Annotated in this window: 41 protein-coding genes and 1 tRNA gene (2 of these 42 cut by a window edge); 15 read left to right on the forward strand and 27 right to left on the reverse strand. The window is 57.3% G+C overall.

The features are described 5' to 3' along the window. The 5 genes from ACYSMN_RS01210 to ACYSMN_RS01230 form a co-directional block, all read right to left on the reverse strand. A protein-coding gene (locus ACYSMN_RS01210) for a hypothetical protein (RefSeq protein ID WP_488922006.1) crosses the window boundary here: on the reverse strand, nucleotides 1-435 show its 5' portion. It extends 186 nt beyond the left edge of the window; 435 of the gene's 621 nt are visible here — the first part of the coding sequence; the start codon lies at nucleotides 433-435; its stop codon lies beyond the left edge, outside the window. A gap of 272 nt (nucleotides 436-707) precedes the next feature. Then, entirely contained in the window at nucleotides 708-1,034 is a 327-nt protein-coding gene (locus ACYSMN_RS01215; RefSeq protein ID WP_488922007.1) for a HesB/IscA family protein, read from the reverse strand. A gap of 88 nt (nucleotides 1,035-1,122) precedes the next feature. Next, entirely contained in the window at nucleotides 1,123-1,533 is a 411-nt protein-coding gene (locus tag ACYSMN_RS01220; protein WP_488922008.1) for a hypothetical protein, read from the reverse strand. Nucleotides 1,534-1,620: 87 nt separating this feature from the next. Further along, nucleotides 1,621-2,037 (reverse strand): Fe-S cluster assembly scaffold IscU, encoded by a 417-nt coding sequence (iscU, locus tag ACYSMN_RS01225; protein WP_044001465.1) that lies wholly within the window; start codon nucleotides 2,035-2,037, stop codon nucleotides 1,621-1,623. Nucleotides 2,038-2,128: 91 nt separating this feature from the next. After that, entirely contained in the window at nucleotides 2,129-3,343 is a 1,215-nt protein-coding gene (locus tag ACYSMN_RS01230; RefSeq protein WP_488922009.1) for an IscS subfamily cysteine desulfurase, read from the reverse strand. A gap of 141 nt (nucleotides 3,344-3,484) precedes the next feature. Between ACYSMN_RS01230 and mce the strand changes: the two genes are divergently transcribed. Together mce and ACYSMN_RS01240 are read left to right on the forward strand one after the other, a co-directional pair. Continuing rightward, nucleotides 3,485-3,889 carry a methylmalonyl-CoA epimerase gene (mce, locus tag ACYSMN_RS01235; RefSeq protein ID WP_488922010.1) on the forward strand — a complete coding sequence of 135 codons (405 nt, stop codon included), beginning with the start codon at nucleotides 3,485-3,487 and terminating at the stop codon, nucleotides 3,887-3,889. Between the two features lie 30 nt (nucleotides 3,890-3,919). After that, nucleotides 3,920-4,501 carry an L-threonylcarbamoyladenylate synthase gene (locus tag ACYSMN_RS01240; RefSeq protein ID WP_488922011.1) on the forward strand — a complete coding sequence of 194 codons (582 nt, stop codon included), beginning with the start codon at nucleotides 3,920-3,922 and terminating at the stop codon, nucleotides 4,499-4,501. A gap of 12 nt (nucleotides 4,502-4,513) precedes the next feature. Here the strand turns inward: ACYSMN_RS01240 and ACYSMN_RS01245 are convergent, their stop codons facing one another. Continuing rightward, nucleotides 4,514-6,082 carry a carboxypeptidase-like regulatory domain-containing protein gene (locus ACYSMN_RS01245; RefSeq protein ID WP_488922012.1) on the reverse strand — a complete coding sequence of 523 codons (1,569 nt, stop codon included), beginning with the start codon at nucleotides 6,080-6,082 and terminating at the stop codon, nucleotides 4,514-4,516. A 282-nt stretch (nucleotides 6,083-6,364) separates the two neighbouring features. On the opposite strand from ACYSMN_RS01245, the gene ACYSMN_RS01250 reads away from it, so the two are divergent. Both ACYSMN_RS01250 and ACYSMN_RS01255 read left to right on the forward strand, forming a co-directional pair. Continuing rightward, nucleotides 6,365-6,646, forward strand: coding sequence for a hypothetical protein (locus ACYSMN_RS01250; protein WP_488922013.1), 282 nt, complete (start codon nucleotides 6,365-6,367; stop codon nucleotides 6,644-6,646). Between the two features lie 213 nt (nucleotides 6,647-6,859). Further along, nucleotides 6,860-8,278 (forward strand): CCA tRNA nucleotidyltransferase, encoded by a 1,419-nt coding sequence (locus tag ACYSMN_RS01255; RefSeq protein ID WP_488922014.1) that lies wholly within the window; start codon nucleotides 6,860-6,862, stop codon nucleotides 8,276-8,278. Nucleotides 8,279-8,653: 375 nt separating this feature from the next. Here ACYSMN_RS01255 and ACYSMN_RS01260 read toward each other — a convergent pair whose 3' ends face one another. After that, nucleotides 8,654-11,269 carry a GIN domain-containing protein gene (locus tag ACYSMN_RS01260; RefSeq protein WP_488922015.1) on the reverse strand — a complete coding sequence of 872 codons (2,616 nt, stop codon included), beginning with the start codon at nucleotides 11,267-11,269 and terminating at the stop codon, nucleotides 8,654-8,656. Between the two features lie 48 nt (nucleotides 11,270-11,317). Further along, entirely contained in the window at nucleotides 11,318-11,683 is a 366-nt protein-coding gene (locus ACYSMN_RS01265) for a PadR family transcriptional regulator (RefSeq protein WP_488922166.1), read from the reverse strand. Nucleotides 11,684-12,114: 431 nt separating this feature from the next. Between ACYSMN_RS01265 and ACYSMN_RS01270 the strand changes: the two genes are divergently transcribed. From ACYSMN_RS01270 to ACYSMN_RS01280, 3 genes are all read left to right on the forward strand, one after another. Further along, a complete protein-coding gene (locus ACYSMN_RS01270; protein ID WP_488922016.1) occupies nucleotides 12,115-13,215 on the forward strand; it encodes a putative type IX sorting system protein PorV2 in 1,101 nt (366 codons plus the stop codon). An 86-nt stretch (nucleotides 13,216-13,301) separates the two neighbouring features. Next, complete coding sequence (gene porU2, locus ACYSMN_RS01275; protein ID WP_488922017.1) at nucleotides 13,302-18,500, forward strand: putative type IX secretion system sortase PorU2; 5,199 nt, start codon at nucleotides 13,302-13,304, stop codon at nucleotides 18,498-18,500. 100 nt (nucleotides 18,501-18,600) lie between these two features. Beyond that, entirely contained in the window at nucleotides 18,601-19,590 is a 990-nt protein-coding gene (locus ACYSMN_RS01280; protein WP_488922018.1) for a quinone oxidoreductase family protein, read from the forward strand. A gap of 6 nt (nucleotides 19,591-19,596) precedes the next feature. Here ACYSMN_RS01280 and ACYSMN_RS01285 read toward each other — a convergent pair whose 3' ends face one another. The 3 genes from ACYSMN_RS01285 to ACYSMN_RS01295 all read right to left on the reverse strand — a co-directional run bounded on the left by ACYSMN_RS01285 (nucleotide 19,597) and on the right by ACYSMN_RS01295 (nucleotide 22,634). Next, nucleotides 19,597-20,082, reverse strand: coding sequence for a dihydrofolate reductase (locus tag ACYSMN_RS01285; protein ID WP_488922019.1), 486 nt, complete (start codon nucleotides 20,080-20,082; stop codon nucleotides 19,597-19,599). Between the two features lie 265 nt (nucleotides 20,083-20,347). Next, nucleotides 20,348-21,301 carry a methionyl-tRNA formyltransferase gene (fmt, locus tag ACYSMN_RS01290; RefSeq protein WP_488922020.1) on the reverse strand — a complete coding sequence of 318 codons (954 nt, stop codon included), beginning with the start codon at nucleotides 21,299-21,301 and terminating at the stop codon, nucleotides 20,348-20,350. A gap of 76 nt (nucleotides 21,302-21,377) precedes the next feature. After that, on the reverse strand, nucleotides 21,378-22,634 hold the full coding sequence (locus ACYSMN_RS01295; protein WP_488922021.1) for an exo-beta-N-acetylmuramidase NamZ family protein: 1,257 nt from the start codon (nucleotides 22,632-22,634) through the stop codon (nucleotides 21,378-21,380). Between the two features lie 114 nt (nucleotides 22,635-22,748). Here ACYSMN_RS01295 and ACYSMN_RS01300 point away from each other — a divergent pair, with 114 nt between their 5' ends. Further along, nucleotides 22,749-23,897, forward strand: a complete 1,149-nt coding sequence (locus ACYSMN_RS01300; RefSeq protein ID WP_488922022.1) for an ABC transporter permease — start codon at nucleotides 22,749-22,751, stop codon at nucleotides 23,895-23,897. A 194-nt stretch (nucleotides 23,898-24,091) separates the two neighbouring features. On the opposite strand, the gene ACYSMN_RS01305 is transcribed toward ACYSMN_RS01300, so the two are convergent. From ACYSMN_RS01305 to ACYSMN_RS01325, 5 genes are all read right to left on the reverse strand, one after another. Next, nucleotides 24,092-25,081, reverse strand: a complete 990-nt coding sequence (locus ACYSMN_RS01305) for a ferritin-like domain-containing protein (RefSeq protein WP_488922023.1) — start codon at nucleotides 25,079-25,081, stop codon at nucleotides 24,092-24,094. A 42-nt stretch (nucleotides 25,082-25,123) separates the two neighbouring features. After that, entirely contained in the window at nucleotides 25,124-25,873 is a 750-nt protein-coding gene (locus tag ACYSMN_RS01310) for a ferritin-like domain-containing protein (RefSeq protein ID WP_488922024.1), read from the reverse strand. A 283-nt stretch (nucleotides 25,874-26,156) separates the two neighbouring features. Beyond that, a complete protein-coding gene (locus ACYSMN_RS01315; RefSeq protein ID WP_488922025.1) occupies nucleotides 26,157-27,008 on the reverse strand; it encodes an RES domain-containing protein in 852 nt (283 codons plus the stop codon). Between the two features lie 110 nt (nucleotides 27,009-27,118). Beyond that, complete coding sequence (locus ACYSMN_RS01320) at nucleotides 27,119-28,159, reverse strand: MBL fold metallo-hydrolase (protein WP_488922026.1); 1,041 nt, start codon at nucleotides 28,157-28,159, stop codon at nucleotides 27,119-27,121. Between the two features lie 149 nt (nucleotides 28,160-28,308). Next, on the reverse strand, nucleotides 28,309-29,835 hold the full coding sequence (locus ACYSMN_RS01325; protein WP_488922027.1) for an HTTM domain-containing protein: 1,527 nt from the start codon (nucleotides 29,833-29,835) through the stop codon (nucleotides 28,309-28,311). Nucleotides 29,836-30,011: 176 nt separating this feature from the next. Here ACYSMN_RS01325 and ACYSMN_RS01330 point away from each other — a divergent pair, with 176 nt between their 5' ends. After that, nucleotides 30,012-30,581: a hypothetical protein gene (locus ACYSMN_RS01330; RefSeq protein WP_488922028.1), complete on the forward strand. Its 570-nt coding sequence runs from the start codon at nucleotides 30,012-30,014 to the stop codon at nucleotides 30,579-30,581. A gap of 136 nt (nucleotides 30,582-30,717) precedes the next feature. Here ACYSMN_RS01330 and ACYSMN_RS01335 read toward each other — a convergent pair whose 3' ends face one another. From ACYSMN_RS01335 to ACYSMN_RS01345, 3 genes are all read right to left on the reverse strand, one after another. Next, nucleotides 30,718-31,068 (reverse strand): hypothetical protein, encoded by a 351-nt coding sequence (locus ACYSMN_RS01335; protein ID WP_488922029.1) that lies wholly within the window; start codon nucleotides 31,066-31,068, stop codon nucleotides 30,718-30,720. A 457-nt stretch (nucleotides 31,069-31,525) separates the two neighbouring features. Continuing rightward, on the reverse strand, nucleotides 31,526-32,029 hold the full coding sequence (locus ACYSMN_RS01340) for a YciE/YciF ferroxidase family protein (RefSeq protein WP_488922030.1): 504 nt from the start codon (nucleotides 32,027-32,029) through the stop codon (nucleotides 31,526-31,528). Nucleotides 32,030-32,529: 500 nt separating this feature from the next. After that, nucleotides 32,530-33,222 carry a peptidoglycan DD-metalloendopeptidase family protein gene (locus ACYSMN_RS01345; protein WP_488922031.1) on the reverse strand — a complete coding sequence of 231 codons (693 nt, stop codon included), beginning with the start codon at nucleotides 33,220-33,222 and terminating at the stop codon, nucleotides 32,530-32,532. Nucleotides 33,223-33,480: 258 nt separating this feature from the next. Here ACYSMN_RS01345 and ACYSMN_RS01350 point away from each other — a divergent pair, with 258 nt between their 5' ends. After that, on the forward strand, nucleotides 33,481-34,587 hold the full coding sequence (locus ACYSMN_RS01350; RefSeq protein WP_488922032.1) for a 2Fe-2S iron-sulfur cluster-binding protein: 1,107 nt from the start codon (nucleotides 33,481-33,483) through the stop codon (nucleotides 34,585-34,587). Nucleotides 34,588-34,708: 121 nt separating this feature from the next. Next, nucleotides 34,709-36,454, forward strand: a complete 1,746-nt coding sequence (locus ACYSMN_RS01355) for a M3 family oligoendopeptidase (protein WP_488922033.1) — start codon at nucleotides 34,709-34,711, stop codon at nucleotides 36,452-36,454. A 712-nt stretch (nucleotides 36,455-37,166) separates the two neighbouring features. On the opposite strand, the gene ACYSMN_RS01360 is transcribed toward ACYSMN_RS01355, so the two are convergent. Next, entirely contained in the window at nucleotides 37,167-37,748 is a 582-nt protein-coding gene (locus ACYSMN_RS01360; RefSeq protein ID WP_488922034.1) for a hypothetical protein, read from the reverse strand. A gap of 301 nt (nucleotides 37,749-38,049) precedes the next feature. On the opposite strand from ACYSMN_RS01360, the gene ACYSMN_RS01365 reads away from it, so the two are divergent. After that, nucleotides 38,050-39,126, forward strand: a complete 1,077-nt coding sequence (locus ACYSMN_RS01365) for a T9SS type A sorting domain-containing protein (protein WP_488922035.1) — start codon at nucleotides 38,050-38,052, stop codon at nucleotides 39,124-39,126. A gap of 243 nt (nucleotides 39,127-39,369) precedes the next feature. Beyond that, complete coding sequence (gene thiL, locus ACYSMN_RS01370) at nucleotides 39,370-40,398, forward strand: thiamine-phosphate kinase (protein ID WP_488922036.1); 1,029 nt, start codon at nucleotides 39,370-39,372, stop codon at nucleotides 40,396-40,398. 196 nt (nucleotides 40,399-40,594) lie between these two features. On the opposite strand, the gene ACYSMN_RS01375 is transcribed toward thiL, so the two are convergent. From ACYSMN_RS01375 to ACYSMN_RS01390, 4 genes are all read right to left on the reverse strand, one after another. After that, a complete protein-coding gene (locus ACYSMN_RS01375) occupies nucleotides 40,595-40,969 on the reverse strand; it encodes a hypothetical protein (RefSeq protein ID WP_488922037.1) in 375 nt (124 codons plus the stop codon). A gap of 1,404 nt (nucleotides 40,970-42,373) precedes the next feature. Further along, nucleotides 42,374-43,735: a 23S rRNA (uracil(1939)-C(5))-methyltransferase RlmD gene (gene rlmD, locus ACYSMN_RS01380; RefSeq protein ID WP_488922167.1), complete on the reverse strand. Its 1,362-nt coding sequence runs from the start codon at nucleotides 43,733-43,735 to the stop codon at nucleotides 42,374-42,376. A gap of 638 nt (nucleotides 43,736-44,373) precedes the next feature. After that, a complete protein-coding gene (locus tag ACYSMN_RS01385) occupies nucleotides 44,374-49,089 on the reverse strand; it encodes a T9SS type B sorting domain-containing protein (protein ID WP_488922038.1) in 4,716 nt (1,571 codons plus the stop codon). 160 nt (nucleotides 49,090-49,249) lie between these two features. Beyond that, a complete protein-coding gene (locus ACYSMN_RS01390; RefSeq protein WP_488922039.1) occupies nucleotides 49,250-51,481 on the reverse strand; it encodes a GEVED domain-containing protein in 2,232 nt (743 codons plus the stop codon). A 213-nt stretch (nucleotides 51,482-51,694) separates the two neighbouring features. Here ACYSMN_RS01390 and ACYSMN_RS01395 point away from each other — a divergent pair, with 213 nt between their 5' ends. After that, nucleotides 51,695-52,498 (forward strand): SDR family oxidoreductase, encoded by an 804-nt coding sequence (locus tag ACYSMN_RS01395; protein WP_488922040.1) that lies wholly within the window; start codon nucleotides 51,695-51,697, stop codon nucleotides 52,496-52,498. 147 nt (nucleotides 52,499-52,645) lie between these two features. On the opposite strand, the gene ACYSMN_RS01400 is transcribed toward ACYSMN_RS01395, so the two are convergent. Next, nucleotides 52,646-53,362 (reverse strand): SH3 domain-containing protein, encoded by a 717-nt coding sequence (locus ACYSMN_RS01400; protein ID WP_488922041.1) that lies wholly within the window; start codon nucleotides 53,360-53,362, stop codon nucleotides 52,646-52,648. A gap of 79 nt (nucleotides 53,363-53,441) precedes the next feature. On the opposite strand from ACYSMN_RS01400, the gene ACYSMN_RS01405 reads away from it, so the two are divergent. Then, a tRNA-Lys gene (locus ACYSMN_RS01405) sits at nucleotides 53,442-53,517 on the forward strand. 299 nt (nucleotides 53,518-53,816) lie between these two features. On the opposite strand, the gene ACYSMN_RS01410 is transcribed toward ACYSMN_RS01405, so the two are convergent. Together ACYSMN_RS01410 and ACYSMN_RS01415 are read right to left on the reverse strand one after the other, a co-directional pair. Beyond that, a complete protein-coding gene (locus ACYSMN_RS01410) occupies nucleotides 53,817-56,270 on the reverse strand; it encodes a PA14 domain-containing protein (protein ID WP_488922042.1) in 2,454 nt (817 codons plus the stop codon). Nucleotides 56,271-56,643: 373 nt separating this feature from the next. After that, on the reverse strand, nucleotides 56,644-57,671 hold the final stretch of the coding sequence (locus ACYSMN_RS01415; RefSeq protein WP_488922043.1) for a hypothetical protein. 1,933 nt of this gene lie beyond the right edge of the window; only the last 1,028 of its 2,961 coding nucleotides appear in the window; the start codon falls outside the window, past its right edge — the gene reads right to left on this strand; its stop codon occupies nucleotides 56,644-56,646.

Consider the following 57,671-nt stretch of genomic DNA (forward strand, 5'->3'; position numbering starts at 1 on the left):
GCGGATTTCCGTTGTATTGGTTTCTTGCTGAATAGCAGGGCGCGATACTATGGAGAAACCTGGTCCAGCCAATAGGTAAGGGTTGAGGCGCTTCCCTGGATCAGCCAGTAGCAAGCGCCCGTTCACAAAGAAGTTGATTAGCTCGGTATTGCTTTCGAGCCGAACCCCAGGGTACAGCGCGCTAGATTCGTAGCCGTGGCGGTTGTAGGAAAACGTCAGCCCGAGCAACAGCCGCTTACTCAGTATATAATCGGCTCCGGTAGCGGCGCTGAAGGCAGGGGAGAGGCTTTGCTTGAAGTCGTTGAGCGACAGCACAATGCTGGTTCCACCGGTGAAGATGAATCGTTTGGAAAACGGCACTTCCTGCGCTAGCGCGGTGCTGAGCGGCAGCAATAGGAGTGAGGCTAGTAGCAGGCGACGTAAGAAATACGACATGGTTGGCGCGAAGTCGGGTTCAATTGGAAGTGACGCCAAGCTACGCTGCCTGCTACGCGAGAGAATGCTGAAACTGTCCGAACTGTCAATATTAGACCTCGAACTGCTCCTAGCGGATATCAATCTTTTCAATAACAGAATACATGGCTAGCAATAAATCTTCTGCGCAAACTGCCTCCTGCGGTCATCATAAATATTCTTTACAGCAAAGCAAACAAAAGCCCCGCGTGCCAGAAGCACGCGGGGCTTTTATCTAAATCAGAAGGCAATGATTACACCGAGAAGCTTTCGCCGCAGCCGCAGGTACGGGAGGCGTTGGGGTTGTCGAAGTAGAAGCCTTTGCCATTGAGGCCGTCGGAGAAATCGAGTTGGGTGCCAGCCAGGTAAAGGAAGCTTTTCATGTCCACTACCACGCGCACACCTTTGTCTTCGAACTCTTGGTCCATGGGCTTCACTTCATTGTCGAAGTCGAGCTTGTAGCTCAGGCCCGAGCAGCCGCCGCCGGCCACTGAGGCACGCAGGCGGTAGGTAGCATCCAACTCCGCGTCGCGCATGAGCTTTTCAACTTTCTCCTTGGCTTTGTCTGAGACGGTAATCATGGTTTCGAGTACTTGGTATGAAGTATTTAGTAATCAGACAAAGCTGTTGAGCAAGGACGGCTCAGTACTTTGTACTAATTGCTCACTACTAAGAGGAAGGATTCAATACAACACTAAACACCGTAATTGTGTTCAGGTCGCGGCCGTAGTACAGCTTATCGAGGGCCTCGTAGGCGTTGTGGGCGCGGAAGTAGGAGGTTTGCAACTCTTTACCCCCGCGGGCACGCCACTGAATGGTGTAGGAGCTTTCCTCGTCGCGGTAACGCTGCACGTAGGCCAGCATTTTGCGCAGCGCATCCAGCTTGTCGTAGCCGGTTTCGTAGCGAAACAGGAAGCTTTGCTGGTGGCTCGGGTTCACCGTAATCAGGTCGAGGCGGGTTTGCCCATCCAACTGCCGAAACTCGAACAGCAAATTGCCCGGCCCCAGCCCCAGATATTCTTCGATCTGGCGCTGAATCCGGGCACTTTCCACGTGTACGTCAGAAGGCGTAACGTCCATGATACAGAAGTGAGAGATGAGAAGTTAGAAGTGAGAGTCGTTCAACCAAAAGTCTCAGCTCTCACTTCTACTATCTCACTTCTAACATTAATGGTGCGACTTAGCCATTTCCAGCTCCGGCAGGCCGTTTTTCACGCGGTAGTCGTTGATGGCGGACTTGATGGCATCTTCGGCTAGCACTGAGCAGTGGATTTTCACGGGCGGTAGGGCCAGCTCTTCCACAATCTCCATGTTGTCGATGGCCAGGGCCTCGTCTACGGTCTTGCCTTTCAGCCACTCCGTTGCCAACGACGACGAAGCAATGGCCGAGCCGCAGCCGAAGGTTTTGAATTTGGCGTCGGTGATGGTGTTGGTCGTTTCATCGACCTCGATTTGCAGACGCATTACGTCGCCGCACTCAGGGGCACCCACCAGGCCGGTGCCCACGTTCTTTTTGCTCTTATCCAGCGTGCCCACGTTGCGGGGGTTGCTGTAGTGGTCGATTACTTTATCGGAGTAAGCCATGGCTTTTGTTGGTTTTTCGTTTTTGGTGATTGGTTTTTGGGTAAGCCGGTCCAGTCAAATAACTAAAAACCGACAACTAAAAACCAAAATGCTAGTGTTCCGCCCACTCGATGGAGTTGAGGTCGATGCCTTCTTTGAACATCTCCCACAGCGGCGACATTTCGCGGAGCTTGGTAACGGCTTCTTTTACGTGGTTGATGGCGTAATCGATTTGCTCGTCGGTGGTGAAGCGGCTCAGGCCGAAGCGCAGGGAGCTGTGGGCGAGGTCGTCGCTCAGGCCCAGGGCTTTGAGTACGTAGGAAGGTTCCAGCGAAGCGGAAGTACAAGCCGAGCCCGAAGAAACGGCCAAGTCTTTCACGCCCATCATCAGGCCTTCGCCTTCCACATACTTAAAGGAGATGTTGGTGACGTGAGGGAGGCGGTGCTCGCGCGAGCCATTCACGTAGCTTTCTTCCAGGGTCAGCAGCTCGCGCTCCAGGCGGTCGCGCATTGCGGACAGGCGCTCCGTATCAGCAACCATTTCCAAGCGGGACAGCTCGCAAGCCTTGCCCAGGCCCACGATGCCCGGTACGTTGAGCGTGCCGGAACGCATGCCGCGCTCGTGGCCGCCGCCGTCCATCTGAGCGGTTACTTTCACCCGTGGGTTTTTGCGGCGCACGTACAGCGCGCCTACACCCTTGGGGCCGTACATTTTGTGGGCCGTGAAGGCCATCAGGTCGATGCCATCGGCCAGCACGTCTACTGGAATCTTGCCTACGGCCTGCGTGCCATCGGTCATGAACAAGGCGCCGTGCTGGTGGGCAATGGCGGCAATTTCACGGATGGGCTGAATGGTGCCGGTCTCGTTGTTGCCGTACATGATGGTCACCAGAATGGTTTCCGGCGTCATAGCAGCTTCCAGATCGGCGAGGTCGATGAGACCTTCGGAGTTGACAGGCAGGTAGGTTACGCGGCCCCCCAACTTCTCAATATGTTTGCAGGTGTCGAGCACCGCTTTGTGCTCGGTGGTAGCCGTGATGATGTGGTTGCCCTTCTGGGAGTACATCTCGAACACGCCCTTGATGCCAAGGTTGTCGGACTCAGTGGCGCCCGAGGTGAAGATAATTTCTTTGGGGTCGCAGTTGATGAGAGAGGCTATCTGCTCACGGGCGTAATCCACAGCTTCTTCAGCGGCCCAGCCGAAGGGGTGGTTGCGCGAGGCAGCGTTGCCGAAAACCTCGGTCAGGTACGGCATCATGGCCTCCAGAACGCGCGGATCGAGAGGAGTAGTGGCGTTGTTGTCGAGGTAAATAGGAAGCTTGAGCATGGCTCGGAGTCTGGTTTCAGCGGAGAATCATTCGCAGGTAGAACACTAAAACCAGCGAACAGGTTTTACATTGCTGCCACAAAAGTAGAACAAATCCAAAGAAGCCGTACTATTCGGCCGCCCCGCTTTTTTACCGCCATCATGCTCACGAATCTCGAACATTTGGGCCTCGCTGTGAAGGACCTCGAAGCCGCTACTGCCCTATACACTACGCTGCTCGGCCAGGAGCCGTACAAACGCGAACATGTGGCTTCGGAGGCAGTAGACACGGTTTTCTTCCAAGTTGGCGGCTCCAAAATCGAGCTGCTGGCTGGCACCTCGCCCGACAGTGCCATCACCCGCTACCTAGAAAAGAAGTCCGAAGGCATTCATCACGTGGCGTTTGAGGTAGACGACATTGAGGCGGAAATGGCGCGGCTGCGGCAGGAAGGCTTCACGCTGCTCAACGAAATTCCCAAGCGCGGCGCCGACAACAAGCTGGTGTGCTTCGTGCACCCCAAGTCGGCCGGCGGCGTATTGGTAGAGCTGTGCCAGTCGATTCGCTAGCCAGCGAAGCTCTCCCTCACACTCTCTTATATGAGTACGAAGTTCTTTCGCGAAGAAGTAGACGGCGCCGTAGATGCGCTGCTCATGCAACAGGTGATACTGTACCCCACCGATACGGGGTGGGGCCTGGGCTGCGACGCCGAATTGCCCCGCGCGGTGGAGCAGCTATACAAACTGAAAAACCGTCCGACGGAGGAAGCCGGCATTGTGCTGGTGGCCGATGAGCAGATGTTCAGCCGCTACGCCGAGGTAGTGCCGCCGAATCTGCCGGAACTGCTGGCCGCTCAAACCCGGCCCACTATATATATAGTGCCCGGTAGCCGCCACTTGGCCCCTAACTTACTGGCCCCCGATGGCACCATTGGCTTGCGCGTGGTGCTGGACGATGAATTTTGCCGGTTGGTGGTGCGCCGGTTAGGGCACGGGTTGGTGTTTACGTCGGCTAACCCAAGCGGCGAATCTACCCCAGCCTCATACGCGGAGGTGAAGCCCGAACTGGTGCGCAAAGTCGATTACGTGGTGAACTGGCGGCAAGATGATACCAGGTCAGTCGCGCCTTCGCGGGTGGTGCGGGTGTTGGCCGATGGTAATTTGGAAGTGCTGCGCGACTGATGCTGCTTGGCGCTAGTGCCGGACCTTCAGCTCCATGGCGGTGCTCATGGAGGGAAACCGTTTCCAGTTGTTGGCGGCGCCGTAACGGTAGAGGTGGGTGGCAAAAGCCGGCATGAGCAGCGGTAACGCCAACTGCTGGCCTTTCCGGGAGTGGCTCACCCATTCCACGGTCACGGCCACCGCGTTATCGTCCACGTACAGGTTGGCGGAGCGTAAGTCTACGCGCACCCGTTTGGTGCCTTTGCTCACAATCTGCCGGTAAATAGGCTTTTGCAGCAGCGAAGTTGTGGGCACGCCACCCCGCAGTTGGTACACGTTGATACGCAGCTGCACGGTGTCGAAGTCGTTGGCGCTGAGCACGAACTCAAATTGGTCGAGCCAGGCGCCTCGTTTGGGCAGCTGGAACACCCGCCCAATTTCCGAGCCTACGTTCATGCCAGGTTGTGAGCCCAGAGCGAAGTTGGTTTGCAACTGCGTGCGGTAATGACGGTTGCCGATGCGGCTTGAATCCAGCCCTTTGGCCTGAACCGTTACCTGGGGCAAAGCAAGGACGGCAGTGGGCAGCGCCACCGTGAGCGGCGACGCAGGCAGCGCCGCCACCTGCCACGTGCGGCTGGCATAGCCAAGCAGTGCAAAGCGCAGACTATCAGTTGGCTTGACGGTGGCGGGCAAGTCCAGCCGGAACCAGCCCTTTGCGTCGGCCACGGTGCCCACGCCTTTACCTACTACTCCCACCGTAGCGTAAGGCAAGGGCTGACCGGCAGCGTCGGTAATGAGGCCGGTGACTGGGGCAGCAGGAAGAGCTTGGGCCATTATGGGGCTTGCTGCCAAGCCTGCTAGCACTAGCAGTACCGTGGTGTTTACAACCGGGCTAGATACCGCTGAGCCACCCACCCGCAGCCGGCGCTTGTAGCGGCGCACCGTAGCCGCAATCAGCAGGCCACCCACGAGGCTAGGGGCAATCCAGCCGGCCAACGCAGTCCAGGCCGGGGCCCCTGCTGGCAGCCAGCGCCCCAGATTTACGACGATGAAAGCCGTGAAAGCAGATATATAGGAGCCGCCCATACGGATGAAATGCCGAAACATCCACGGCAACGACTGTTGCACCTTCGGCCGGAAACTACGCCAGGCATCAATACCAGCGAATACGCAAATCAGCACTCCGAAGAAGGCGAATAGCACCGCGCGCAGTTGTAAGCCGGCACCTATCATTACTATCCCCACGGCCACGGAAGTTACGGCCAGTAGCTGGTCGGGGAGGGGCAGTGCCGTGCTGTGCCGGTGGGCGGTGCGCCAGCCTGTGAAGCTCAGATAGAAGCTCAATACGGCTACTCCCGTCAGGAACAGGCGGCCCAGAGAAACCGGCTGTAACAAACAGAGTAGCACGGCCGTGGCGGCAACCGCCACCATGCAATAAGTGTAGAGCCGGCCCGCTCGCACGTGGGCCGTCCCACCCTTGCGGCCTAGCACTGGAACGAGGCCAGCGAGTAAAGCAATAGCGCCGGCGCTCATGTGCACTAGTAGTAGCAGGCGAATGGCCGGAGCGGTGGGAGGCAGGGCAAAAAATGGAGCGGAGAGCATAAGTAGCGACATAAGACCTGAAACCAGAAGTGAACGATGTAAACATCTGGGGTTTCGGGCCCAAGGCCAAAGGGCAGTTTCTGAAATGACGAGGCAGGGCGACGAAGCGGCAAAAAATACTACCGACGTGCGGCTAGCACCACTGCGTATAAGAGCCGCTGTGTTCTGAAAATTGCGGATCAATGAATGAAAGGCGCCGCCCCAGCCAGCTTGCTACGCTGCCGTTTGGGTTACTTTCCAGGGTGAGCCGTATAAAGCGGAGTTCAACTTAAACCACCAATTATGAAAACGTCCTTCAAATCCCTGCTCGTTCTCGCTGCATTCGCTCCTTTCGCTCTGGCTTCTTGCTCGGAGAAAACCAAGGAAAACGCGGAAGCTACCGCCGACAGCGCCGCAACCGACGCTGCTAACGCCACTGAAAATGCGGGCGACGCCGTAGAAAATGCCACCGATAATGCTGCTGCTGATGTGAAAGCCGATGCAGCTCCCGAAGCTGGCGACACGGCAGTTGTAGTCAACAAAGAAGCCGATAAAGTTGTCGAGCAAACTCCTGCTAAGCAGTAGTTCTGCATATGGTACTAAGAAGCGCCGCCAGACATGCTCTGGCGGCGCTTTTTTGTGCGCGTTACAGTGATATCCATTACCAGTGTGTCAATTCCGAGCCCACAAATGGACAGCTCTAGCTTCTATCAGCTACCGATGTTCCAACCAGCTACTGGCGGTTAAACAGTAAAGTGGCGTGCTACACCCTTGTAGTGCTCCTACTACCTTTGCGCCATGAAAAATCCGCAATTGCCCAACCTGCCTTTGTTCCAAACCATTGCCGATGCCGCCGGTGAGCTAGGCTATCCGGCCTACGTGATTGGAGGCTACGTGCGGGATCTGGCGCTGGAGCGGGAAAGCAAAGATGTGGACGTAGTATGTGTGGGCGATGGTATTGCGCTGGCCCAGGCCGTGGGCCGCAAATTGCCCGGCCGGCCCCGCGTAACGGTGTTTAAGAATTTCGGGACGGCCATGCTGCCCACGCCCGAAATTGAGGTGGAATTTGTGGGTGCCCGCAAGGAAAGCTACCGCGCCGAAAGCCGCAAGCCCGAGGTGGAAGCCGGTACGCTGGAAGAAGACCTGGCCCGGCGCGACTTCACCATCAATGCCTTAGGCCTGAGCCTTAACCCCGCCGATTTTGGTACGCTCGTGGACCGCTACGATGGCCTGGGCGACTTGCAGCGTAAGATCATCCGCACGCCCCTCGACCCCGACATCACGTTTTCCGATGACCCGCTGCGGATGCTGCGCGCCATTCGTTTTGCCACGCAGCTCAATTTCGATATCGACCCGGATACTTTCGACGCGCTGGCCCGCAATAAGGAGCGCATCAGCATCATCTCGCAGGAGCGCATCACGACCGAGCTGAACAAGATTATCATGGCACCGAAGCCGAGCTATGGCTTCAAACTGCTGTTTCAGTGCGGGCTCTTGCAGCTCATCTTCCCGAAGATGGCCCAGCTCTACGGTGTGGAAAAAGTGGGCCAGCACGCGCACAAAGACAATTTCTACCACACGCTCCAGGTGCTCGACAACGTGGTAGCAGCCGGCGGCGACTTGTGGCTGCGCTGGGCGGCCATTCTGCACGACATCGCCAAGCCCGCCACCAAGCGCTACGACAAGCGTGTGGGCTGGACCTTCCACGGCCACGAGGATAAAGGCGCGCGCTGGGTGCCGGGCATCTTCACCGACCTGAAACTGCCGCTAGGCGAGGAAATGCGCCAGGTGCAGAAGCTCGTCCGCCTCCACCTACGGCCCATTGCGCTGGTCAAGGAAATCGTGACGGACTCGGCCGTGCGGCGGCTGCTCTTCGAAGCCGGCGACGACATCGACCGCCTCATGCTACTCTGTCGCGCCGACATTACAAGCAAGGACTACGACCGCAAAAACCGCTACCTGCGCAACTTCGACCTGGTGGAACAGAAGCTGAAGGAGGTGGAAGAAAAAGACCATCTGCGCAACTTCAAACCCGTTATCACTGGTGAAATCATCATGCAGACCTTCGGGCTGAAACCTTCCCGCGAAGTAGGAGAGCTGAAGGATGCCGTGTTAGAGGCCATTCTGGATGGCAAAGTGCGCAACGAGTACGAGGAAGCCTTCCCGCTACTGCTGGAACTTGGGCAGCACAAAGGATTGGTACGAGTGGAAGAGTGATTCGCTGATAAATGAGGGGACTCACGAGAATAAAGGAGTAACAAACCCACTAAAAAATTGAGGAAGCCTTTCGCCGTTCGGTTGCAGCACGAACGGCGAAAGCGCTTCCTCGGGGTCGGCTTTTCACTCACCAGAAAAAATGGACCCTTTTTTCAGTTTACCAGCAGTATAGATGGGTGCTTGGCATCCACCGTTGCCTCAGTGACGGAATATATTTCCGGCGGGCACTAAGGTCGCATCAACACATGTAGCGCGGATGAAGCGGTGATTCTTAGGTAGTAGATCCTGCGTATCAGGGCGCTGGGGCAAATAGTGAAGCGTAGTAGATCAGGGCCTTGCAATCCTAATACCAGCTACTATCTGCCCACTACCTCTTTAGTCTTCCACTGACCTTACGCTCGAAGCGCCAATGGAATTTTTTTCCACGTTGTTCGGCTTGCCGCTGTACTCAATTACGCTGGCTCCAACGGCTTCGGCCTTTAGGTTGTCGGTTACGCGCAGGCGGGCTTTGCTGCCGCCCACCACGTTGATGTCGGCGTGCTGAGCCGTGAGGTTGGCCGCAGCGAGTTCGCAGCCGCCGGCGCCATCTACGCTCAGGTCGTCGGTTTTGCCTTCCAGTGTAGCGCGGCAGCCTCCGGCTAGGTCCAGGTCCAGGTTGTCGAAGTTGCCTTGCAGATATAGCTGGCTGGCTCCGGCTTGCTCTACGTGCAGGTCGCCGGTTTTGAAGTTGCGCACATCGGCCCGCGCAGCACCCACCAACTCCAACCTATCCAGGTTCGGCGTTTCGATGGTAATCAACACTTTCTCGGCGTTGTTCCAGTTGGAGTTCAGGAAGCCCCGGTTGCGAGAGTGAATGAGGAGCTTATCGCCTTCGCGCTTGACGCGCAACGCATCGAGGCTGCGGGCACTGCCAGCGGCTTTCACGCTGTACGAGTTGCCGCCGCGCACCACCACCCGGTAAGGCCCCGTTACTTCCAGTTGCGTGAAATCCTCTTCGTCGTAGGTGCGGCGGCCGGCGCCGTAGTAGCTCTCATTGGTGTTGAAGGTACTCGAGCCACTAAACCGGAGCTTCACATTGACGTCGCCGTTCTCGTCCTCGTTGGCGTCGAAGCTAATGTTGGAATCATCTTCGTCCTCATCCTTATCCGTGCCATTCAATTCTTCAGGGGTGCAGTTGACGCACTCCAGCTTGTTGCCACGCAGGCGGAAAGTGCGCTCCACGGCATTCGTGGGCACCTCGTCGCCCACGAAATCGTCGTCGTCCAACCAGTCGATAAAGTCTGAGCTGAGGTGGAACTGCCGGTCGCGGGGCAGGCGGATGGTGAGGGCCAAATCCTGGTCGCGGTAGCGGGCATTCGGCTGGAAAGAGAAATGGTCGTCAAAAATCAAGGTTGAGTCGCCGCGAGTACGCACGGTGTAGGCAATGGAGGTGGCTGCCGTGTTGCTGGCGTCGGTTTCGGAAGAGCCCTTGGCCGAGAGTCGCCGCAACACTTCCACGGTCTTGCCGCTGTCGGCTGCGGCCAAGTTCACGTCCACCCACTGGTTTCCGGAACGGTTCACGTGGCGAGTTTCGAGGCGCAAAGTGCGCGCCTGAAGGGCAGGGTACTGCTGGGTCTGTTCCACATCGGCTTCGTACTGGAACTCTCGTACCTGGCGCGTGATGGCCACCGTGATACCCACAATGCTCAGCAGCCACAGGCCGAACAACGACCAGCCTACAGTGCGGCTCAGCACGGAGCGGCGCAGTAGTAATCCAACGCCAAGCAGCAGCATAGCCAGTGCCGGAACGCCGAAGGAAACAAAACCCGAGAGCACGCCCCAACCGGGCACGCCATTCAGTAGCACGTGGGCCGGTGCGTCGCCAGCCATGATGTTCTGCGAAGCCGGAATTAGCCCTAAGCTTACGCCCAACAGAATAATAAAGGAGAGCAGGAAGCTGAAGCCGATGATGATGAGTAACACTCCAGCGGCTATGCGAATGGCACTGCCCACGAAGCTTAGCAAGGGATTCAGCGCCCCAGCCAGGTCTTCTAGAAAGGTGCCTACCGGGCGGTTGTTGCCCGTGCTGCTGGCCCCGTAGGCATTGTTCCGCACGTTGTTGTCGATGCCAGAAAGAGTCACGGCGTCGCCGCGCATGCGCATCTTTTCCGAAACGGTTTTGGCTTCGGGTACCAATATCCACAGCAGCGGATACAGAATGAAGGAAATGCCTCCCACGAACAGCCCGACGATGAACAGAATGCGAATCAGCGTTACGTCGGTGTTGAGATACGCTGCCAGCCCCGCCGATACGCCCCCAACTTTGCCGGTGTCGGTGTCGCGGTAGAACTTCTTATAGCTGCGGTCTTCGTCTTCCGGAGGCGTGTCGTAGCGCTTGGGCAGCGCAATCCACAGGACGATGTAGGTGATAATGGAGAGGCCCGCTAGATTTCCAGTAACATCATTTAGCATAGGAAAATCATCGAAGAAAGGCACCAACAGCAACAGCGCCAGGAAGCCTATCCGAATCCAGACCGGGTTCACGTGGAAGTAGCGCGCTATGCCGGCCGCCACCCCCGCAATCTTCCGGTTGGCCATGTCGCGGTAGAAGCGGCGGGGCTCGTCGGTGGTGGTGTCGGTAGCGTTGGCCGTGTTGGTGTAGCTGGTTCTGGAGCCCGCGTAGGTGCCGGCAGCCGTGCCGCTGGCTACGGCGTCGGCCAGCAGTTCGTCGTCTTCCTCGGCGTCGTCGGCGCTCTGGAAGTCGCTCACGCGGCCCATTTTGGCGGTCATAGCCTCTACATCGTCGAGCGAAACCACTTGCTTGATCCCAGAAAGCCGGGTGGCGAAGATTTCGGCGATGCGGCCTTCAATGTCGGCCACTATTTCCTCGTGGCCGCGGTAGCCGCTGAAGTGGGCTTTCACTTCCGCCAGATAGCGGCTCAGTACTTCGTAGCCATCTTCCTCGATGTGGAAGATAATGCCTTGGAGGTTGATGCTGATGTTCTTTTTCATCTCAGTTGCTGCAACTAGTCGGAAAAAAATCGGGAGTAGAGCCAGGCGCTAAAAAGCAGCCGGCATTTCGAAGCTCCCGTTGGCGGAAGGCTTGGAGCGGATGATGCGGATGGAGTCCTCAACTTCCTCCCACGTGAGGCGGAGCTGGTGCAGGAACTCGCGGCCGGCCTCGGTAAGGGTGTAGTATTTGCGAGGTGGGCCACTCGTGGATTCCTTCCAGGTGTAATCGAGCAGGGCGGCGTTCTTGAGGCGCGTCAGGAGCGGGTAGAGCGTCCCCTCGACCACAATCATGCGGGCTTGGGTGAGCTCTTCGAGCATGTCCGACGCGTAAACCTCGCCGCGGGCGATGATTTCCAGAATGCAGAACTCCAGGATGCCCTTCCGCATCTGCACTTGGGTGTTCTCTACTTTCATGGGCTTGAGGCGGTAGTCGGTGAAGAATGAGTCAAAGATAACAGAAGGTACTATGTAACGCAAGGTACTAGGTGGAAAATATTTTTCGAATTCTTGGATGATGGGAAGGTTGAGGTTGTTGGTTTGGCCATAAAACGCGCCAGATAGCTCTGAAACGCAATAATTGAACAGCCATATTTTTCTGAGGAAAGCCACAGTTCGTCTTCGAGCAGATGATATTGTTCACCTGCCATGATGTTGTTCACGGGTCTGACTGAACCTAAGAAGGACGACGTGTGGGAAGAAGCCAAATTTTTAAGGCTAGCTGCCTAGTTGAGTACAGCAGAGGTGCACAACTTTGAGCGGCGTTTTCGGCGGCAGGCAATCCAAGAGGTACTATTAGTTAGTAACTTGCGTTGTGAAGCGGACTACCCGCTTTTAGCCTTTTCTCTATGTCGCACGTTTTCCGCATTGCTCCAGTGCTGCTCGGTCTGGGTGGCGTTCTGTTCCTGGCTCCCACAGAAGCCGCCGCGCAGGATTCTACCCCCAAATACAGCAACGAATTTCTCAACATCGGTGTCGGGGGACGGGCCCTAGGCATGGGCAAAACGCAGGTGAGCCTGGCGCAGGATGCTACGGCCGGCTACTGGAACCCGGCTGGCCTGCTCAGCCAGAAAACTAAGTACGATGCCGTGCTGATGCACTCCGAACTGTTTTCGGGCATCGTCAAAAACGACTACGCGGCCTTCTCCATGCCGCTCGACGACCAAAGTGCCATCGGCATCAGCGCCATCCGCCTGGGCGTCGACGACATTGCCGATACCCGTGACTTGATCAATGAGTACGGCTACATTCAGTACGACCGAATTCGATACTTCTCGGTAGCTGATTATGCTGTGCTGCTGTCTTATGCCCGCCACATTGGCAATATCGAAGGCCTGAAAGTAGGAGCTAACGCCAAAATTATCTACCGTAACATTGGCGAATTTGCCAACGCCTGGGGTTTCGGCATTGACGCGGGCGTGCAGTACGACAAAGGCAACTGGCGTCTCGGCCTCATGGCCCGCGACATCACCACTACGGTCAGCTCCTGGAGCGTTAACACCGATAAGCTAAGACCAGTACCTGGCGACAGTTCCGACGTTAGCTCCACTAGCACAGAAATCACCCTGCCGCGCTTCGTGCTAGGCGCTGCGTACTTGGCAAAGCTACCCGGGGAGTTCACGGCCCTAGCGGCTATAGATCTGGAAATGACCACCGACGGGCAGCGTAACACGCTCGTGTCGAGTAAGGCTGTGAGCATCGATCCGCGGGCGGGCCTGGAAGTCGGCTATAAGAACCTGGTATTCCTGCGTGGGGGCGTGAGCAACGTGCAGGAGATAAAAGATTTTAGCGGTTCCGAGAAATGGAAAGTGCAACCCAGCCTGGGTGTTGGGGTAGCTTTGAGCGGCCTCCGTTTAGACGTGGCATTGTCGCGGTTGGCCATAGAAAAGCTGGAGGGCCGCTCGCAAACCAACAACATTATCGTCTCGCTCGGCTACGGCATCAAGTAAAATGGTTGAATGGCTTAATGGTTGGTCGTTCAATGAATACCGAGAATAGTCAACCATTTAACCATTGAGCCATTAAAAAGACCTATATGAAACAAGACTACAAATTTCGGTTGCTGCTGGTTTGCTGTGGCCTGGTGTGGAGTTTGCTGGCCGCTACCACCAGCCGGGCACAAACGCTGTACGGCAACGAGTGGATAGTACCCAGCCAGCAGTACTACAAGATTAAGATTCTAAAAGACGGGCTCTACCGCATCGACCAGCAGTACCTGGCGCAGGCGGGTATCGGGGGCATAAACCCGCAACGGATGCAGCTCTGGCGGCGGGGCCGGGAGGTCGCCATTTTTGGCGGCGGCAACCAGAGCACGCTCGATGCCACCACCTATTTCGAGTTCTACGGCCAGCGCAACGACGGCAAGCTGGATCAAGCCATCTACAAGGGTGGTGCCGCCACCCAACCCCACGACCTATATAGCCTCTATACCGATACGGCTGCCTACTTCCTAACCTGGTCGGCGACAACGAACGGCAAGCGAATGGCGCAACCGGCTGCTGCACCTACGGTAGCCCCACATCCGAACCGAATTGCGCAGCAGCAGGTGTTGTTTAATGGACAGCAGGGCCAAGGTCTAGGTGGATTTGCGTATGTGAATGATGAAAGTTTCGATATATCAGCAACAGGCAACATTTATCAGCCCTGGGGAGAAGCTGGGGAAGGATTTCTATCGCGTATTTACAATGGTTTTAGTGGTGCAAACCCAGCCGAAATGCCTTCCGATTCAATAGGAAGTATAGCGTCAACTGGGGTGAATCCACAAGTAGAATTACTATTTGTGGGCTCGGGAAGTGATTCGCGCACTATTAGCGTATCCGTGGTTGAGCCTGGTACTAATGCTGAGCGGATGTTGGGTACAGTCACGGTTGTGGGGTATGGTAAGGCAAGAGTAGTATACCCGTTACAGCGTAGCGATGTTAACGCCAACGGAAGGGTTGTCACTCGCAGCCGAGGCATATCCACACTTACTAACGGGCGGCGCCAATTATATCGAATAGGATACGTGCGTTATACGTTCCCACAAACCAGCCGCTGGTTTGCTGGTCGGCGCCAAGTTGCGTTTGCCAACGATTCTACCCTGTCAGGCCCTGCGTACTATGTGCTGGACACTATTCCGGCCACTGTTCGGGGCTTCGATGTGACAGACCCTTACAATGTACAACGCGTAGAGGGGGCTGCATTGACTGGCCAGCAACGGGGCTACGTTTTTCCGAATGCCAACAGCCAGACTCGGAAACTAGTTTTAGCTGATGTAGCGCAAGCTACTGCGCCACGTCCAGCCATACGAGTACGGTTCCGCACACTAAACGCCGCGACTACCAATTTTCTCATTATCAGCCATTCGTACCTAATGCGCCCTGTAGGGGGCGTCGATGCAGTACGGGAGTATGCCAAGTACCGAGCTTCCGCTACTGGTGGTCGTTACGATACGGTAGTCGTGACTTCAGAGCAGCTTTATAACCAATTCCACTACGGTGAGAAATCGGTCGGAGCATTACGCAACTTCGTGCGGTGGGAATTAGCAAACTCACCGGCTAATCAAACTAATTATCTGTTGCTCTTAGGTAAAGGGTTGATGGTGAATGAGTACAGTCGTAATGCTATTGCGCCAATAACAGATTTAGTACCCTCAACTACCCGTGGAGCATCCGATAATTTCTTGTCGGCTGACTGGGAAAACAACCAATATGTTGCCCGTATGCCTACAGGTCGAATATCGGCGACTACACCGCAGGATGTACTTTCATATTTAAACAAACTGCGCACCCACGAAAGTTTAGGCTCCGCACCCTGGCGTAAGAAGTTAGTGCATCTGGCAGGTGGCAGAAACGAAGGTGAATTTACTCAATTTGAGGGGTATCTAGATAATTATCGTCGTCTGGCAGAGCGTCCCTTATTTGGGGGAGAAGTAGATACAACTTTTCGTCGCCGCTTATCAGGCGGTAGTGATTTACCAGTGAGTATTACGCTCGCACCACAAATCAACAATGGTGTATCATTGGTTACTTATTTCGGGCACGGAAGTACCGCAGATTTTGATCTCAATTTTGGTGATCCTTCCGAGCCTGGAAAGGGCTACAATAACCCAAACAAGTATCCTGTTTTTCTTATTAATGGATGTGCTGCGAATTTGGTGTTCCGTGAGGATCGAACCTTATCCGAGAATTGGATTTTCGCGGAAAACAAAGGAGCAGTAGGTTTCATGGCTGAATCCAGTCTGGGCTTCCCTAACAACTTGAATGCTTTCTCAGCTGCGTTCTATAGGCTGGCCTTTAATGACGCCGCTTGGTATGGTAAACCAGTTGCTGTGCAGCAGATGGAAGCAAACAGGCGTATGCTTAATCAAACGGGTAATTCTTTATCCGCCATTGGGCAGGCCATGACTAATATTTGGTTAGGCGACCCAGCCCTGCGTCTATTCGCGCCCGAGAAACCAGACTTTATCGCTAGTCGCGTACAGATTCTGTCTAATGGAGCCGGACCTTTACAGGCATCATCCCCCGACCTGAAGGTAGTCGTGGATGTGAGTAACCCTGGTAAAATCACAACCGACTCGCTGGAAATTAAGATTACGCGGCGCTATCCCGGCACTGGCCGTGCCGCCGACGTCTATACGTACGCCATGCGACAAGCCTGGCGCGATACCACCTACACTTTCATACTACCTAATTCAGGTAATGTATTTGGTGAAAACTGCTTTCAAGTGGCACTAGACCACCGTATGCGGGTGGATGAGCTGAGCGAGACAAATAATAGTGGTCAGGCTTGCTTCAACTTCCTGCGGGGGGGCGTAACCACGGTATGGCCCCCGGAATTTGCCATCGTGTCTGCTACGAATCTTCGCTTGGTGGGCCAAACCAACGACCCCCGTGGTTCTTCGCGGGTATACGAAATGGAGTTGGACACGCTACCTACTTTCAACAGTTCGCCAGCTATAAAACAGACTCGTACAGTAACTACCACATTGCTGCCTGACTGGCGTCCTACGCTGCCTACAATAGCGGGCCGCGACAGTGTTGTCTGGTACTGGCGTCTGCGCTTCCAGACTCCCGACCCAGCTGTGAATGAAGATCCTAATTGGGCCACTAGTTCCTTCCGCGTAATTCAGAACAGCCCCGGCGGTTGGTCGCAAAGCCACCACGGACAGTTTCAGCGCGACCAACTTACGAACGTGAGTGTAGACGCACCGTCTGGACACTGGGATTTCTCTGACATTCGCCAGGCCGTATCGATGGTAACGCGCGGGGGAGGCAGCACCTTAAATACGGGTGGGGGCTATACATACGAATACGTCCCAACTTTCAACGAAATGACGGATGGCATTACGGCCGCTATCGCTCCCTACGTAGGTAACTGTAGCATCACACAGCCTAACATTATCGTCGCCGTGTTCAATGGTCGAAACCTGCGGCCGGTGCGGGACGTGCCGGGTGGACCGTATGATGAGTGCGGACAAGGCAATCAGCGCTTCTATACTTTCGCCACGACCGCTAACCCCAATCCTGGCAGCGACAACATTAACTCACCTGCCCGGCAAGCGCAACTGGAGGCCTTCCTCAACAATGTACGGCCCGGCGACTATGTAGCTGTGTTATCTATGAACCGGGTGAAGTTTTCCTCTTTCCCGGCGTCGCTGAAGGCAGCGTTGACTGCCTTGGGCGCCCAGCGCATCAGCCAGTTGCAGGACGGCGACCCTTATGCACTACTGGCGCAGAAAGGGCCTAATGCTCGCCCTGCGCAGGAGGTAACAGCCGACCCCGCTAGTGCAACTCCACGGGTTGACCAAATAATCACGCTGAGCGGCCAGATTGAGACCAAGGCGGGTACTGCTACGGTTACTTCTACCCGTATTGGGCCAGCGCAACAGTGGCAGAATCTCTACCACACGGTGCAGACGCCCGAAGCTTCGGATGCCTATACACTACAACTTGTTGGCATTGACGCGCAGGATGTAGAGACAGTAATTAACCCGAACGTGACCAGCCGCAATCTGCCGCTAGCTAGTGTTTCGGCCCAACAGTATCCGTACCTGAAGTTGGTGTTGAGCTTGCGCGATACCGTGAACCGCACCGCACCGCAGTTGGAGCAGTGGCTCGTTACGTATCAGGAGGTGCCCGAAGGAATTGTCCGCCGCGACCTGGCTACACCCGCTACCGCCTACGATGCTGCTACGCTGTCTCGGCAGGCGGCCGAGACAGGCTTCATTACAGTGCCGGTAGTATTCCAGAACGTATCATCGGTCAACTTCAGCGGGCCAATGAAGGCGCGAATTTCCTTGAATGGCACCCGCACGGCGCTCATAGATGTACCCGGCGGCCCGCTGGCCGCCAACAGCCAGGTGAGCTTTGAAGCTAAGCTGAACGTGGTGGGCTTGACAGGTTCACTTGCTGGTAACGTTGTGGTTAATCCGCGTCCAAATGCACCTACGGACCCTAGAGCCTTACCGGAACTATACTACTTCAACAATGAGCTGGCACTACCCACCTTCCAGGTGGATAGCCGAAACACACCGCCGGTGTTGGATGTGGCTTTCGATGGACAGCGTATTCTCAATGGGGATATTGTGTCACCGACGCCAACCATTGTGGTACAGCTTAAGGATGATGACCGGCTACGCCGTATCAAGGACCAGAGCCACTTCACAATGATTTTGACTGCACCGGGCCAGCAGGCTCGGGAGGTGGATTTGAACGGTAACAACGTTCGGTTTGAGTCGGATTCTACCAAGGGTATGGCCCGGTTGGAAGTGCGAATGGGACAGGGCCAGCCGCTGACTGATGGCATCTATTCGCTGGAAGTACAGGGCCGCGACGCCACCAACAATCCGGCTAGCCAGCAGCCTTATCAAGTGAATTTTGAGGTGATCAATGCGTCTACCATCACCAACATCTTCCCCTACCCGAACCCCATTACTAGCAAAGCTAGGTTCGTGTTTACGCTCACGGGGGCTGAGTTGCCACAGAACATGAAAATTCAGATTCTGACGCTAACGGGCCGGGTGGTCAGAGAAATCATGATGGGGGAGTTAGGGCCACTGCATACCGGCAACAACATCACCGAGTACGCCTGGGACGGCACGGATGAATTTGGCGACCGGCTGGCCAACGGCACCTACCTCTACCGGGTGATACTCGACGACCCGAGTAGCAAGTTCAGCCGCCGCACTTCCAACTCGGAGGTGGACCGCCGCGCCTTCAAGAAAGATTGGGGTAAGCTGGTGCTACTACGGTAAGCAAAGCTAGTTGACAAAGTAAACGAGGCAGTCGAATCCGGCTGCCTCGTTTACTTTGTGCCCCGGCCACCACTGGCCACACTACCTGACAATTGATTTCATGTTTAACTCTCATACCACCGAGGCTCTGTACTTCTCGGAGTTTGGCGGCCCAGAGGTGCTGCACTACGGCCCAATTCCTGCGCCTGTCGTGCAGCCAGGAACAGTGTTGATCCGCACGCAAGCCATCGGCCTCAACTACGCCGACATATATCGTCGGCAGGGAAACTACCACTTAGCAGGCGCTCCGCCGTACGTGCTGGGCTACGAAGCGGCTGGTATGGTAGAAGCCATTGGGGATGGTGTAACGGGAGTGCAGGTGGGCCAGCGCGTCGCCTTTGCTGATGTGCCACACGCTAATGCCCAACTAGTGCTAGCGCCGGCCAGCCACCTCATTCCGCTGCCCGACGATATTTCGTTTGAGCAAGCCGCCGCCTTGCTTTTGCAGGGACTCACGGCGCACTACCTCACCACCGACAGCTATGCCCTCAAGACCGGCGACACCGCCGTAGTGCACGCGGTAGCCGGTGGGGTAGGGCAGTTGCTCACCCAGCTCATCAAAGCCCGAGGCGGCTACGTCATTGGGTTGACTTCCAGCGAGGAAAAGCGCCAACAAGCGTTGCGACACGGTGCCGACGCGGTGATACTATACTCGGATGGCGACTGGACCGAAGCCGTACGCGACGCCAGCCCTAACTCGCTCGGTCCAGATGTAGTCTATGATTCCGTGGGTAGCACGCTGCCGCAAAGTTTGGCCGTAGTGCGCACCAGCGGCACGGTAGTGTTTTTCGGAATGGCTGGTGGCGACCCACCGGCTGTTGACCCGCGCTACCTCATGGACAGTTCCAAAACTCTCACTGGCGGCGACTTGTGGAGTTACTTGACGTCGCAGGCGGAGCGCGTGTCCAGAGCCAATGTCTTGTTTGATTTGGTGCGGCAAGGGAAGCTACGCCCCGACATAGGGGCTACTTTCTCGCTGGCTGATGGGGTGGCAGCTCACCGACTGTTAGAAAGCCGGCGTAGCACAGGTAAAGTATTATTGCTACCGTAACCAACACTAGCGTCGCCGTAGCGTCACGAAGCTGTAGGCATAGGCGTGTCGCTCGTCGGGCTCGTGCCGCTCACGGGTTTCCTCGCGCCATTCAGTGTGATTCAGCTCAGGAAACACCACGTCGCCTTCAAAGGCGTGGTGTACTTCGGTGAGGTAGATGACATCAGCGGCGGGTAACGCTTGGCGGTAGATTTCGGCCCCGCCGATGACGAATACCTCTTCATCCAATTGAGCAGCGCGTTCCAAAGCCGTAGGCACGGAATACACTACCTCGCAGCCATCAGCCTGCCATTCTAATTGGCGCGTCACTACCAAGTTGGTGCGGTTCGGCAATGGCCGGCCGATACTGTCATATGTGCGCCGGCCCATCACAACGGGGTGACCCTGGGTAAGGCGCTTGAAGTGCTTCAAGTCTTCAGGAAGGTGCCAGAGTAGCTGGTTGTCCCGCCCAATGACGCCATTTTCGGCGGTTGCTACTACGAAGGCAATCATTTCTTGAGAATGAGTGAATGAGTGAATGAGTGAATGAGTGAATGAGTGAATGAGTGAATGAGTATCTTCCTAATAGCCCCACCCTGGCAATTGCTCATTGCCGTGGCTCCGGTCTGCTCGCTTTTTGGCGAGCTGAACGGTCGCCGTTAGCTGATGGTGCTTCGGCTACTTAACTGCCGCAATTCAAAACTCAAAATGAACAGGCGGCGCGCCCTTCGACCGGTCAGCCCGCGAAAAGCGGGCAGACCGGGACGTGCCACTAGTTCTAGCTACTCATTCCTAGCTGTGCAACGTTGAAGCCGCGGAGGAAATCGGGGATGGTCATGCGCTTTTTGCCTTCTAGCTGTACGTCGAGCAGGTCGAGCAGGCCGTTGGCGGTTTGGACGCGCAGATAGGTGCGGCCATCGGTATACCAGGTGCCGATGCCGCCCGTATCGGGGCCGCTGGCTTCCTCGTCGTCGAAGGGCTGGGCTTTGAAGACTTTGAGCGTGCGGCCGTCGGGGAGCTGGGTGAAGGCCGTGGGAATGGGGGAGAGGCCGCGTACGAGGTTGGCTAGGGCCGGGGCGGGCTGCGTGAAGTCGAGGCGGCCGGTTTCTTTCTGAATCTTGGGAGCAGCTCGCAACTCGGTGCTTTCCTGCTGGGGCAGGCTGGGCGCGGTGCCGGCCGCAATAGCTTGCACCGTGCGCAGGGCCAGAGCCGCGCCAGCAATTTTCAGCTTTTCGTAGAGCGTGCCGAAATCGTCTTCGTCGGCTATGGGCACTACGTCCTGGAAGATCAAGTCGCCGGTGTCGATTTCGTGGCGCAGGAAGAAGGACGTGACGCCGGTTTGGGTTTCGCCGTGAATGAGGGCCCAGTTGATGGGTGCCGCCCCGCGGTACTGCGGCAGCAGCGAGGCGTGAATATTAATGCTCCCGCGCGGCGGCATATTCCAGACGGCCTCCGGCAGCATCCGAAAAGCCACGACCACCTGCAAGTCGGCAGCGTAGCTGCGTAGCTCCTCCTGAAACTCTGGGGCCTTGAGGTTAGTGGGCTGCAAGACAGGAACTCCATGTCGGCTGGCCGCCTGTTTCACGGCTGATTCCGCCAGCTGCTGCCCGCGGCCCGCCGGTTTATCGGGTGCCGTAATGGTGGCTACTACCTGGCAGCCGGGCCAGCTTAGTAGAGATTCCAGGGTGGGCACCGCAAATTCGGGGGTGCCCATAAAGATGATTCGGAGCATATGGGGTTCTCGCAGAGTTTCGCAGAGTTAAGCGCAGAGTTTCGCAGTGTGCTGGTGTCAGCAGACGGCGAAAAGACTACGATTCGGGATAGAGCAGATATTTCTTCCGCATGGCCTTGTATTGGCTCAGAGCCGGCTCCCAGCTCTGCCGGATTTCCTGCTCCGATTTGCCCGCTATGATTTGCTGGCGCAAGGTCGAAGTGCCGCTGAGCTGCTCGAAGTACTTGCTGAAAAACTTGTCTTTGGCGCTGCTCTGTTGGTAGAAATCCAGCAGATACTTCAGCGTGAACCCTATGTCGTTGCCGATGGGGCGCAGGTCGAGGCCGTAGCAGAGCTTGCCGTTTTGCGGTGGGGTAGGAGAGCCGGGATTGGGCCGAGGCGTGAAGGAAAAGGGCCGCGTGGTGGGCTGCGTGGGAGAGCCTACCACTTCAAACGGCGTGTTGGTGCCGCGGCCTACGCTTACATCGGTGCCCTCGAACAGACAAACCGTGGGATAAAGTACCACGGAGTGCGCGTTGGGCAGGTTGGGCGAGGGGCGCACCGGCAGCTCATAGCGCGTGGCGTGAGTGTAGCCGGTTACGGGCACCACCGTGAGGCGACACTGCTTGCCACCAGCCAGCCACTTCTCGCCATTTATCATTTGGGCCAGCTCGCCCACCGTGAGGCCGTGCACCACCGGAATGGCGTGCATCCCGACGAAAGATTTGTGCGCCGGTTCCAGCACCGGGCCGTCTACGTACCAGCCGTTGGGGTTGGGCCGGTCCAGCACAATTACCTCCTTGCCCTGTTCAGCGGCGGCCTCCATCACGTAGTGCATGGTGCTAATGAAGGTGTAGAACCGCACGCCTACGTCCTGAATGTCAAACACCAACACGTCTACATCGGCCAGCATTTCGGGGGTGGGCTTTTTAGTGGCGCCGTAGAGGCTGCGCACCGGCAGGCCGCTCCGGGCGTCTTTGCCGTTTTTGATGGTAGCGCCGTCGGCGGCTTCCCCCCGGAAACCGTGCTCCGGCCCGAAAATCACCTTCACCGGCACCCCTTGCGCCAGTAGCGTATCGACCAGGAAGGCCCGGCCCACGAGGGCCGTCTGGTTTACCACCAGGCCTACCCGCTTGCCTTTCAGCTGGGGCAGGTAGCGGGCAAACTGCGCGGCGCCCACCTGCAGCGGCGCGGCGGCGGCTGGAGCCTCCAGCAGCACTTGCGGCGGCGACGTAACCGTGACCGATGGTGCCGTGGACGACGACGTAGTGGGGCTGCCGGCGGGTGGGGTAGCAGCGCAGTTGGTGAGCAAAAGCGTGGTGCTCAGCAGACCGGAAAGATTGAAAAGAGGCATCAGGAAACGAAGCTAGGAAACTGGCCGTAGACACGTAGCTTTACGGCAGTGAACGTCTCGCGGTACATATCCCACAAGATTGACGGGGCCGACTCAGGGTCTTTTACCTCGTCGGTGACAAAGATAGCCATCATCAGCATTGCCCTCGGGCTGGCGGTGATGGTCGTGTCGTTTGCCATTCTCGAAGGCTTCCGCAACGAAATTCAAAGCAAGATTTTCTCGTTTGGGGCGCACCTGCAAATCAGCAAGTACGATACCAACAACTCGTTGGAGGTAGAGCCTATTGGCGGCCCGCGGCTGGTGAAGGAGCTGCACCACTTTCCGCAGGTACATACCATTCAGCCCTTTGCCCGCAAAACGGCCATCATCAAAACCAAAGACGAAGTGCTGGGCGTGGTGCTCAAGGGCATTTCCGAGGAAGATGGCCGCTCCCCAATGCGCGAGAATTTGTCAGTGGGCAAGTTCATCAGCTTTCCCGATACGGCTGCCAGCAACGACGTACTGCTGAGCCGCAAGGTGGCCGACAAACTGCGCCTCAAAGTCGGCGACGACGCATTGTTCTACTTTATTCAGAACCCGCCCCGGGTGCGCAAGTTCACGGTGCGCGGCATCTACCAAACCGGCCTCGACGAGTTCGACGACGTGTACGTTATCGGCGACATTCGGCAAATCCGGGAGCTGAACGCCTGGCCCGATTCGCTGGTGGGCGGCGTGGAAGTGGTGCTTCGCGACTTCAATCGCCTCGACCCAACTGCGGAGAATATCTACGAAAACCTGCGCTACGACCTCAAACTCGATAAAATCACGGACCAGTACGCGCAACTCTTCGACTGGCTGCAACTGCTCAACCGCAACGTCATCATCTTCCTGGTGCTCATCATCTTCGTGGCGACGTTCAATATGGTGGCCACCATATTCATCATGATTTTGGAGCGCACCAACATGATTGGGGTACTGAAAGCCGTAGGCGCCACCGACCGTCAAATTCGGAGCATGTTCTTCTTCCGAGGAATGAGTTTGACCCTGCGCGGTATCTTGTTCGGCAACCTGGTGGGCCTGGGCTTTTGTGCGTTGCAATACTACACGCACTTCATCCCCCTCGACCCCGAAAACTACTACATGGATAGGGTGCCGATTTACTGGGACCTCAACATTATCTTGCTGCTCAACGCGGCCGTTTTCGCCACTTCTCTCTTGGCCGTCCTCATTCCAACCTATCTCATTTCGCGCATCAACCCCGTCACGGCTATCAAGTTCGATTAGCTTTTTTGAGAAGTTAGAATGGGGAGCTGGCACAGTTAAAGGCGAAAGGTTGAAAAGAGAAAGGAGCACGGAATGTCCCGTGCTCCTTTCTCTTTTCAAGGGTAGAATTACAAATTAGAAGCAGAGGCCAATACCTAAACGGCTTCTTCTGTCTAACTTTTAGGCTCTCAATTCTCCACCTCTGGACTCTAAGCTTAGACAAACAAGCCACTGGCTTGCGTCACGAAGTTGCGAGCAATGCTTTTCACCGTGGCGGCGTCCAGCGGCTCATCGAAAGCTTCCGAAGCCGCGCTGGCGCTGAGTGTGGTGCCAGCAGGATTGGCGGTGATATTGACGCCAGCCTGCGTGGTGTTGTTTTCAGCGGGGAAGAAAACGTCAGTAGGCCCACCCGTTGCAGGATTGCCAGGGCCGTAAACGGGCCTCGTAGACGGAGTGGTATTTGGTGAAGAGCCACCGTTGTCGTCACCGGAAATCCAGCTTTTGGGCCGTGCGTTCAGGTTGTTTGGATCGCCGGGAACAGTGGTGGCCGCTTGGCCGGCCTGCCCAGCGGCAAGGCCCCGGCGGATAGTACGCACGTGCGACGAATGGCGAGCTTCAACGGAGTGAATGTTGAGCGCCGCCTGCAAAATATTCTTGTCGGTTGCAGTCATCAAAATAGGAGCCCCACCTTTGTAGGCCCGTACCCCTGTATCGACGAAGGCTTGCGAGGAGCCCAGAAACAGCGCGTAGCTATTAATCAAAGCGGGAGCGAATGGGCCCGTCATGCTGCCTCGGCCGCCGCTATAGTCGAAGGCGGCGCGGGTAGGGTCGGGGATGGCCTTGGTGCCTAAAGTCTCCCGCAACACCTTAATATGGCCCGACTCGTCGTTGCGAATGGTTTCAAATGCTGGGCGGTCGACATCGGGAATGAGGCCGGGAACTTTGAGGCCGCTGTCGTAGAAATAAAATTCCAGATACTCCAGGCTCAGAGCCAGATTCAGTACGTCCACAACAGGCTGAGGCAGCGTGGTAGTTTGGCCGTAAGCTCGTTGGAAAACACCGCTCACTAAGCTAGGCAGGGCGGCGGCCGTCAAGGCTTTGCCGGCTAGGCCAAAGTGCTTGAACACACGCCGCCGCGAATCGAGCCGGTCGTAAATCTCAGGATCAACCTGCTCGATTTCGGAAATCAGTTTAAATAAATCCATGATGGAAAGGCAGTTTTAGGAATGGAGAATTGGCAGACGAGCCTACCGTAGGCTGTTGGCGCTGAGCTTGGAACCAGCCTTCAGGAACTGATTGGCGATAACGAGCACCTCTTGAGGATTGCGGGAGCGTTCCAGGCCCGTGCCGTTGCCCGTACCGGGCGCAGTGGAGCCGGCCGTTGGCGTAAATAGATCTACCACATCTGCTCCCACGAAGGTGTTGTACTGCCGTAGGTCGCGGATAAGAGCCGCGTGACGGGCTTCTACGGACACAATTTTGCCAGCTATCACCAAGTTGGCGGCCGATTGAATGTAGCGGCCAGCACCGTTGTAAGCCGACACGCCCAAGTCCTCAAACGCCTGCGCGTTGGTCAGCACACTGTTTCGGTCGTTGAAATTGATAGCGTCGAAGTTGGGCTCCAGGTCTTTGATAGCCGCGTTGCCGAGGGCCGTCTTAAAGAAATCGACGTGGGCTTTCTCGTGCAGCGCCAAGTCGTCCAGGATTTGTTTTTCGGCACTGTTGCCGGCCAATCCCGTGTAATAGGTACCAGTTTTGATGCGGGCGTAGAAGGCCGATTCTAGCTGTTCGAGGGCGTAGGCGAAATTGAGTACCCCGGTGTCGCCGGAACCTACGTCGAGGTCGGCATTTTCGGTGTCATCGTCGTCATCGTCGCAGCCGGTTAGTAGGAAGCCGGCCATGAGGGCCCCAGCACCGGTGTAACGCAAGAAAGAACGGCGGTGCAGTTTAGGCGCCGGCCCCACATCAGCGGGGAGAAGTGGATGGTTTGTGGTCATAGCAGTGAGCTTAGAACAAATGGAACATGCGTGTTCTACGCCCAGAGCTCTACGCCCAGGCTTCGCAATCCTAGGAAATCAGTGTTTTTTGGCTTTAAACCCGTAGTTATTACCTAATTCAGTCCGTAGTTATACTGTTGTTTTCATGCATCAAGCACTATATTTTATATAAAAAATCAGAGAACTTGTTGCCCAGGCCAACACACCAAGATGTACTGTAGCCTTGTTAAGAATTGAAAAAATGTTGGGTGATAAGCTAAGAGGCCCTTCCGCTTTTCATCACCTAGCACACTGCGCTTTTGCCGCCTTCGCGCAGCACCCAATTGCCGGGTTGTCCTCGCCAGCGCAAGCGGCTGTCTTCGTCGAAGGTGTTGGCAAAATCCAGAGAGCAAACATCCAGTGTTTCGGTGCCTACGCGGTTTACGTGCAGATGCTCCACATACTGTAGCGTCAGCTTACCAGTATCAAGACAGGAGGGATGCAGCGCTAAGTTGTGAGCAGGCGAAGGCATGGCCGCCGACGGATACAGCAGCCCATCGAATGAGCCGCCCAAGTCGCACACCTCCGCCACGGCTATTGACATCCGGTAATGATGCGAATTAGCATCGGAAACAGGCCTGGTGAGAGCGTGCGTCAGGAAGCGGGCAACTAGCCGGTCGGGCTCCGGCAAACGACTCAAGGTGTCGCGCAGCGCCTGATTACGGTCGGAGTGCGGGTCGTCGGGGCACTGGTCGGGCTCGTGGAAGCTAACCAGGCGCAGCGGCTGGTGGCTCACCCAGCGGCTGATGATAATCCGGTCGTTGGTTTGAACGCCCGCCTCAAAAAAGGGCGGGTGCCACGTGGTACTAGCATAAAACATGGGCCGGCCAGCCCGATTGGCGCGTTGGTCGCGCTGCACTCGCTTAGGCGGCGGGTACGAAACGTCGGCGGTGTAAACTGGTTGCTCGGCGCTAGGCACGCCTCGGTAGAACAGCACACCCGGCGGCAACTCTATGCACCGGATAGGGTGGGTCGCCAGCAGCCGCCGTATCCGCGCGGCAAGGCGCTCAATAGAATGCCGCCGCAGGCTCAGGTGCCGTAGCGCCGCCAGTTGCCGCCGCACATCCGCTACATGGTCCGGAGCAGAAGAAGCCATAAAGGATAAGATAAAGCAGGTGATATACCGGGCCGGCCACAGCTGTCACGCCAACCAGCCCGGAATACCCAAAGCAGATTCTAATTCAACAACAGTAAAGCGAAGCGTAGCTATCTTTTACGCGCGATTTTTGAGCGCCGATAGCCCGTGTCTTTTGTGGCCGTGGGGCGAGGAGCAGAAGCCTGGCGCCGGCTGCGGAGCCAGTACACGCCGCCTGCCAACGCTACCCCAACCAACCATAGCGGTACGCGAGGGGCCGCCGCCGGGGGCACGTGCGTAACGCCCGATTCGTTGGCGGTAGCAGCCTGCTGCACGTAACGGCCATGTCGGGGTACGGCTAGCTCATCAAACCTTTCCGCCAACTCATCGAGCTGTTGGCGCAGAGACTCGCCACGCATAGGAATGCCGTGGCCGGTAGCCGCTACGGCCGGCTGCAAACCGGCTAACACGGCTACGGAACGGGCAGCGCTAGGCCAATCGATGGTGAAATAAGCGGGCGGGCCACTTACCTCTTGCTGTTGCGTAAGCGTCGCTAAGCCCGACTCGGCTTGTACTGTTACGAAGGCGTCGCCGGCTAGCAGCGCCTTGTCTTGCTCGCGGAACAGGGATACGTGGCCCGGCGTGTGGCCCGGCGTGTGCACCCAGCGCCAACCGGGCAAATGCGGCACCGAGCCATCTTCGGGCAGGGCCTGCACCCGCTGGCCTAGATCTAGCGGCTTTTTGGGATACAGAAATGACATTGCCGACATGGCTCCGCCACCCACTGTAGGATCTGGGGGAGGATACGAGGAAAGACCAGTAAGATAGGGCAACTCCAACGAATGCGCGTAGACGGGAACGTCGGGCCAAGCAGCTAGCAGTTGAAGCAGCGTCCCGACATGGTCGAAGTGGCCGTGGGTGAGTACGATGGCAGCCGGCGGATTATTGGGGCCGAAAAGACTTGCGGCTGAACTCAGCACCCGGTCGGTGTAACCGGGTACGCCGGCATCCACTAGCACCCACGGGTCGGTGGGAGCATCGGGGTTGCGAACGTAATAGAGATTGGCAAACGCAGTGCGCAGACCCCAAATGCCCGCTACTACGTGAAATAGCGCCGGTGTATTAGCTCGGTTGGCTTGCAAGGAAGGCTTGATGTGGGATGATTTGTTCATAGCAGGGGAGAAGAGAAGAGCGAGAAAACGGGTGGCGCGCACAAAAACGCTTATTTGCTAAGCAGGTAGGTGGTCGTAGGTCTTCAGACAGAAAGACGCTGGTGAGCGGGTTCTTGCCCTTAGCGCAGTAGCTTCCTACCTACGATCTACTACTTAAGAGCCGGCTCGCAAGTGCACAGCACCTCACGAGTTGGGCCCGCTACGCGGTAATTGGGGAGTGAAACTTCTTTCATGTACACAACTTCCAGTCGCCGCAGTGGCGTTTGCCCGTGTTGCTCCTGCCAAATGCGCAGTAGGTAGTTGCAGTAATAAGGACGCATGTACTCGTTGCTGACGAACAGGTAGTTCTCCGAGTACTTGCGCCACCGGTCGTTCCGAAACAGGGACACCACGGATGCAGGCTTGGTGTACGTAACAGACGCGCCGCCACGGTTCAGGTCGAGGTGCTGGCCGCTGGTAGTAGTGCCATCCAGAATGTACCAGCCATCATCTTTAAATACCGATGGCGCAAACATGCCCCAGTGCTGGTCGATGCGAATGAGAAAACCGAGCCAGCGCAAGGGTTGCCGCATGGTCCACTCGGGCCGCACAATGCTGTCGAGATTCCACCAACAGATATAAGCCAACAATCCTAGCACTAGCCCCTCACGCGCTGAGCGTAGCAACTGTCGCAGGCCACTAGACAGCTCCAGACTAGTTTCCACACGCAACCGGACACCCGGCTGCCAGGCCGCCAGCCAGGCCGGCAGGTGCTGAAACCGCAGCGCCATGCGCCGCCCGAGCTGCATAGCGCGGGGCAGCAACCGTTGTTCCAGCCAGTCCATCGCCTGAGCCGGCAACAGCCCAAGCACCGAAGCCATGCTAATCAGGAAGAAAAGACCCACAAAGAGCGTCAGGCTAATGCCCAGGTGGAAACCCCAAAGCACCCCCACAAACAAGAGTCGCCACCACCACACCCGCCACGGAATAAACAGCACGAAGGGTAGCAGCAACTCGGTATAGAAAGTACCCAGCGTCAGCACCCGAAGCAACGCCGGATACGGATACAGTAGTCGGCCACCGGGCATCAACACTTGGTCGAGACTGAAGGCGTAGTAGAGCGCAGTACCTTCAGTGCGCCATTCAGGGCTGCTTTTGAGCAGGGCCGTGCACCAATACACCAGTGCCAACTGCACCACATACGCCGCCGTAGCAGCGCTAACGTAGCGGAAAGAATCGGGCAGCGGCCGGCGGCGGGCATCCCAGGAGTAGATGCGGCCCCAAGGAAGAAAAAAGCCCCAGAACAACAACATCCGCAGCAGGTCGTCGCCACCTTGTACGATAAGCGGGTTGCGGTTTTGCACCGACACCAGCAACAGCCAGGACAGGGCCGTTGCCAACCGCGTATGGTAGCCGAACAGCAAGGCCACTGCGGCGGCCGCGGCTACCAGAAAGAGCCCGGCTTGCACCTGCCAGAGACCACTGCTAGCGTGCAGCGAAAATTGGTATGGATTCCAGACTTGCTGCTGTAGCAAGGGAAGAGGTACTACGCCTAAGTTGGAGTAGTGAGCTTCCAAATCAGTGCCGCGGATGGCAATGTCGAACAACAGCACCACAGCAACTGCCGCCCGCATGAGGGCCAAAGCCCGCAAATCAACTTCAAAAGGACGCCGCAGAACCGCGTAAAGTGCAGGCATTCCGTACCCTGACTGAAGAAAATGTGATGAAGAAAAGTTGCTGCTACTTAATGCCGCAAGCAACCGTTAGAAGAGCCAACCAAACGCAACTGACCGGCGAAAATCCCAAAGAGCTCAGCTAGTGCTGTACGCCCAGAGATTTCGCCGGCCAGGTCGTTAAAAAGCGTTAGTAGGTGGTGCTACCGCCGGTCGAGCCCGAAGTAGAGCTACCCGACTTGCTGCCAGATTTGCTACCCGACTTGTTGCCGGATTTGCTACCTGACTTACCGCCGGACTTGCTACCCGATTTGCCGCTGCTTGAACTACCGCTGCTGCCCGAAGTCATGGAGCCTGAACCCGAAGTGCTGCCGCTGCCCATAGAACCCGAGCCCGAAGTAGAACCCATAGAGCCCGAACCGGAAGTAGAGCCCGAAGTCGAGCCGCTGCCGGTGGTAGTAGAGCCAGACGTGCTGCCGCTCGTCATGGTGCCTGAAGTGGTGCCGCTGGTAGTGCCAGTAGTGCTACCGGCAGTAGTACCGCTGGTCATGGTGCCCGACGTAGTGCCGGAAGTAACACCGCCCGACGTGCTGCCGCTGGTAGTGCCGCTCGTCATGGTGCCCGATGTGGTGCCGCCAGCTGTAGTGCCACCGGCAGTGGTACGGCCCGAAGTAGTGCCGCTAGCAGTGGTGCCACCGGAAGTAGTGCTGCCGGCGGTGGAGCCACCAGCGGTGGTGCCGCCGCCTGTGCTACCACCAGTGGTGCTTTGAGCGAAGCTAGAAGTGTTAGCTGAAACGAAGAAAGCGGCTACTAGCGTAGCAGTAAGCAGAAATGAGGACTTTTTCATAGCGCAGAAAGAAAGGAGTGAAAACAATTAAGAAAAGTGTGGGAGGAAGAGAAGACGCTTTAGGGGCGTTGGCCCGTGGTAGAGCCAGTGCCGCCAGCAGTGGTGCCGCTACCAGTACCCGACGTGCTAGCTCCCGCAGTGGAACCCGCATCAAGACCGGGCGCGCTGCCGGCCGTAGAGCTGCTTGAGTTGCTGCCCGCTGAGTCGGGGGTTGTACCGGAACCGCCGTTGATGTCGGAGCTACCGTTGGCGTCCGTGTCAGCGGCGTTTTCGTTGCCAGTTGATGTATCAGCACTACCCGTGCCACCATCGCTGGTGTTGCCGCTGTTTTCATTGCCGCCACAGGCACTCAGGGTTAAAGAAGCGCCAAGTATAATGGCTGCTAGAAAATTGATGCGAGGACGGTACATTAGAAGAAAGATTGGTGAAAAAAGAAACCAGGGGACTGACTTTATTACGCACCAACAAGCGGGCAACAAAGCGGCGAGTCTGCCGGTCAGGTGGCCGAACCAGAGCAGGCAAGTAGTAGGTAAAGCAGGTAGCAACAAAGGCTAAACCAGAAGCTACGGCGAGGTACTCGCCTTCAGACAGCACCTGCTTCTATACGGCAGTCAGCGGCTTAAGGTGAGCCTAATTGGAAGATTAAACATGACTTTTGGCATAAAACCGGCCACGCATAACTACTCGGTTGGTACCTGCACCCTCTACTGTCGAGTAGGAAAGCAAGATTTATCCTCTACTACCAGCCGCTACCAGTTGCACCCAGCTCACGAAATGGGGACCTATGCTTCAGCCAATCCTCCTCAGCTCAGCCCACCCAAAGAGCTGCTAGCTGAAGAAGATTGGCTGGAGCATGGCAAAGGCCGCTTATTCGGCTTGCTCAGCTTTCGCGTTGATGTAATTCTTGGCGAGGTCGTTCAGCTTCGTATCGGCCAGCTGTTCCTCTTCCAAAGTTCTGCGCAGCAACGAAACGGCTTCGGTGTGGCCGAGGCGTTCGGCGAAGTGAGCCGCCGTGCCGTAGCCCGAAATTTCGTAGTGCTCAATGCGTTGCGAAGCCGCAATCAGGGCCGCGTCCATCACCTCATCGGTAGCCCGCTCCGACATTGTTTCTTGGCCTTCAGCAATTAGCCCTTCCATGGCTTTGCAAGTGTGGCCACTCAGTTTAAGGTCCAACGTCTCGGCAATCTGCTCTAGTCGCTGTACTTGCTCTTCGGTCTCGCGCATATGGCGCTCAAACCCTTGACGCAAGCGTCCGTCTTTTGCGGCGGCGGCCATTTGGGGCAGGGCTTTTACCAATTGATTTTCGGCGCTGTACAGGTCCTTGAGCTGCATTTCAAACAGGTCGTCTAGGGTCTCAAGCTTGTCGAACATGGGAATTTAGGCTTAAAAGTGAATAGTTTTCCATCACCTGACGGGTGGACCTTCCTACGCCTCCGATGCCCCTTTGTTAAAGTCGAGTTTACTATTTCGGGCACTACAACCCTCTATAAACGGCAACAGAAAATGCTGTTTTTCAGGCCCTTTGCTTGGTGTGATAGAAAACCCCATTGCATGTCTGTTGCCTGAACTGCGTAAAACACGTAGAACAAAATCCGTAGTTCATCTGAGGCCCTCAAGTCCTCGCCACAGACCGTTTTTAGTTATCTCTGGCTGACGACTAAGCTGGTGGCCGAGCCTCCGATGGGCGCTACCTTGGTAGAAACAGACGAAGCAAAGCAAAGGCATAGTCTCATGTAAGCGTACATGCCGAGTTGAGTGCTACCTAATAAGGCTGTGCGCAATTTCTGTGTGTCTTTTCTCCCAACATACTGCCCCGTTGAGGCTCAACTACCGGCTACGCAATGCAGAGTACTTATAAGGATAAGCAGGTCTCAGTCTTGCAGCCAGCAGCTTTGCAGAATCAGGTTGGGGTTCGGGCAAAGTAGGGCCCACTGTTGTTGCTCTTCAGGCTGCGCTACCCCAGGAAAATCACCTTCCAAGCCCATCATATCGGCAATTACCTGAAAATGGAGGTGTGGGGGCCAGTCGCCGTTTTCAGGCGCCGGACCTACTTCCGTGAAAGTGTCGCCCTTCTCAACGGCCATACCCGGACGAAGGAGCATAGTTTCGCGGCGGCTCAGGTGGCCGTAGAGCGTGTAAAAGGTTTCGCCTTCCAACTCATGCTGCAAAATGACGGTGGGGCCGTAGTCCCCAAAATTGTCGTTGTCCTGCACGCTGTGGACCGTAGCGGCCAAAGGCGCCAGCACCGGCGTACCGGCGCGCAGCCACACGTCTACGCCCAGGTGCAAAGAGCGGGCGGGCAAGGCTGGGTCGCCGAAAAGGCCCGGGCTGCGGCGATAGATGATGCGGTTTTCGAGGTAGCCACCCACGCCAATGTGCGCGTTATGCGCGGCCAGTAGCTGTGCTACCAGCGCCTCAAACGTGGCTGTATCGCGTAAGTCGGCGTCGCGGATGAGCGGGTTGGCGGCCGAGAAGTCGAGCCGAGCCACGTCGGGCGCGTTCAGATCGACGGGCAGTACCGGGCCAAACTCGTGTTGGTGACGCTCGAGCAGAGAATGTAGCATATGCTTCAGCTAGTGCCCCAATAGGCACAAAAAAGGAACGCCGACTTTCCAGGGGCGCTACGTAGAACAAGGAGTACAAAAGATTATACGGCATCGGTGCATGCAGGAAGACATCCACCAGCAAGGCACTGGCGTGGCAATGGCAACATCTTACACCCGCACCCGGCGGCGCAAACTAACGCATACGCCACAGATTCCCGTACTTTGTAGCCCACCCGATTTTCAAATCCTTAAGCCCCCAAGCTTTCAAGTCCTCAGATGAGCAGCCCATATCTTACGCTTACCGTTGTTGAACTAACCCAGGAAACCAACGACGCCGTTACTATTCACCTCGAACATCCCACCCGGCAGCCGATTGCCTGCGCCCCCGGCCAGTTTCTAACTCTGATTCTGCCCTGTGGCCCCGGCGGCAAGAAAGAGCGCCGCGCCTACTCGCTCAGCAGCACGCCCAGCGAAGCGCCGCGCCTGTCCGTTACGGTGAAGCGGGTGGTGGGCGGCCTCGTTAGCAATTACCTGCTCGATACGGTGCGCGTGGGCCAGCAAATGGAAGTGATGGCGCCGCTCGGCAACTTCACACTCGATACCAACCCCGGCACGGCCCGCTCGCTGGTGCTGGTAGGCGCTGGTTCTGGCGTTACACCGCTAATGAGCATCTTGAAGGCAGTCCTTCGCGACGAACCCCAAAGTCAAGTATTGCTCGTGTATGGCAACCGCAACGAAGCGTCGGTGATTTTCCGGGAGCAACTGCGGCAGTTGGAAGCACAGAGCGGCGGCCGCTTGCAAGTAGAGCACGTGTATAGCCAGCCCACGGGCCCAGTCGCGCCGCATCAACATACGGGCCGCCTCAACCGCACCATGCTGTTGCGCATTCTGGAACAGCGCCAGGTGCCGCCCGCGCAGGCCGAGTATTTTCTCTGCGGCCCAGAAGGCATGATGACCGAAGCTAAAGCCGCGCTGGAACTGCTAGGCGTACCCGCCGACCGAATTCGGCGCGAGAGTTTCATAGCCGCGGCCGAGACGCAGGAAGCCGCGGCTGCCCAGCCCAACGGCCACGGCGATGTTTCTGCCGCTGACGATGATGGCGAGTCCGCCACCCGCACCGTCACCATCAATTATGAAGGCACGGAGTACCAATTGGCGGTAGCACCCAACCAGACTATTTTGGAGGCCGCCCTTGATGAAGACATCGACCTGCCGTATTCCTGCCAGGCCGGCTTGTGCACTGCCTGCCGCGGCAAATGCCTCTCGGGCAAAGTGCATCTGGATGAGCGCGAAGGATTGTCGGATGCCGAGATGAAGCAAGGCTACGTGCTGGTGTGCGTAGCCCACCCGCTGACGTCGGATGTGGTGATTGAAATCGACTAACCTCTGGCGCCTAAATCTGTTGTGTGACGAGTGGAGCGCGCGGCCGTACTAAGCTGCCAAGGCCCGCCGCGATGCTCACAGGCGGAACAGTATTCCGTGCTACCTCGTATCTTTTCCTCTTATGATGATTCCATCCACCGAACTGCAGGCTGCCTCGGCTACCGACACGCAACGTCCGCCCCGACACTATCTGCCCGAAGACTTCACCGTCACCGATTGGGCGGCGCTAGAGCCTTATTTTATCGAATTGCGCGACCGGACCATCACCTCTGGGCCCGAGCTGGAACGGTGGCTGCTCGACCGTTCGGAGCTGGAGGCAGCGCTGAGCGAAGATTTGGCGTGGCGCTACATTCGCATGACCTGCGACACGCAGGACGAACAGCGCAGTAATGCCTTCCAATTTTTTGTGAGCGAGGTTGAGCCCAACGTGGCGCCCTACGACCACGCGCTCAACGAGAAGATGATGGCCTCGGACTTTCTGCCGGAACTCGACCAGCAGAAATACCGCGTGTTCCTGCGCTCCGTGCGGCAGGCCCTGGAAATCTACCGGCCCGAAAACATTCCGCTCAAAACCGAAATCAGCACCAAACAGCAGCAGTACGCCGCCATTGCAGGAGCCATGACGGTAGTGTTAAACGGCGAGGAAATGACCCTGCCCCGCGCCGCCGACTGCCTCAAAAGCCCCAACCGCGAAACACGCGAAGAAGCCTACCGCGCCATTCAGGCCCGGCGCTTGCGCGATGCTGAACCGCTTGATAAGCTCTACTCGGAACTCATCAGCCTGCGCCACCAGATGGCCCTGAACGCCGGCTTTCCCAACTTCCGCGACTATATGTTCGCCGCGTTGGGCCGGTTCGATTACACGCCGCAAGACTGCCGCAACTTCCACCAGGCCATCCGCGAAACCGTCGTGCCCCTCATCGATGACCTTGATTTGGAGCGCCGCCAAGACCTAGCCCTGCCCGAGCTGCGTCCCTGGGACCTCGACGTGGACGTATCGGGCAAGACGCCGCTGCGGCCGTTTGAGACGGGGGAGGAGCTGCTGGAAAAAACCATCGATGTGTTCCAGCGCCTCGATTCCTACCTCGGCGACTGCCTGCGCACTATGCGCCAGATGGGCCATCTCGACCTAGAAAGCCGCAAAGGCAAAGCCCCCGGCGGCTACAACTATCCGCTCGATGAAACCGGCGTGCCGTTCATCTTCATGAATGCCACCAGCTCCCTGCGCGACGTGGTAACCATGCTGCACGAAGGCGGCCACGCGGTGCATTCCTTCCTGACTCGCAATCTGCCGCTGGGCGCCGATAAGCACCCGCCATCCGAAGTAGCTGAGCTGGCGTCGATGAGCATGGAACTGATGAGCATGGACCACTGGGACGTGTTCTTCTCAGATGAAGATGAGCTGCGCCGGGCCAAGAAAACTCACCTCGAAAGTGTCTTGGAAACCTTCCCCTGGGTAGCCACCATCGACAAGTTTCAGCACTGGGTGTACGAAAACCCACAGCACACCGAAACGCAACGCCACGAGCAATGGCAGCAGATTTTCGATGAGTTCAACCAGCGCACTGTGAGCTGGAAAGGTCTGGAGGGCTTTAAGCCGTATCTGTGGCAGAAACAGTTGCACCTCTACGAAGTGCCTTTCTACTACATCGAATACGCCATGGCGCAGCTCGGTGCCATTGCCGTATGGCGCAACTTTCGCCAGAATCCGGAAGAAGGCTTAACGGCCTACAAACGCGCGCTAGCCCTAGGCTACACCGCACCCATCGGCGACATCTACGCCGCCGCCGGCATCCGCTTCGATTTCAGCACCGAATACCTGCGCACCCTAGCTGACTTCGTGCGTGACGAAATGGCGAAACTATAGCAGTGGCTGACGAAACCACTAAAAGCAAAACGCCTGACCGTTGAGGTCAGGCGTTTTGCTTTTATCTATCAGTTCGAGGTTTCCGCGTTACTCTCGCAGATGCAAGTGATGTCGGCGTTACCCCAAGGATATATGGTTTGTGTTAGGAGCGATTGGTAATCAATCCTTACTTTTTGCGGAGCAGTAGCGCCGATGTTGCTCCAGATGGCCTGATCTGTTGCCCGTTGGCTAGAATGAGAAGCGTAGGATGCTGAGCGCAATTCAAGACTCTGCAAGTTTGATATTGCACCGTAGCACTGATGCTACAGTTGCCAGGCTGTGGCTCTTCAGTTCCCTCTTTCGAGCAGGAACTAGCGAGCAAACCAACCAGCATAGCCGTAAACCAGGGGTAGTAATAGCGCATCTTGAAAGAAGTGTAGTGTCACTCGCAAGAGGCGTGCAATGCAAAAACGGTTGCAAGGGGTGCTGAAAAGCGCAGCAAATTGTAACATCCGAAAAAAAGCGGCCGGAATATTCCGGTCGCCTTTTCCACAACCAACTCAACCGAGACAATGGCGGCGCTTGCGCCGCCGTCGGTTTGAGAGAACGAGCCTAAGTGGGAAAGATTGGTTGCATCACGCCAATATTTTTACTTGGTCTTGGGCGAGAATCAAAAAAGCGCCGCTCCAACTGGTTGTTGAAGCGGCGCTTGGTAAGAGGCCCAGAGTTGCCGCTATTCCTGTAACTCGAATAGCGGCAGCGGCGCGAGTTGGCTGTACTTGCCGCCCAGACTCTGAAGCTCGTTTTGGTGCAGGCGGATATAGTTGTTGAAGTGCTTGGCCGCCCGGTCGTACTGCACCCGGAAGCCTACCACTTGGCTGTCGTATTGCCCAATAGTGTCGAGGGTATTTTGCACGGTGGCGCTCGGTGCTCCGGGGCCAGGCACCGACACCAAGCCTCGTAGGGCACCCAGCAAAGAATCCTGGGCCGCATCATACCGGTCGATGTGGGCCGACTGCATAGTGAGCTGTTGATAGCGCAGGTCCTTGAGGCGATTATTGGCGCGGCTGAGCTGTTGTAGTTGCTGTTTGTTAGCGGCGGGCCAGCGCTCTAGCTCACTGATTATCTGATTGGTAGCCACTATTTTGGCGTCGTCACTGGCCATCATCTGCGTCCAGCGGACGTCTACCGAATCGCGCAATACATCGAGTTGCTGCTTGGCGGCAGTGGCAGAAGCGGGGTCGAGCGGTTTGGGGGTGCGGTTACAGGCAGTGGAAACAGCTAGCAGCAATGCCAGCCAAAGCGTGTGTCTCATATGAAGAAGAAAGTAAGACAAGAAACGAAGTGAGCCCAAAATAGATCTTAAAAACAACTAGCACCGGCCATAAAGCTACGCTGATAAGAGCCGGATGCGTTGCCGTTACCTCATCTTTAGCCTTAAAAAAGCTGAGCAAAAGCAAAAGGAAACAACTGCGGCCAGCACAGAAGTTTATAGCCATTTAGCCAGCATTTTAAGACTAAGTTAACAAGCTGTTTTTGCGGCTCAATAACGCATAAAGCCAAGGCAAAGTGCATATCTTTGACGCCGGTTTTGTTGAACTCTCAAATTTTCTTTCATGAAAAAACATTACGTACTAATGTCAGCGCTTCTGCTGGCGGCAACTGTTTCCCGTGGCCAAGGCACCGAACTGTTCCTTTCCGAGTACACGGAAGGCGCACATATGTCGGGCGTAAACTACGGTGGCACTGCCAACTCCACGGGCAATGAGCGCGCCCTGGAAATTTTCAATCCAACTACCTCATCGGTCAGCCTCAACCCTTACTCCATCCGCCGCTATTCTAACGGTGGTACTGCGGTAACGGAAGAGGAAAAATTAGTGCGTAGGACCGGTACTAGCAACGCGCTCAATTCGTTGGCTGCGTTCGTGTATGCTAATGGGGAAGCCACTATTACGGCTATTAGGAACAAAGCCGACCAGTTTGGTGCTTTTCCGTATGGCACGAGCGGGCCGAACACGATAGTCAACAGCGGAGTAGCCTATTACAATGGGAATGATGCTTTAGCACTGGTACGTTGGACAAGCGGCACAGCTGGCCAAGGAACGCCAATTTTGGTTGATATCTTCGGCGTAATTGGGCAAGATCCAGGCACCTCATGGTCGGCACAGGATGCTAATGGTGTCCTCGTTACATCGGCGAATCAGTCCCTGATTCGCCGCGGTACTGTGTCAGGTGGTACTCGTGTTAACCCACAGCCCCAGGGTGGCACGCCGACTGCTCGGACTGGTTACAATATTTCCACTGAATGGGAATCTTACTCCTCGGCATTTCCCGCTGGTGGAGGTCCTGTCGACCCGGCCAGCCAGAGCTACTCCCGCTTAGGTGAGCACAATGATTACACTGGCCAATCCGGCACCTATGGTCCGCTGAAGGTGCTGGAGAAGTTTAACAAAGGCATTAGCGTGTATCCGAACCCCGCCAGCGGTACGGCTACCGTTGAATTGAAAGATGTAAAGGTGGGCACCATCGTCGTCATCAACGGCCTGGGCCAGACTATTTCGGCTCAGCCTCGCGGCTTGTCTTCCGAAAAAATTACGCTGGATGTATCGGGTCTGCGGGCTGGCTTGTACTTCGTGCAGTTCGTGTCGACTGACGGCCAGACCAAGCTCTACAAAGAACTCATCGTAAAGTAGACCTGACGCGCTACGCACAACGTAGGCCTCTTAAGCTACCTTACGGTTGAAACAACAACGCCCGCGACTTTTCGTGGGCGTTGTTGTTTGGTAGCAGCGGCAACGCGACCAAACGAAGGCCAGTGCTTTCCGTGTATACCTTTGCAAGAGTGTTGTGCGCCGCCGCGAGGCAATAAGCATCGCCATCGGCGTCCAATATTCCAGCAACATTCAATAAATCAGCGCTACTCAGCGAGTAAGTATATGAGCGACGTCACTCCTCTCAATAAAGTAGGCGAATTTGGCCTTATCCGCCGTATTCAGGACACCATTCAGCTACACCAGCCTAGCACCGTGCTCGGCATCGGCGACGACGCCGCCATTTTGGCCCCGCCAGCCGGGCAGGAAGTAGTAGTAAGCACCGATTTGCTAGTAGAAGGCGTCCATTTCGACCTCACGTTTTGCCCGCTCAAGCACCTGGGCTACAAAGCAGTTGCCGTGAACGTGTCGGATGTGGCGGCCATGAATGCCATACCTACGCAAATCGTGGTGGCGCTCAGTTTGCCCGCCCGGTTTTCGGTGGAAGCCGTGGAAGAACTGTACGAAGGGATGCGGCTGGCTTGCGAGGCTTACAACGTAGACCTCGTTGGTGGCGATACTACCGCCAGCCGCGGCGGCCTCACGGTAAGCGTAACGGCGCTAGGCCAAGTAGAGGCCGGAAAAGCTGTGCGCCGCAGTGGCGCTGGCCCCAACGACCTGCTCTGCGTGACCGGCGACCTAGGCGGCGCCTTCCTGGGTCTGCAAGTGCTGGAACGCGAAAAGCAAGCCTGGCAAGCCGACCCCGAAACGCAGCCAGAACTCAGTAAATACCCCTACGTGCTCCAGCGCCAGCTCCGCCCCGAAGCCCGCATGGACGTCATTCACGAATTGCGCGACCTGGGCGTAACGCCCACCAGTATGATTGACGTGTCGGATGGGCTGGCTTCGGAAGTGCTGCATCTGTGCCAGGCCAGCGGCCACGGCGCGCGCATTTTCTCCGAAAACCTGCCCATTGCCAATCCCACGCTGGAAGTAGCCGAGGAGTTCAACCTCGACCCCATCATGTGCATGCTCAACGGCGGCGAAGACTATGAGTTGCTCTTCACCGTTCCGCTCACAGCGCATGATAAACTGAAAAACCACCCCGACATCACCATCATCGGCCACATGGTTGCTAAGAGCGAAGGCGCCAACCTCATCACCAAAGCCGGCCAGCCCGTCCCGCTAAGAGCGCAAGGCTTCAATCATTTCTAAATCGCGGATTATGCAGATTAGTCGGATTTCACGGATTTCGGGAACGATTATCCTGGCCGCACCTGGCCCGTATCTTCTCCTATGATTTCCTAGACTAGGAACTAGGCTATAACCAACAGCCCCGCATCGCGGGGCTGTTTGGTTTTTTAATTGTTCCCGAAATCCGTGAAATCCGACTAATCTGCATAATCCGCGATCAGTCTTCCGGGTAGGGGATGAACACGAAGTTGGTGAAGTCCTTATCCAGCACGAATAGGCAGCAGTACTCGTCGGGGTCTTTGTAGGTCTGCTCGAAATTGGGAATGCCTTCGGCGCCGATGATGCCTTGTTGCACGAAGAGCTCCAGGTAGGAGGCGAAGATGTGCCATTCCAGGTTCAGCTCGTCGGCGTTGATGAGCAGGCCGCCGAGCGGTACTTCTTGGCGGGCAAAAACAAAAATGGGGTACTTGGATATGGCTTGCTTGCGAATCTGGGCAGAAGCTTCGAGCAGCGTATCGGAAACAGTAGCAAAATCCTTGGTGATAGTGCCGAGGTATTTGCCGTTTAGTTCAGGGTCGTTGGCGTAGTCCATTTGAGGAGATAGAGGCGATGAATGACTTGCTTACCTACTTTCCGGTTCAGAAGGTAGTTGCTACTAAAGCAAGTTGTAGGGTGGTTCGGTGGATAGGTGACGGCAAAATAAGCCAAGAGAACTGAAAAGAGCGTGAACCCGGATGCGTTGCAGCACAGAGCCAAAGTGTACTGATAGGTGCAGTAAGTTAAGGTGCCTGTGCGACCAAGAGCATTTTTCTGGTCTACTGATACGAAAAATAAAAAATAGTTTTCTAGGGTAATTATTACCCTCAACACTATCTGATATCAGTGTTTTTCTCAAAATGAAACATGCTGCATCTGGTGTTTAGTGCTGTTGCAACGACAGATAATGGCTTTACACGCCAGCTTTCCAATTCGACGATAATAAGCAGCTCTCATTAGTGGATAGCTAGTTTTGGGGTTTGTATCAAATTGGTACTTATGCTAGTTAACTAGAATATGGTTTGTTGAATGGTTATAATCCTAGTGTTTTATAAAAATGCTGCTAGTTTGCCGTATAAGCAATTTATTCGCATTTGGAGGATTGGAAATATTGTTCGATTTTTATAGCCTCCAATTATACTTCCCTTAGCTAATGAGCTACTCATCTGCTTCTCTCAGCACCTTACAGGACAGCCGGATGGCCGTCTCTTTTGCGCTATACTTCACCCAAAATAATTTTCTCACGCCAGGCCCCTACAAGCAGTTGCTTTTCGAAGCCTTTGTGGGGGGAGAATTGACTATGGATCAACTTCTGGTTCACTTGGAGGCTCAAGAATACGAGCGTGAGCGTAAGCAAGCGCCCACGCTCGCCTGAACTTGTGCGATAGTGGAGAGTTGAGGAGGCAGCCTCTACTAATTTTTCACGCCGGTATAGCACTCATTTGGTGTGCCTCGTACGTCGTGAGCCAGTCAGGCACATCAGCAGGCAATACCTCTTTGGTACAGAGCCAGCGGAAGCATATGAGCAGATGGCCAGTCTTGTTCAGGCCATGCCCGCACGAGTAGATATCATTAGGGTGTAGGCTGAGGCTCAGACCCTACTTTGCTTTTTCCGTACTTCCTGGCAGTTGATAGACCGTGAATGGCTTCGAGACAGCACGAAACCATTCATCGCCTACCAACTATGCGAATCAATAATGACCCATCCGTAAGGCCAAGCATTAAAGCTGGACTTTCTGCCTGTGCGCCAGTAGCAGAAAATTGAATTTCGATTGCCTTCGAATGGTCACGATAGGTCTCTGCCACCACTAAGTTTCCCGCTAGTCGCTCGAAATGCTTGGCTTCCTCGCTTGTGTTGGGCTTCCACGTTCCTTCCAAGTACCACATATCTGGGCGAGAGTTGTGTAGCAACCCTACTTCAGTGCCCCGCCAAACTATACGCAAGTCGGTTGCCGCCTCTTCACGCATCGCCTTTCAGTTCCAGTAGCACTACGTTCTCCACGTGGTGCGTGTGGGGGAACATATCTACCGGCTGCACGCGCGTTACGCGGTACGCGGCATCCAGCAGCTCCAAATCCCGAGCTTGCGTGGCGGGGTTGCAGCTAACGTACACGATGCGCGAGGCGCGCATTTCCAGCAAGCGGGCCACTACGTCGGGGTGCATGCCGGCGCGGGGCGGGTCCGTGATGATGACGTCGGGGCGGCCGTGCTGCTGGGTGAAGTCGGCGTTGAGGACGTCTTTCATGTCGCCGGCGTAGAATTCGGTGTTCTGCACGCCGTTGATTGCGGAGTTGATGCGGGCATCGGCTACGGCTTGCTCCACGTACTCCACACCCACCACGTGCCGCGCCTGGCGAGCTACGAAGTTGGCAATGGTGCCGGCGCCGGTATAAAGGTCGTACACCAGCTCAGTGCCCGTTAGCTGGGCGGAGTCGCGGGCTACTTTGTAGAGGTTGTAGGCGCCTTCGGAGTTGGTTTGATAGAAGGACTTCGGCCCGACGCGGAAGCGCAAACCTTCCATTTCCTCGTGGATGTACGGCTCGCCCCGGTAGCAGACCACCTCCAGGTCGTGGAAGGTTTCATTGCCCTTGTCGTTGAGGACATAGTTGAGGGAGGTGATTTGCGGGAACCGCTCATAGATGTAGTCCAGCAGCGGCTCAATGGCCTGGTGCTGACGGTAGCACTGCAAAATCACCATCAGGTCGCCGGAGTTCGCGGTGCGAATGATGAGGTTGCGCAACAGTCCCGTTTGCTTGACGATGTTGCCGAAGCGCAGCTCATTTTCCCGGGCGTAGTCGCGGATGGCCAGGCGAATCTGGTTGCTGGGGTCGGGCTGGAGCCAGCAGTGGTTCACGTCGATAATCTTATCGAAGCGGGAAGGCGTGTGGAAGCCCAGCACGCGCCGGTCGTACTCCGTGGTTTCGTCCTGAATCTGCGTTTCCGTGAGCCAGCCCATAAAGCTGAAAGTGTATTCCAGCTTGTTGCGGTAGTAAGTTTGGATGGGAGAGGGCAGAATGGGTTGGATAGTAGGCAGCGTCACTTTGCCAATCCGCTGCAAGGTATCCTCCACCTGCTGCTGCTTGTAACGCAACTGAGTTTCGTAGCCGATGTGCTGCCACTTGCAGCCGCCGCACACGCCAAAATGCTCGCAGAACGGCTGCACGCGCAGCTCCGAGTACTTGTGGAAGTGCGTGGGCACGGCTTCCAGAAAATTCTTCTTGCTGCGCGTGATGCGCAGGTCCACCACGTCGCCTGGAGCCACCTGCGTAACGAAAATAACTAGGTTGTCGAGGCGGACCAGGCACTTGCCCTCGGCCACCATGTCCTGAATCTCAACCTGACGAAGTGCCTCCGCCGGAATCTTTTTAGCTGCTTTATTCACGAGAGCAAAGGTAATCACGGATTCCGCGGATTGTATGGCTTTGGCGCCCACAACCCACTCCCAGCCCCCGCCCGCTCCCCGTCGCCCATTGCAAAGTTGACAGAACCAAAAATTCCATCCCGCACCCAGCCGCCACACCAGCCCACGAGCAGGGCCTCAACTACGCGGCTCGTCGTTTGACCGAGGCGTCGTCAGAACACCAACGCTACCCTGAGCCCCAGTACATACTTACTGACGTCAGGCTCCCCCTCTCCCCTAGGTAACGCGCATGAAGCGTTTGCGGGGGCCGGGGGGTGAGGCCCCACCCGCACGAAGCCCTACCCGAGCATTAGGAACCCTTCCAGAGCGTTAGGAACGCTACCCTGAGCGTTAGGAGCCTTACCCAGAGCGTTAGGAACCTTACCCGAAACGTTAGGAGCGCTACCCAGAACGTTAGGAGCCTTACCCGGAGCATTAGGAACGCTATCCAGAACGTTAGGGGCCTTACCTGAGAGTTAGGAACGCTACCCTGAACGGTAGGAGCCAACCAAAAAGGCCACCCCTGAACGAGTGGCCTTTCTAGAGAAAACGAGTGAATCTTATTTCACTACTTCAAACCAGCCTTTATACGACTGGCCGGAGGGCAATTCCAGCAGGTAGTAATACACGCCGCTCGACGCGCTGGCCCCGTCGTAGGTGTTGCGGTAGTCGGAGGTCTTGTAGATTTCCTTGCCCCAGCGGTTGAAGATAGTGAGCTTGTTGCCGGCGTAGAGGTCCACGTTCTTGATGATGAACTGGTCGTTGAGGCCGTCGTTGTTGGGCGTCACCACGTTGTAGAACACCAGGTCGTTGGCAAACGTGACGCAGGCTTCGTTGGAGCTCGATAGCAGCGTATCCCCGCTCACGGCTTCCACCCGGAAGCACTGGTCGAAGCCGGCGCTACCGGTGGTCAGCTCCACGCTGGTCGTAGCCGCCGATACGGTTTGCAGCTGCTCAACGGCGCCGCTGCCGGCGCGGCGAGAAATGCGGTACTGCGTCACCGGGAAGCCCTGGTAGGCGTTCCAGGTCACAGTTACTTTGCCTTCGTCGCGGCCCGCGCCGCCCTCCACCGCCGTCGCCTGCGCCCGAATAGTGGTATGCTGGGTGCTGCTGAGCAGGTCGCCGCAGGCATTGGTCAGCTCCAGCCGGTACTCGTAGGCCTGGGCATCGGCATCCACGCCGGTATCGGCGAAGGTAGTGGCCGTATTGGGCGCGTTGCCCACGTTGGCGAAGGCCGCGGTGCTGCCGGCCGGGCGGCGCAGGATGTTCACGCGGTTGGCATTGCCCGTGTTGTTGGGCACGGCCAGCGTCAAGTTGATTTTACGATCATCCTGCACATTCACCGAAGCCACTTTTAAACGAATAGCCGCGTTGTCGGGCCGCACGATGAGGGTGGCGGCGCAGCCGGTGCTGGTGGTATCCGTGAGGGTGAGGGTGGCGTTGGTGCTCCCCGCCGGAATATTCACCCGAATGGTGCCCGTGCGCTGCCCACTCACGATGGTGCCCCCGCTGATGGTCCAGCGGTAGCCCGCGCCGGTTTGCGGCGTAGCCACGGTGTACGTGAGGCCGGTGCGGCTGTCGGGGCAGTAGCTGGCCGGACCACTAATGACCAGCGGCGGCACTACGGTAAAGGAGCGGGTGTAGAGCGGACCCGCGCAGAGGCTGGCATTGGTTTCGCGGGCCGTTAGCGTGTAGGTGCCCACGGCCGGCGTGGGGAGGCTGACCGAGTTGCCGGTGTTGGCTACCGCGGTGCCATTCAATGCAAACTGATACGTGGAGCTGGTAGCGCCAGGCAAACTGAAGCTGAGGTTGCCGGCGTTGGCGCAGACCCGGGCCGGGCCGCTGATAGCCAGGTTAGCCGCTGGTGAAGGCCGCACCGTCACGTACAGCGTATCGCTCTGGCCCAGGCAGCGCCCCCCAGCCGGGTTGCTCGACTCCGTGACAACCAGCTTGGCGATGCCTACGCGGGTGAAGTTCACTTGCACTGTATTCTGGCTGGTACTCACCTGCGTGCCGCCCACAATCCGCCAGCCATACACCGAACCGTTGGTAAGCTGGGTCTGGTAGGTGAAGGGACCATTGGCGATGCACACGCTCAAGGGGCCGGTGGGCCGCTGCGTCACGAGCTGCTGATTGACGCGCACCGGGAAGACCACCGTATCGGAAGAGCAGCCGAGGCTGTTGAATCGGTAGGCTTTCACGCTGGCCGTGGCCGAGGCCGGGCCCCAGTTCACGGTGATGGCCGCCGTGCCCTGCCCGCTCGCCACGGTGCCACCCGTCACCAGCCATTGGTAGGCGGTGCCGCGCGGGTTACGAATAGAATAGGCCACGCCTTGCACCGTGGGGCACACCGAAACCGACCCCTGAATACTGTCGGGCAGCGGCCGGGGGTTGACGAGGATGCGCACCGTGTCGCGGCCCACGCAGTTCTGAGCCGTCGTGGCCGTCAGGACATAGGTGAGGGTGATCGGGTTTTGCGTGGTGTTCGAAGCCGTAAGTATCGGGCGGGCCGTGGTGGCGCTGCTCAGGCCCGCCGCCGGACTCCAGGAGTACGTGTAGCCGGCAAGGGCCGCCGTGCCGAGCGTGGCCGTCTTCCGGTCGCACAGCGTTACGTCGGGGCCGGCATTGGCTACGGGTGCCGGATTCAGCGTTACGCGCACCGTGCCCGTGCTTACGCAGCCTTCGGCGGTAGTAGCCGTGAGGGTGTAGGTGAAGGTCTGCGGGGTGGTGCTGGTGCTCGGGAGCGAGAAAACCGGCTGCGCGGCCGTGGTGCTGCTCAGGCCGGTGGCCGGGCTCCACAGGTAGGTATAGCCCGTGATGGCCGCGGCTCCCAGGGTGGTCCGGTCGCCGGAGCACACGGTCCGGTCGGCGCCCGTGGCGGCCACGGCTGCGGGGTTCACGGTCACGCGCACCGTGTCGCGGTTCACGCAGCTGTTGCTGGTAGTGGCCGTCAGGATGTAGGTGAGCACCTGGGGCGTGGAGCCGGTATTGGTGAGCGTGAAGGTGGGGTTAGCGGCCGTCGGGCTGCTCAGGCCGGTGGTCGGGCTCCACGCATACGTGTAGCCCGTCAGGGCCGAAGCGCCGAGTGAGGTTGTGCCGCCCGAGCAGATTGCCCGGTCAGCACCCGCGTTAGCCACGGCCGCTGGGTTCAGCGTGATACGCACCGTGTCGCGGTTCACGCAGCCCTGGGCCGTGGCAGCCGTCACGATGTACGTCAGTACCTTCGGCGCAGTGGTGGTATTCGGCAGCGTGAGCGTAGGATTGGCGGCGGTGGCACTACTTAGGCCAGTAGCTGGGCTCCACGAGTAAGTATAGCCCGCAAGAGCCGCCGAGCCGATGGTTGTAGCCACGCCGGAGCAGGTGGTAACATCGGGGCCGGCATTGGCTACGGCGCCGGGGTTGACGGTTACCGTGGCCTGGCGGGTGGTGGTGCAAATGCCATCCGAGCTGGTAACGGTGTATGTGGTAGTAGCGGCGGGGCTGACGGTGATGCTGCTGCCGGTGAAGCTCTGGCCGCCGCCCGTCCAGGTGTAGGTGGTGCCGCCCGTGGCCGTGAGCGTGGTGGAAGCCCCGGGGCAAATGGCCGCGGCGGTGGGCGTTACGGCCAGGGTATTGGCCGGGCGCACGTCAATGGTGCGGAACACCGAATCGGTGGGGCAGCCAAACGACGAGACACCCCGCAAGGTGAGGCGTCCGGCCCGGTTGCCGGCCCACAGCACTTGCACCGAATTGCCGGTGCTGGAACCCTGAATGGTGCCGCCGCGGGCCACCCACTGGTAAGAAGTGGCGGTGGGGCCACTGGCGGTATACGTGCGAACCACAGTCCGGTCGCAGATAACGTTGTCGCCGCTGATGCCGGTGGGGCCCGCAGCTTTGGTTACCAGAATCTGGAAGACATCGGCCACGGTTTTGGAGCCGCAGGCGACGTCGGTGGCCGTTACTACCACGTCGTAGGGCGTGGCGCGGCCGTTGCCGCACTGGCTGTTGAACACGAATTGACCACTCACGCTGCCCGTACCCTGCACGGTGGCGCTGCCCGTGGGCGCGCCCGGGAGTAGCACGCCTTGGTTTCCGGCAAACGTGGCGTTATAGGGCCCGCTGCCATCGAGCAGCACACTGTTTGCGCGGAGATTAATGGGGTTGCCGTCGGGGTCAGTGGCGGCGAGGTTGAAGCTGACGGACTGGCCTTCTTCCACCGTGAAAAGCCGGGGCTGGGCCGTAGTGGCGGCCGTAAATTGCGGCGAGTTGTTGGCTTGGCACGTTCGGGACACCAGCTGTATCTCGCGCCGGGTGGAGCCAATCAGCACCTCCCGGCCATTAATGGTGCGGTATTCCTTCACCTCCACAGCCACCACAAAGCGGCCCACGCGGGAGGCCGCGTAGCGGCTGATGCCGTTGCTGGCGTTGAGGAAAGCATAGTTGCCGGAGCCCGTGCCAAACGGATTGACGGCGGAGAACCCGCTGGCGTACGTGACGGGCGGCGGGGGCGGCATGAAGGCGGGGTTGATACCCTGCGGTCCATTGTAAGGCGTGCTGAACGAATAAATCAGTCGGTCGCCATCGGGGTCCACGGCGTTGTTGACCAAAATGCTGGTGTCGCCCTGGCAGATAACGACGACGGCCGTATCGGAAAAGGTGGGGGAAGAGTTGGGCAGCAGCGGCGGCGCCATCTCCACGTACAGCGTCTGGTTCTGGTTGCTGGGGTTGGTGAGGTTATCGATGTTGAAATTGCGCGTCCCGTCGGTGTACACGGCGTAGTAGCCATCAAACGAGATGGGCAGGTTCACCACGGCTTCGTAGCGAGCCAACCGTACGGGCGGTACCGTGCCCGCCGGAATGCTGCAACCGCCCGGCAGGGGCGGCGTGATGCTGGGGTTGGAGATGCGCGGCAGCCGGAAGGTGCCCGCCGTTTGCAGGTCGCTCTGGAAAGGGTTTGCCAACGTCGGGCAGCTGACCTGGGTGCAAGGGAAGGAGTTATTGCCCTCGTTGCTGCTGATGCGCTGGCCGGTGGTTTTATTGTAGATGTTGAGAAAGATGTTGCACCGGCCATCGGGCACGTTGGACTGCGTAGCCGACGAGCCTCCGGTGGGCGGACATTCCCAATTCAGATAAACAAATACTGTAATCCGGTAACGGAAAGTGCCCCCTGGGCCATTGGCATCGAGGTACTGATATTTCATCTCGCCCCCCAGCAAGTGGGAAGCCACGGCTGGCCCTGGGCGCAGCCCCGTTAGTACTAGCAGCAAGAATACAGCGCGGAGTAGAGTTTGCCGCATATAGTCTGGTTTTTGGTTTTTGGTTTTCAGTGCCTAGTGCTTGGTGCCTAGTGCTTGGTGCCTAGTGCGTGGTGCCTAGTGCGTGGTGCTTAGTGCTTGGTTGTTTCGTGGCTTTTAGCTGACAAGCAACAACTAAGTACCAGGCACTACCAACCACGCACTAAAACCCAACTTGCACGCGGCGTACGGCGGCTTGGCCTTGGGCATCGTGGAGGCGCACCACGTAGAGGCCGGGGGGCAGAGCAGAGAGGTTGAGTTCGGCATCCTGGGAAGGGCTCAGGCGCACGGTGGTCGTGAGAAGCCGCGCCCCCACCATGTTTTCCACTTGCACGGTATAAGTGCCGGCCGCGCTTGGGTCGGGGAGGCGCAGGCGCAGGCGGCCGTCCGTGGTGGGGTTGGGGAAGATGCTCAGGGCCGGCAGCGTCTTGGCTTCAGCCGTGGGTAGCGGCCCAGTCACGAGCACCGAGTAGTCCTCCGTTTCGGAGTTGAACTGGTTGATTTGGCAAGGATTGGGACTGGGCTGGTTGTTGAGGCGCACCATTACCCGCATCCGCGTCAGGCCTCGTACCGATGTGGCCGAGGGCACCGTGAAAGTTGCCGCAAAAGTCGTGGCCGTGGTCAGGTTGTTGGCGATGAGCTCGGAGTTTTCAAAAACGCCGTTGCGGTTCCAATCCACCCAGGCCCACAGGATGTGCTGAAAGCCCGCATTTACGCTCATATCAAGGGAAGCACTGGTTCCCTGGTAAAGAGGCACTATCTTATCTACATAGTTGCCGAAACCGTCGGGGCTGGCGGCGGAAGCGTTGGTGAAATCCACGGTAGCATTGCGGCGCACCGCCACATTGGTCAGCCAAAGGTTGAGCGGAGTGCTGGTGGCGGCGCAATACTGCACGCAAGGCTGCATCAACACCACATAGTTGGTTTTGGTCACGACATTCGCCCCGAAGCTATTGGTGACAGTCAGCTTCACCGTGAAGGCCCCGCCAGTGGTGTATTGGTGCGCAGGATTTTGCTGGGTACCAGTGCTGCCGTCGCCAAACTCCCAAAGCCAGGCCGTGGGGGCGTTTTGGCTTTGGTCCGTGAACTGCACCGGGTTTTGGCAAGCCCCCGGCACATGGTTGGAAGTGAAAGCGGCAACGGGCGGATTGGTATTGGGCCGCACCGTCACGGTATAGTCCTCAATCTGGCCTAGTTGCGGCGCGGCGCAGGCAGTAGCGGCCCCACCCACGAAATCGGACAGCACCCGCAGGCGCAGCGGCACGTTTTTCAGCGCCGCGCCCGGCACCCTCAACATCCCCGCGGGGCTGGTGCTGTTGAGCGACGTAAATAGCAATTCATTGCCAGTAAAAGCGCCGTCGTTGTTCAAATCCAGCCATACTCGCGTGTCCTGAGCGTTGGTGCCGCCAACGGTGAGGCTGATGGGATAGTTATTGCCTTCGATAAGCTCTACGCGGCTGCCGCAGGTGAAATCTTCGTAGCTGGCCTGGCCGTTTTGGGAAGTCTTGGTGAGCGTGCCCAGGCGAAACTGCGTGATGCCGTAGTTGCAGCAGTAGGCCGTGGTAGCCGGGGTGCAGCTAGCCGCAACGGGCACCAGGTTATCGTAGGTGATGTAGCCCGTACGAGTGCGCACGTTGGAGCCAGTCGTGTTGGTGGCCGTGAGCGTTACGGTGTAAGTGCCGGGCGTGGTGTAGCAGTGGCGCGGGTTCTGCTGCGTGCTGGTGGTGTTGTCGCCGAAGTTCCAGAGCCAGCTGGTCGGCGCGTTTTGGCTTTGATCCGTGAACTGCACGCAGCCAGAGCAGGTCAGGGTCTGGTCGGCGGTGAATTCGGCTACGGGGGTGGCCGTGTTGGCCTGTACCGTCACGCCGTAGTCTTCAGTTTGGGAGTACTGCGGCGTCGTGCAAGGACCCGGAAACGGCGCATTCACGTAGTCGGCGGCCACGCGCAGGCGTAGGCGCGTGCCGAGCACCGTGCCCGTGGGTAGCGAAATGGTGCCCGTATGTAGCTTGGCGGCGTCGGAGGAGAAAAGTAGCTCCGTAGTTGGGTTGAGCGTGCCATCGTTGTTTAAATCCAGCCAGACGCGTACGTTTTCATTGGCTCCCGTATTGGTTTGGATGCTAATAGGATAGTTCTGGCCTACCGTGAGCGTAGCGCCAATTGTGCAGCTGTAGTCGCGGTAGCCATCTTGCACGCCGCTGCTCGAGTTATTAATAGCCCCCAACCTGACGTTAAGAATCCCCATCGCGAAAGGGAAGTTGGAAGCCGGGGCGGAACCGGGCGTGCAAGCACTAGCAGTAGGAGGGCACTGCGCCTGCGCTGCCTGAGCCAGAAGCAGTAAAAACAGACCAACCCAGAAAACAGGCGCACTGCGCCGAATACGTAAAGTTGCAGTCATATAATAAGCTGAAGGAACTCGAAAAAGATGAAAGTAAATGTAGTGACATTGCGCGGACAAAATGCAATTTATCACACCAACAATCCAATAGTAAGACTATTTTATTTCGGGGTATTCACAAAGGCTAGTAAACTGTCTTTCGCGGTTTCCCTGCGCCGAAATGGGTAGTTTTGCCGGCCGCCTGAATAAATCAGGTTCGGCTATGCAGTAGGAATGAAAGACAAAGTAGTATTGATTACGGGCGGCACTTCGGGTATTGGCCGGGCCTGCGCCATTGCTTTCGGGCAAGCCGGCGCCCGCGTGGTAGTTACCGGCCGCGACGAAGCGCGCCTCCAGGATACGGCGCGCGAACTAACCAACTTAGGCATCACGTACCGCACCATCCGCGCCGACGTAGGCGTAGAGGCCGATTCGGCGCGGGCCGTACGGGAAACCGTGGATGCTTTCGGCCGCCTCGATGTGCTGCTCAACAACGCGGGCATCAGCATGCGCGCCCGGTTTCAGGATGTGGACCTGAGCGTGATTGAGCGGCTGATGCAAACCAACTTCTTCGGCACCGTGTACGCCACAAAGTTTGCCCTGCCGCATCTATTGGTCAGCAAAGGCTCCGTGGTTGGCGTGAGCAGCATTGCCGGCTACCGGGGCCTGCCCGGCCGCACGGGTTATTCGGCTTCCAAGTTTGCTATGCACGGCTTCCTAGAAGCGCTACGCACCGAGTTGCTGCCGCAAGGCGTGCACGTGCTGCTGGCCTGCCCCGGTTTCACGAGCTCCAACATCCGGCAAGCAGCCCTCGCCGCCGACGGCTCCTCCCAGGGCGAGTCGCCGCGCGACGAGCAGAAGATGATGAGCAGCGAAGAAGTGGCCGGCTGCATCCTGGAAGCCGTGCGCCGCCGCCGCCGCGACCTAGTACTCACCAGCCAGGGCAAACTCACCGTCTTCCTCAACAAATGGCTCCCCTCCCTCACCGATAAGCTAGTCCTCAACCACTTCCGAAAAGAAGAGAAAGGTGTGTTGTGAGGAGGTGAGTTGAGGTGACAGGTAACACGTGACAAGTGACAGGTGATAGGGGACAGGTAAAGAGGCAAGTCAAAAAGAAATCTGGCCCTTGGCACGTGTTTTCTCCTTACCTGTCACGTGTCACCTCTTACCTCCTCACCCAACACCTCACTGCACCAACAGTAGATCTTGGACTCGGATGTAGGCGTCTTGGCCTTGCCATTGCACGCGGTACCAAGTGTCTTGTTTGCCTTGCACCAGTAGCCGGTCGCCGGCTGTGGCAGTGGTAAGCCAGGTGGCGCCGGCGCTAGGTCCACTCATGAGGGCGGCACGGGAATGAGCTACCAAGGCGGCGCGCTCGGCACCCATAAAATTGAGGTAGGCTACTATCAGCAGCAGGTAGGTGCCGTACGCCGTCCACCACCCGCGCGCTATAGTACGGCGGCGCAACAGGAGCAACGTGCCGCCCACCACGGCTCCGATGAGCAGGCCCTGAAGCCCTAGGTAGTAGTAACGCCGAAAGGTGAGGAGCAGGTCTTCGCGCCAGGTTTCGGGGTAGCCGGTCAGGCGCCGGTCGCGGGCGAGGGCGGCCATCTTGCGCCAGGTGGAAAGGCGGGGCTGCCGGGCCTGGGCCATGCTCAGGTAGTAGAGCGCCGCCGGATAATGCCCTAGCCCTTCCTGCACGTAGGCCATGCGCAGCAGCATGCGGTGCGAAGCCTGATGCTGTTGTCGCAGCACTTGCCGGTACAGCTTGTAGGCTGGTACGTACGCTCCAACCACGAAGGCCGAATCAGCCCGGACAAGCTCGGAAGTAACTTTTTGGGCGGTAGCAAGTTGAGAAACCAGCGCCCAGAATATTAGGAGGAGGAAGAGTTTTTTCAGCAAAACGTTTGGAGCGTAGAACCCGACCGGCTACTTTTGTGCCACAATCAGCAAAGCAGCCGCGTTTTGCTGCAAAGTAACCGATTCTGTAGCTCAGCTGGTAGAGCAATACACTTTTAATGTATGGGTCCTGGGTTCGAATCCCAGCGGGATCACCAAATACGTATCAAACGTAAACAAAAAGCCCCAGGCCGTACGGTTTGGGGCTTTTTGTTTATACCTAATGCATTCGTTTAGAGCTAACGAAAAGGGACACATACATTGCTATGAGCACAAATTAGATTTTTAGATCAGTCTACTAGCAATGTTGCCCTTTGAGGGCACAGAAGCGGCGGCTTCCAGTTGATTCTCTTCATTGCCAGTAGTCCACTTTCTTTGGTGTGAAGTTGCAGTAGGCACCAGAAAGTCCGCCCAACACTAAGCGGTGTTGGGCGGGCGAAAACAGAAGGAGAGTACGCTATTTTGATACGGCTACTCGCTTCGTGGTGGAGCCGCTTGCGTGCTCGATACGGACGAAGTACAAGTCGCCGCCGTAGGGGCTTAGGTTGATTTCGGTGGCGCTGAGGTTGTTTACCCGCTTGTCCAGCACCGTCCGGCCTTGCGGAGTCATAACGACAACCCGCGTCATCTTATGGCCGGCGCCAGCTGAGAGCCGGACGGTTCCTTGTGTTGGGTTAGGGTGAGCCGTGACAATGGAGACCGCCGCTTCATCCGGTGCCACTGCGGCGGTAGCTACCCGCGCGATAATGCCCGAAAACTCCCAGCGGCCGATGTCGGGGAGGGAGCCGCTGTAGGACAGGCCCACCGCAACGCCCCGGTCCACCACCAAGCTGCCAGCCGAAGCGGGCTGGTAGTACGTGTCCCAGCGGCTGCCCGTGTTCCTGAAGCCCGGATTGCCCAGCAAGTTGCCGGGTCCCTGCGCGGTTTGGCCGAGGTTGAAACCGGCCTTTTGGGAGTCGGGGTGATACTTTAAGTTGTGGGTGAACGAGACGTTGCTGCCGCGTTCCACGTCGGCGCCTTCGGTGTTGAGGAACACGTTGTTTTTCACGTCCACCCCGCTGGCTGCCGTCAGGACCAGGGCATTGCCCAGCCGGTCGAACACGTTGTTGTAGATCTTGATGTTGTTGGCATCGTCGGGCACAAACACGGCCGCGCTGCTGCCAAACCCGAAGGCGGGCGTACGGGCCACGTTGGCGAAGATGTTGTTGTGCACCGTCACGTCGTGGTTGGCCACGTTGCCGCCCCAGGCAGTGCCGCCCCAGATAGCAATGCCGAAGCCTTTGTCCTGGAAATAAGAGTCCGAGATTTCCACCCCACTCAGCGCCGACTCAATAGCCTCTTTGCTGCTAACGCCATCCTGATCCACCATGCGCACGTTGCGTACTTTCAGGTTGCTCGGATGCGCGCTAGTGGGCTGGTAATCATTGAACCCGGCGTGGTTGACGAAGGAAAGCCAGGTGTTGCAGTCGATATTATAGATTTCGTTGTTGTAGCTGAAATTCCACAGCTCAATCGAAATGTCTTCGCCCCACAACGGGTCCGACTCGGGTACCCGAATGGTGCAGTCGTGCAGCCGGACGTTGCGAAAGTGCCCGACGTGAATGAATTTGATGCCGTAGCCTTGGTTTTCATTCACCGTGATATCGTGGATGTCGGCCCCGTCTAAGCCGCCCAGGCAGAGGTTGCCCAAACTTTCCCCGTCGATATCGGCCCCGGAATTGGTGAAAGTGCAGTTATACACGGATGTGTTTTGCATCCATTTGCCTTCCGGTATCGGCACCTGCCACCACATATCACCGCGCGTAAATACGGCGCCGCGCTGCTGAAAATTCTTGAACGACACGTGGTGCATCGTCACGTTGTTGCGGTTGAGCACCCACACGCCCGCTTTGATGGTTTTACCGTGCCCATCCAGCGTGAAGCCGCTTAGCGTTTGGTTGCCGTCGGCGGCCGCCACCATCTGCGCCGGGGAGCCATAGTAGACTTTGTCGCCGGGGTAGCTGGCCGACAGGAGCTGAATCAGGCTGCCTTCGGGCCGGATCTTCCACCCGCTGCCCTGGTCGACGTTGGGTGCCGGAATGGCGCCGTTGGATGTCACGATGGTAGAGGCTTCGCCCGCACCCTGAATATTAACGCCCAAGGGCAAAATGGTGGCCTCCGTTTCGTAATAGGTGCCCGCGTTCAAATAGATGGTGTTGCCTTGCCCGGCCGGCACTTGCGTGGCCGCGTAAGCCAACGTTCGAAACGGATTGCCCGAATCGCCACGGCCGGGGCTGTCGGTGCCCGAGGTGGAGACGTAATAGGTGCGGCCAGTGGTAGGGGTTGATGAGGTGGGCAGCGTGGTAGAAAGTGCATTGCTGGGAATGATAATGCGGGAGCCGCCCGGCGTCTGCCACGCCACGGAGAGGTTGTCGCCGCCGCCGTATTCTTTGTGCAGCGCCTCTACGTAGTAATATTTGCCGGCTTCTAGGGTGATACTAGCTGAGGTCTGGGAGCTGTACTTACCCCACTCTTCGGGGTTGGTCCAGCCCGAAAACGCCGCAATTTTCACTTTGCTGCCCGCCGACTCGTTGGTGCTGAGCCACAGCTCGCTGTCATCGTCTCCGGCGAGCCAGAAGGTGTAAGTGCCCGTGGTGGGCGCTACTAGGTAGCCTTTGATGCGCTGGCCGTAGCTGTCGCCAAACTCGCGCGGGGCGTCGAAGGACGTGAGTAGGGAACTGCCGGATGGGTTGTTGGGGTAGTTGCCGTTGTTGGTCAGGTCGCTGATGGCGGTGCCGGGAATGCCGGTCCAGTACTCCCGCAACAGCTTGCCATCGCCTTGGGCTACGGCGTCAAACGGCATTTTCAGCAGCCCACCTATGGTGAATGCCGCAAAAAAGAAGAGCTTGGTTGAGTAGAAGTTTCTGCGCATAAGGTGCCTAGGTTTGGTTGTGGATGGTGGACGAAATTTCATTAAACAAATCCGTTATCATTCTCTCAATTGCACCACCACGACTCTGCTGATATTTGCTAAAGCATATGCGGGCGGCTGGGTATGAGGCTTACTGATTTGCTAAAAAGGATGTTACGTTTAAGGTATACAAAATTTGTAATAGAGTAGGAGGGGCTTTTCGCCTAGTTCCTAATGGAAGAAAATGTGTAAAAATAAAGAAGGCATGCCAACCCAAGCCGCTTAGAAAGGCTTGCGGTGAATGGATGAGCTGGAAGCCAGCACAGCTTGGCGTTTCTCAGAAATCCACCTGAAATATTTCAATGCGGCGGCTGAGTTGAGTGTTCCAAGTGCTTTACTTGTGGTCGAGGCGGTGTAGCGAGAGGCGCCCGTTTTCCTCTAATAGCGCAAACTGCTGCCGGTCGACGGAAGGCATTATGGCTAACAGGGTGTCACTCACAGGTATCGAGCGTACTAAGTGCAGGCCGTCGGTACCCAAGTGATACAGCCGCGCTTCCTTCTCCTGAGTGATTACGAGGTGCTCGGGCCCAACGAAGCGCAGATCAGAAGGAGACACACTGCTACCAAGCGGCTGCAAGTTGGGCGCGTTGTGTACTGGGCGGGAAGGCTCCCACAACGCGCACTCTTCGGAGGTGACGGCCGCCAGCCGGAGAGAGGAAGAATAAGGCGAAACCACCAACTGATAAATCGGCCAATCGATATAGTAGACACGACAGCGTTGGTCTTCGCCGAGCCATACCAGCCAGTTATCGGTGTAGGTGTAGTACCCGCCCTTGCGGTAAAGCAGCTCAAAAGGCCAGCCACGCTCGGGGCCATCAAACGCGTCTTCTGTGATAGAGAAGTCGTAACTCAGAGGCGCTAGTAACTTCCCCTCGGCCGAGTAGGGCTGCACCGTTATAGTCTTTTCCTGCACCTGCGCCGTGGCTATTCCGCCGTCGGGGAGCAGCGCCACCCGCGTGGGCCAGGCCGGTAGCCAAGCGGGGCACTCCACCGTCAGGGCTTCAGTGAAGTACTTGTTTTGGGGCAGGTGCTTGGGTTCTAAAGCCAGAGTTTCCGAGGTGCGAATGATGATGCGCGTGGAGTGTTGCTCGTCGGCCACCAACACTACGCTCACATTAGCTTCTACCGGTGCCGGCCACGAGTAGTATTCCACGTTGCCGTACCAAATGCCGCGCGCCAGATGCAGCTTGTTGTGGCGGACACCCACGGCCAGCCACTGCTGCCCATGCGACACGGCGTTTTTCCAATGAATAGAAGAGTCCAGCGGTGGTGCTTGCAGCTGAAACGTGGGGGCGCCATCGGTGGGGAGACGCTGGCGGATAGTGGCGTAGCGGCTACAGTCGGCCGCGATGAGCCGGTCGT

The sequence above is a fragment of the Hymenobacter sp. M1-2 genome, from assembly GCF_057808495.1.

What these genes read in the sequence shown, in the direction of transcription:
- ACYSMN_RS01215 (WP_488922007.1), bottom strand. Translation starts at nt 1,034, where the DNA reads ATGATTACCGTCTCAGACAAAGCCAAGGAGAAAGTTGAAAAGCTCATG.
- ACYSMN_RS01220 (WP_488922008.1), bottom strand. Translation starts at nt 1,533, where the DNA reads ATGGACGTTACGCCTTCTGACGTACACGTGGAAAGTGCCCGGATTCAG.
- iscU (WP_044001465.1), bottom strand. Translation starts at nt 2,037, where the DNA reads ATGGCTTACTCCGATAAAGTAATCGACCACTACAGCAACCCCCGCAAC.
- ACYSMN_RS01230 (WP_488922009.1), bottom strand. Translation starts at nt 3,343, where the DNA reads ATGCTCAAGCTTCCTATTTACCTCGACAACAACGCCACTACTCCTCTC.
- mce (WP_488922010.1), top strand. Translation starts at nt 3,485, where the DNA reads ATGCTCACGAATCTCGAACATTTGGGCCTCGCTGTGAAGGACCTCGAA.
- ACYSMN_RS01240 (WP_488922011.1), top strand. Translation starts at nt 3,920, where the DNA reads ATGAGTACGAAGTTCTTTCGCGAAGAAGTAGACGGCGCCGTAGATGCG.
- ACYSMN_RS01245 (WP_488922012.1), bottom strand. Translation starts at nt 6,082, where the DNA reads ATGCTCTCCGCTCCATTTTTTGCCCTGCCTCCCACCGCTCCGGCCATT.
- ACYSMN_RS01250 (WP_488922013.1), top strand. Translation starts at nt 6,365, where the DNA reads ATGAAAACGTCCTTCAAATCCCTGCTCGTTCTCGCTGCATTCGCTCCT.
- ACYSMN_RS01255 (WP_488922014.1), top strand. Translation starts at nt 6,860, where the DNA reads ATGAAAAATCCGCAATTGCCCAACCTGCCTTTGTTCCAAACCATTGCC.
- ACYSMN_RS01260 (WP_488922015.1), bottom strand. Translation starts at nt 11,269, where the DNA reads ATGAAAAAGAACATCAGCATCAACCTCCAAGGCATTATCTTCCACATC.
- ACYSMN_RS01265 (WP_488922166.1), bottom strand. Translation starts at nt 11,683, where the DNA reads ATGAAAGTAGAGAACACCCAAGTGCAGATGCGGAAGGGCATCCTGGAG.
- ACYSMN_RS01270 (WP_488922016.1), top strand. Translation starts at nt 12,115, where the DNA reads ATGTCGCACGTTTTCCGCATTGCTCCAGTGCTGCTCGGTCTGGGTGGC.
- porU2 (WP_488922017.1), top strand. Translation starts at nt 13,302, where the DNA reads ATGAAACAAGACTACAAATTTCGGTTGCTGCTGGTTTGCTGTGGCCTG.
- ACYSMN_RS01280 (WP_488922018.1), top strand. Translation starts at nt 18,601, where the DNA reads ATGTTTAACTCTCATACCACCGAGGCTCTGTACTTCTCGGAGTTTGGC.
- ACYSMN_RS01285 (WP_488922019.1), bottom strand. Translation starts at nt 20,082, where the DNA reads ATGATTGCCTTCGTAGTAGCAACCGCCGAAAATGGCGTCATTGGGCGG.
- fmt (WP_488922020.1), bottom strand. Translation starts at nt 21,301, where the DNA reads ATGCTCCGAATCATCTTTATGGGCACCCCCGAATTTGCGGTGCCCACC.
- ACYSMN_RS01295 (WP_488922021.1), bottom strand. Translation starts at nt 22,634, where the DNA reads ATGCCTCTTTTCAATCTTTCCGGTCTGCTGAGCACCACGCTTTTGCTC.
- ACYSMN_RS01305 (WP_488922023.1), bottom strand. Translation starts at nt 25,081, where the DNA reads ATGGATTTATTTAAACTGATTTCCGAAATCGAGCAGGTTGATCCTGAG.
- ACYSMN_RS01310 (WP_488922024.1), bottom strand. Translation starts at nt 25,873, where the DNA reads ATGACCACAAACCATCCACTTCTCCCCGCTGATGTGGGGCCGGCGCCT.
- ACYSMN_RS01315 (WP_488922025.1), bottom strand. Translation starts at nt 27,008, where the DNA reads ATGGCTTCTTCTGCTCCGGACCATGTAGCGGATGTGCGGCGGCAACTG.
- ACYSMN_RS01320 (WP_488922026.1), bottom strand. Translation starts at nt 28,159, where the DNA reads ATGAACAAATCATCCCACATCAAGCCTTCCTTGCAAGCCAACCGAGCT.
- ACYSMN_RS01325 (WP_488922027.1), bottom strand. Translation starts at nt 29,835, where the DNA reads ATGCCTGCACTTTACGCGGTTCTGCGGCGTCCTTTTGAAGTTGATTTG.
- ACYSMN_RS01335 (WP_488922029.1), bottom strand. Translation starts at nt 31,068, where the DNA reads ATGTACCGTCCTCGCATCAATTTTCTAGCAGCCATTATACTTGGCGCT.
- ACYSMN_RS01340 (WP_488922030.1), bottom strand. Translation starts at nt 32,029, where the DNA reads ATGTTCGACAAGCTTGAGACCCTAGACGACCTGTTTGAAATGCAGCTC.
- ACYSMN_RS01345 (WP_488922031.1), bottom strand. Translation starts at nt 33,222, where the DNA reads ATGCTACATTCTCTGCTCGAGCGTCACCAACACGAGTTTGGCCCGGTA.
- ACYSMN_RS01350 (WP_488922032.1), top strand. Translation starts at nt 33,481, where the DNA reads ATGAGCAGCCCATATCTTACGCTTACCGTTGTTGAACTAACCCAGGAA.
- ACYSMN_RS01355 (WP_488922033.1), top strand. Translation starts at nt 34,709, where the DNA reads ATGATGATTCCATCCACCGAACTGCAGGCTGCCTCGGCTACCGACACG.
- ACYSMN_RS01360 (WP_488922034.1), bottom strand. Translation starts at nt 37,748, where the DNA reads ATGAGACACACGCTTTGGCTGGCATTGCTGCTAGCTGTTTCCACTGCC.
- ACYSMN_RS01365 (WP_488922035.1), top strand. Translation starts at nt 38,050, where the DNA reads ATGAAAAAACATTACGTACTAATGTCAGCGCTTCTGCTGGCGGCAACT.
- thiL (WP_488922036.1), top strand. Translation starts at nt 39,370, where the DNA reads ATGAGCGACGTCACTCCTCTCAATAAAGTAGGCGAATTTGGCCTTATC.
- ACYSMN_RS01375 (WP_488922037.1), bottom strand. Translation starts at nt 40,969, where the DNA reads ATGGACTACGCCAACGACCCTGAACTAAACGGCAAATACCTCGGCACT.
- rlmD (WP_488922167.1), bottom strand. Translation starts at nt 43,735, where the DNA reads ATGGTGGCCGAGGGCAAGTGCCTGGTCCGCCTCGACAACCTAGTTATT.
- ACYSMN_RS01385 (WP_488922038.1), bottom strand. Translation starts at nt 49,089, where the DNA reads ATGCGGCAAACTCTACTCCGCGCTGTATTCTTGCTGCTAGTACTAACG.
- ACYSMN_RS01390 (WP_488922039.1), bottom strand. Translation starts at nt 51,481, where the DNA reads ATGACTGCAACTTTACGTATTCGGCGCAGTGCGCCTGTTTTCTGGGTT.
- ACYSMN_RS01395 (WP_488922040.1), top strand. Translation starts at nt 51,695, where the DNA reads ATGAAAGACAAAGTAGTATTGATTACGGGCGGCACTTCGGGTATTGGC.
- ACYSMN_RS01410 (WP_488922042.1), bottom strand. Translation starts at nt 56,270, where the DNA reads ATGCGCAGAAACTTCTACTCAACCAAGCTCTTCTTTTTTGCGGCATTC.